We start from the raw sequence: 57,671 nt of genomic DNA, 5'->3' as shown, positions 1-57,671 counted from the left end.
GCGCCAGCAGCAGCGCTCCGACAGCAGCACCGGCTAACGTTAGCCGGACTGGCGTTAATCCGCCTTTGGCCATTGATCCGATTCCGTAAACCAGTCCCATGGAAACAGCAGCACCGGCAAAACATACAAACATGAGTCCCATATAAGAAATGGACGGAAAAAACGCAAAACAAAGTGCCAGCATAAAACCTGCGCCTGCATTAATGCCGAGCAAGCTTGAATCCGCGAGCGGATTCCGGGTCATACCCTGCATGATCGAACCGGCTACTGCAAATGCCGCGCCAACCAAGGCAGCCGCCAGCGCACGCGGCATTCGAAGCTCTTTGATAATCTGATGCTGAATATTATCAGCGTCGAAATGGAATACGCCTTCCCATACGGTAGCGAGACTTATATCCGCTGCACCTACCGAGATAGATAGCGCGAGGGACAATAAAAGCGCTGCGATCCCGCCAAACAAAATAATCGTGGCCATCAATGGCCGTGTGCGCAGCTTGGAGCCCGCCAGCGCTTTCGCATTTAATGGAGAAGACATCATCTAACTACCCTTCTATATGTATACTTTGGATGAAAATAAACGGGCTAATCGCAGCTGCCGCACGGCATTACAAGGGTAAGATTCTTATGGCATAAAAAAAAAAATCCACTTCATTGATAACGATTCTCGTTTTCAATATAGCAGATTTTATATGAATTTTCAATGCAAGAATGAAGCCATTTCGTGACGAAATGGCTTCATTCTATTTCATGGCGTGAGCCTTCATCCGATTACCCGCGGTCGTAAAACGATTTGGAGCGAATCGGCTAATGGATGGCTTAACCTCTTTCCCCTCCAAGATATCTGCGGTAAGCAGAGCCGTAATTGGACTTAATAAAATGCCGTTGCGATAATGTCCCGATGCCATAATAACGGAAGGCATGCCGGCGATTTGCCCGAGAAGAGGCTGTCCGTCTTTTGTTGCGGGACGCAGCCCTGCCCAGCGATGTGCGGTTGACTTTCCCTCGAGAAATGGGAATAACCGATTGCTGCTGCGAATGAGGCGGCCGATTCCCCGCTCCGTCACGCTTGTCTCGAAGCCTGCAACATCCTCGGATGCGCCGCAAACGAGGCGTGCATTATTTTTGCCAACCCAATAGGCTTGACTTGAAAACACCATATGGCGAACTTCGGCAGCCTGATGCTCAAAAGAGCAAATTTGGCCGCGAATCGGGTGGATCGGAATCGATAGCCCGAACCATCTCTCATAGGCGCCCGACCAGGCTCCCGCGCATATAACCAGCCGATCCGCATGTACGAGACTCTTTAAAGCTTGGGCGCGTACCGAAACCCCGCCGCTCTGATGCACTGACACATCCTCTATTTGACCGGCATGCTCAAGTATGCGAACGCCTAGATTTCGGCAGGCTGCTTCAAGCGATGCTACAAGCTTAGGGGCGTACACGTGGCTCTCATTTGGCGTGAATACGCCGGCAACCGCCGAATGCGCGATCATCGGCTCCAGCTTCCGAAGCTGGGCCGCATCGACAAGCTGAGCCTCGGCCCCCCATTCATTTTGCCAATCCAGCCTAGACTGAATGGGAAGAACATCCGCTTCATGCATAAACACATTCACGCTGCCGCTTTGGACCCACTCCGCCGACATGCCCGAGCACTCCTCGACGGCTTCAATCCACTCCGGATAACATCGGAGACTGCTTAAGCAAAGATGAAAGAAATCATCCGGCTGCTCCGTATTTTCTGAATAGGGGGCAAGCATGCCGGCAGCTGCTCCGGATGCTTGCCCGCCCAAACCGTTTGGCTCAATAAGCGTTACAAGCATTCCTCTACGTGCCGCTTCGAAGGCGCAGGACAAGCCGATAATGCCGCCTCCGAGCACGATTACCGATTGAGGCATTACTGCTCCCCTCCGCTGCCAGCCGCTGCTTCAAACAAAGAGCCGGCCCAATCACTGCTTGCCGATGCGTAGCGCTTCTTCGGAATACGGCCTGCCAGCTTCGCAAGGCGTCCCGCTTCAATAGCTAAACGGAATGCGCGGGCCATCATGACCGGATCCTGCGCTTTTGCGATTGGCGTATTCGCTAATATGCCGTCCGCGCCCAGCTCCATCGCTTCGGCAGCATCTTTGGCCGACCCAATGCCGGCATCAATAATAACGGGAACACCCGCCTGCTCTGTAATAAGACCTAAATTATACGGATTCAGCAAGCCGAGACCCGATCCGATCGGTGATCCGCCTGGCATGATCGCAGAAGCTCCCGCTTCCTCAAGCCTCCTGCAAAGCATCGGATCGTCCGATGTATATGGAAGCACTATGAAACCTTCTTTGGCGAGCTGCTCCGTTGCGCGCAGCGTTTCTATGGGTTCAGGCAGCAGCGTACGGTGATCGCCGCTGATCTCAACCTTGATCCAATTGCCAAGACCTGCTTCCCGTGCCAGATGCGCGATTCTTACGGCTTCCTCAGCCGTTCTGGCTCCCGAGGTATTCGGTAAATAAATAATGGATCTGTCTTCAAAATGCTGCAGCACAGAATCGTCTTCCACGCTTTCGAGATTAACCCTTCTCACCGCGAACGTTATGACCTCCGAGCCCGATGCTTCAAGCGATTCTTGCAGCACCGCCGGGCTTGGAAACCGCCCCGTCCCGAACAAAAAACGCGATTGCAGCTTATGCCCGCCAATAACTAGCGAATCCTCGCTTATCCAATCTTTCAACCCTCTCAGCCCCCTCCGACAAAATGAACCAGCTCGATAGACGCATCTTCAAGCAGCTCCGTTTGTGACCATAACGCGCGCTGTATGATTACGCCGTTAAGCTCAACGACAAGCCTCTTATTCTGTTGTCCAAGCTGTATTACCAGCTCCTCAACAGTCTTGGCACCCGTCAATTCCTCACGGCCATTGATTTTAATCATCTTCTTTTCAATGGCAGACCCGCGTTCGGCAGCTTCAATCCTCTCCAGGAATGCACGGCATATGCTCGCCGGTTCTGCATGGCCGACAATCGCCGAAACCGCACAAATTCGCTCGGCACCCGCTGAAAGCACGGTATCAACATTGTCAAGCGTAATGCCGCCGATTGCGACGAAAGGAATCGAAATATGGCGGGCTGCTTCCTTTACATAGCTTGTCGTGACGGCGGCACGGCCTGGCTTGGTGTCGGTCGGAAACACCGGTCCTACGCCGATGTAGTCCGCGCCATCTTGTTCAGCAGCCAGCGCCTGCTGCAAATTATGCGTGGATATGCCAATAATGCGGTCAGGTCCGAGCATAGCTCTTGCTTCGCTGATCGGCATATCGTCTTGCCCTAAATGAACGCCATCCGCATCAACCTCAAGGACAATATCCGGGTAATCATTGATAATGAATGGCACATGAAATTTCCTAGTCAACTCGCGCAGCGCCTTTGCCTGCTCCAGCACCTCTTCCCTCTTGCCTGTCTTATTGCGAAGCTGCAAAATCTGGGCGCCTCCAAGCAAGGCTTGCTCCATCACTTCCACGACCGATTTTCCAGGGTGGTTGGATTCCGCTGTGATCGCATACAGCCGAAAATCCTGCCATGACGGTCTACTCATCCTCTCAGGCACCTCTCTTTCATCAAAATCATTATTCAGCCCTGCAATACATACGTTTTGCAAAGCTTAATTGCATTCTCAGCATCCGCCGTTCCTTGCACGAGCACACGCCCATCCGGGAAAAGAATGAGCAGCTCACCGCTTGGAAGCTCCGCTTTTATTAAGTAGCGATTCACGGTAAGCCGGCAGCCACGCCCGCCTAACGATTCCTCCAAATCGCCAAGAAGAAGCGGCATGCCTAATGTGACCTGCACCGTATCTCTCCCGCATAATACGGTTGAGACCATTGATTCTTCCCGATACGGAGCCGCTTCTGCCGCTGTCCGGTCCACTCGCATTTCATGTCCCTGGCCGCAATGCGAACAATCAGCGTTTCCTGCAGGCAGCTCCGATTCTCTTAGCTTAAACTTCCATAAGTCAACGCTTAACCATGTTCCGCGAATCGCTGCTTGATTGCCGGAAAGCCATTTAATGGCTTCGCCTGCTTGCAGGGAGGCAATGAATTCAACAGCTGGCGCAAGCACGCCAACCGTATCGCAAGTGTCTCCCTCGCTCCCTGAATCCTCGGAGCCGATCAAGCAGCGCATACAGGTGGTGTTCCCGGGTATAAGCGCAGCCTGCATGCCTTGTGCGCCTGCTACCCCGCCGTAAACAAACGGAATGCCTTGTTTGAAGCATATATCGCTAAGCAGCAGCCTAGTCGCTGCATTGTCTGTTCCGTCAAGCACGAGACTTACGTCTCTCGCCAGCATTTCGATATTCGATGCATTAACATCCGCAACGGTAGCTGCTACGTTTATGCTGCTGTTGATTTTCCTCAGCTTATTGGCGGCTGCGGCTGCCTTCGGCAGAACAGCAATCGCATCCGCCTCATCAAACAGCATCTGCCGCTGCAAGTTACTGGGCTCGACAAAGTCCCGATCGACCAGTCTGACCTCGCCTACGCCTGCCCGCACCATATGCTGTGCCAGCGATGCGCCGAGCGCGCCGACCCCAACGATGAGCACCGTGGCAGCAGCCAGCTTTCGCTGGCCCGCCTCTCCGATCGGAGCAAATCTCGTTTGCCTGGAATATCGATCCGTCATGGGGAACTCGGCGATATCAGCCATAAATCATACTCCCTGAAGCCTTGAATGCATCCGATTTTTCCTTCATACCCGCCTCAATTGCCTCTGTCGTTTCCATTCCGTTCTGCGCCGCATACTCCCTGATATCCTGTGTGATGCGCATGCTGCAAAACTTTGGCCCGCACATGGAGCAGAAATGGGCTGATTTCGCAGCATCCGCAGGAAGCGTCTCATCGTGATAAGCCATTGCACGCTCTGGATCAAGCGACAGATGGAACTGATCGCGCCACCGGAATTCGAATCGCGCCTTGGACAACGCATCATCGCGCAGTTTCGCCCTCGGATGACCTTTCGCGAGGTCTGCCGCATGGGCAGCGATTTTATACGTAATCACGCCTTCCTTCACATCCTCCTTGTTCGGAAGACCCAGATGCTCTTTGGGCGTTACGTAGCAAAGCATCGCTGTACCGAACCATCCGATCATCGCGGCGCCGATCGCCGAAGTAATATGATCATAGCCTGGAGCAATGTCCGTTGTAAGCGGGCCTAGCGTATAGAAGGGAGCTTCGTCACAAACCTCAAGCTGGCGGTCCATATTTTCTTTAATAAGATGCATCGGCACATGCCCCGGGCCTTCGATCATGACCTGTATATCATGCTTCCAAGCGATTTTTGTCAGCTCACCCAGCGTATCGAGCTCGGCAAACTGCGCAGCATCATTGGCATCGGCAATCGACCCCGGTCTCAGTCCGTCGCCAAGCGAGAACGAAACGTCGTACGCCTTCATAATTTCACAGATATCTTCAAAATGCGTATATAGGAAATTTTCTTTATGGTGAGCCAAACACCAAGCGGCCATAATCGATCCGCCTCGCGATACGATTCCTGTCACGCGCTTAGCCGTAAGCGGTATGTAACGCAGAAGCACGCCCGCATGTATCGTAAAATAATCAACGCCCTGCTCGGCTTGCTCGATAAGCGTATCGCGGAAGACTTCCCAGCAAAGATCCTCTGCTTTGCCGTTTACTTTCTCCAGCGCTTGATAGATCGGCACGGTCCCTACCGGAACCGGCGAGTTGCGGACAATCCATTCTCTGGTCGTATGAATATTTTTTCCCGTGGACAAATCCATGATGGTATCAGCGCCCCAGCGGGTGGCCCATGTCATCTTCTCTACTTCCTCTTCGATGGAGGATGCAACGGCTGAGTTGCCGATATTCGCATTTATTTTGACATGAAAGTTCCGCCCGATAATCATCGGCTCACTCTCTGGATGGTTGATGTTAGTCGGAATGATCGCTCGCCCGACTGCAATTTCACTGCGGACGAATTCCGCGCTCATCCCTTCGCGTATAGCGATATATTCCATTTCCGAAGTAATAATCCCCTTACGCGCATAATGTAGCTGCGTCACGTTTTGCCCGGCTTTTGCCCGCAGCGGCTTTCGTGACAGGCCCGGGAACAATTCTGCTCCCCGCTCCCTCACTTTATCCTCCGATATAAAGCCGTTATCCTCTGGCTTTATTTCACGGCCTTCATAAGCTTCTACATCGCCGCGCTCCTGAATCCATTCGTTGCGGAAGGCAGGCAAGCCGCGCCGTACGTCGGCCTCATGGCCATCTTCGGTATAGGGGCCGCTCGCGTCATAAACCCTAATTGGCTCATTTGGCAGCTCTTCGCCATTTCTTCCCGAGCTTGCCTCAAGCGCGATTTCTCTCATCGGAACACGAATGCTTTCCTTGGAGCCAGTCACATAGACCTTGCGGCTGCCCGGAAGCGGAGTAGTAATAATTGACATTAAAAAAACCTCCCAAGTTGATAATTTAGAATTTCTCCTGGAGGCATACACAAGCATATAAGAAAGTTTAAAGCACCGCTGCTTTACACGCAGCCACTGGCTGCATGAGCTGCAATCGCTGGAGCGGGTTAAGCTACTTTGCAGCCCCTCCTTGGAGAAGCCCCGCAGTCTGCCCAACAAAAAAAACCGCTCCAGCGAAAGGAGCGGTCGAAGTGTGTCGTCATGCGAGTGTAACCTAGCCAAGGAACCCTTGGACAGATCAGCTCTGCTAATCATAGATAATCGAGCTGACGAAGCAGCTGATTTCCGCAGAGCATTCACGCGCTGTTGCTTAAACGCACAATCCCACTTTCCTACGCTGGCATAACCCAGATCAGGTTCAAAGGGACCAAAGCGTTTCGCTTTATCTCAGCCATGACGGCGCCCCTAGTGGATTTCCTTGTTTGACTATAACGTTTTGTTAAGAAATGTGTCAACCCTCAATTTCCCGAAAGCCTATAAATACACCCAGCTACAGGTTGCTTTCATTTAAAAGCTTTACCCACCGATCAGCCGTATGCCTCCATGTGAATGTTTGCTCTACCCTCTCACGGCTAAGGCGGCCCAGCTTCTGACGAAGCTGCTTATCACCAAGCAGCTCATGGAGCCTTTCTTTCAGCTCACGCTCGATATTGGATTGATTTACCAAATACCCGGTTTCCCCGTTTCGAATAATTTCTTTCATTCCTCCGGCACGCGTTGCAATAACGGGAACGCCGCATGACATTGCCTCGACGTTCACAAGCCCGAATGCCTCGCGGGCTCCGGAGGGAACAACCACTACGTCGGCAACCAGCATCCAGCTTGGCACCTTCGTATAAGGAACATAGGGAACAAAACGAACATGGCCCGGGCATTTACGACCCATGCGTTCAAGCATGCGCGCATAGCCCGTTTTACGGTGCGAGCCGTAAAACGGGCTGCCCACAATAACGACAACGAGATCAGGATTTTTTTTTGCCAGCTGCGGCACGATGTTGAGGAGATGGTGTACGCCTTTTAGCGGAATAAGCCTTCCCATAAACAGCACGACCTTTTTACCGCTCAGTCCGCGTTTCTTTCTCAGGCTTTCTCTTTTGGCAGACCCCTCGCCCGAGAATTGCGAAGGGAATCGGAACGTGTCCACACCTGGATATACGACACACACCTTTGATGCGACTTCGGGTGCTTTGGATACGACGATCCGCCGGAGAAACTCGCTGTTGACGATGATTTTATCTGCGGCCTGCAAGCACTTATGCAAGAGGGAAGATGAAATATAGGGAGATGAGATGAAGGTGGATGAATGCAAATAAAGCCAGACGAGTTTGCCTGGGTTCATTCGCTTCATCGTTAGGACAAATTGAGGGCGGTTCTCGACATCGATGACCTGAGGAGAAAATCGCCGCACAGCGCGTCCTACTTCATGAATATATCGCTGCTTACTGCCGGCTGCAAACCGCTCGCATACAACGCCTTTAAACTGTCCCTTGCGGGGCAACCGCTTACTTAATCTTCCAAAGATCCGCGGTTCGGCATAAGGCTTCAGCAGCGGAGCAAATTTCTCTACCACCCGCTCTACGGAGCTGCTTCCAGGCGATGGGATCGGGAAAGAGCCTGGGGTGACAATCGCCACTTTTATAGGTGCCATTTAATTAGATGCCTCCTAATGACCTGCTTTTTTGCAGTATCATACGCATCTTATTATGGCTTTGTTACGGCACCCCGCCATCCGTCTAGAGCTTGAATTTCATTTGAAATAAGCCTGCTTTACGCGCCGCCATATAAATGATGACGACCAGCGGTCCGATAAATACTCCGATAACGCCGACTAGCTTAAAGCCGACATATAAGCTTATCAGCGCGGACAATGAACCGATGCCAACGGAATCGCCAAGAATTTTCGGCTCAACAATACGGCGGAATACCGTAATGACGAGAAAGAGCACGATAAGCCCTACTCCCATATACAAATTACCCGTAATGATTAAATAGCTCCCCCATGGCACAAGCACGGAGCCCGTTCCAAGGATCGGCATAATATCAACGACGATGATAAGCAGCGCAATGGCCAGCGGATACTTGACGTTAAGGACCAGAAGGCCGATTAACGAAATAATGTATGTAAGAGCGCTCAAAATAAACTGAGAACGCAGGAAGCCAAAAATTGACTTCTTTAGATTATTTAATAATGCATTTACCTGCGGCTGCGATTTATCATCGAATAAAGAAAGTACAGTCGCCTTCATCGTATTCAAGCTAAAGCTCATCATATACACCGCCACCAAAAAGACGATGAAAAAGATAAACATTCCCGGAATGCTTGAAGCGAAAGCTATCACGGTATTCGATAAGGTGCCGACCATTTTCGTTAATGTGCTTGTAAGCCCCATCAACCAATTTTCCAGTGTTTCAATCGTATCCGGCGGGAAGTTTTGATAAAGCGATTGTGCTTGAAGCATCAAATCGTCTACCATGCTATTGGCATTTTCAAAATAATTAGGCACCTTCTTAAAGAAGGCAATTAACTCCGCAACAACCTTAACACCTAGCAGCGCAATTAGACCAATAAGGATGATCGTAAATAGACTGCTGGATATCGTGGCAGCGAGCAGCCTATTCATTCGGAATTTCTTCATAAACAGCTGATTGACCGGCTCGAGAAAAATAGCTACGACAAGCGCCAGCAAAAACGGTGCACCAACCGTAAAAAACAAATAGAGCAGCAGTAATCCTACAGCAATAAACACGATTGTCTTGATCGACAACAGCTTCTCCTCCTCTCTTTACTTTTATATGCTCCTTATTACGCGGTTAAGCCTGCAGAACCTGCATTCTGAAAGCTAATCCATCACAGCGCTTTGCTCATGGAAATTAACATCCTTATAGTACATATCCTTTACAAGCAGATTCGGTCCGCAGCATGCTGCCGCTGGGCAATGGCAATTCACACTCTGAGCAAGAGAATGGTCCAGCCACTTATCAAAGAGCTCCTCAAGCTTGGAAGAATATATGCTGCCAAAAGCAGGCACATCCGAAAAGTCGGTAACAAAAACGTCGCCCGTAAACAAATTGACATTAAGACGGTTCCGCCCGTCAGGATCGTTGCGTACCGTCACATTCGGCTCATTCGCTAATCTTCTAAGCAGCTTCCGCTCAGATAGGTTATCACTGCATTGATAGAATGGCAGTGTTCCGAATAACATCCAGACTGATTTGTCTCTTGCCTTCAGCAGTCTTTCAATCGCTTCCAGCATCTGCTCTCGCGAAAGGACCGGCAAATCCTTGGCAAAGGAGCTTGGGTACATAGGATGAACCTCATGCCGCTGACATCCCATTTCAACGATCAGCCGATGAATCTCGTCTATTTTGTCATACGTTCTGTAATTAATCATCGATTCTGCAGAAACAAGTACGCCAGTCTCACTTAGCCGACGCGCATTCTCGATCATTCTCTCATAAAGCTTTGTTGCGGTTTCAAGTGAAACCTGATGTCCTGCTCTCGCAAATCCGATTTGGTGAAAATCCTCTGCGGAAGTATAGTTGAACGAAATATGCATGACGTCTAGATAAGGAGCAAGCTGCTCATATCGACTATACGGCAGAGTCACATTTGAATTGATTTGGGAGCGGATTCCCCTGCTGCGGGCATATTGAAGCAACGGCACCATGTAATCACGGACCGTTCGGTCGGAGAATGAGGGCTCCCCGCCTGTTATGCTGATCGTTTCAAGATGCTCCACTTCGTCCAGTCGGTCCAGCATCTGCTTAAGCGGCAGCTTGGCGGGTTCGGATAATACTAGTGTGTCTCCAACGGCGCAATGCTCACATCGCATATTGCACAGGTTAGATACGGTCATTTCTACGCTAGTCAATCGATGTCTTCCATATTGCTGCAGCGAACGAATGGGATCCCATGGATCATTCGTTGGCGAAAGTACGGATAATGGTTTTCTTGCTTGCTGCAAATCTATCGTGTTCATTTTTTTCAGCACCTGACTTATGATCTGGAATGAAACATTCTATATTTATTGTAATGCGCGACCGCATAGGAAGCAAATAAAACGGTGAAAAAAGAAGCAAAAAGGAGCCTCGGCGGCTCCTAACTCTTAAGTCTTTAAATACCCGCGGCATGCTGTACTTCGCTTAAATCATCATTCACACTGACGATCATCATCGTAAGCTGCTTCGACAAGTCAATCTCATAAGGCAATTTCATTTCCTCGCCCGCTTCATTATACAAGACGCGGATAATCGGCCGATGCGGATAGGAGTGGTTTAAATCTGCTACGACTCCTGATTCTCCCGTCTGCAGCTTAACCGTTATTCCGATTGGATAAATGGCGACCTTGTCGCGAAACAGTTGAACCATTTGCTGCTCATAAAGCGTTCCAGTCCCAGCATACAGCCGCTCGATCGCATGATGCGGCAGCATCGGTGCGCTATAGATACGATTAGTCGTCATGGCATCGTACGAATCGACTAGCCCGATCCATTTGGCATAATCGTGAATCTCATTCCCCTTGATACCTCGCGGATAACCGCTTCCGTCTATGCGCTCGTGATGCTGGAACGCGCAGTGGGCTACAAGCAGCGGCAGGTTAGGCTCATCCTTAAGCAGCTCATAGCCTAATCTGGCATGCTGCTTCATAGCCTCGAATTCCTCTTTCGAGAGCGAGCCCGGCTTCCTCAGCACATCGATCGAAATTTGAGTCTTGCCAATATCATGCAGCAGCGCCCCCATGCCGAGTGTCGTAAGCTCATCCTTCGTATAACCGTTCGACATGCCCAGAAGTGTTGTATACACGCATACATTCAAGGAATGCTGGAACAAATAGTGGTCAACGGAGCTCATATCCATCAGCATGATCATCGCATCCTTATGACTGGAAAGATCATCGATAATCATATTCATTATTTGTTTTAACGGCTGCGCTATATAAGGATAAGTAACACCTTTCTTACGCTTTGGACGATCCATCATCTCGCGGAAATTCGTTCGAATTTCTTTAAGTGCGTGTTGCATCGTTTCCTCGCTGATTAAGGAGGGCGGTACAATATCTTCCGTTTTCGGATCGGCTATATAAACATATTGTATTCCACACTGCTCCAAGCGGGAAATTAGTCTTTCAGTCAGCTCTATGTTTTCGCCAAGAAGGACTAGGCCCTCTTGCGAAAATATTTTTTTGGCCAGCTTCATGCCAGGCCTGCATTTCGCAATTGGAAACAAACGCATTTTCTCGATCCTTCCCCATAAAAAGATATCTTAACTATTACATCGGAAAAAGCCGTTCGTAATGTTAATGTACGGGAAAATCACGAAATTCGCAACCATTTTATACTATTTTTTCGACATTATTTGTCGAGATTATTCATAATTTTTGTTATATTGATTCATTTCGCCACCGCAGCCGGCGACTTTCGATAATAGCTGACAGATCCTGCAGCTGCGCTCCGATAACGTCCCGTATGAATTCAGGCAAATAATATTGGTATTGGACGGCATTGGCCAAAGACTCGTAACCGGCTTTGAAGCTGAACATATCAATCGTGCCGAGCTTATACAGGCGCTCGTCTTCCAGCGGCTCACCGTTGACGGAAACTTGGGTGAGCTTGCTCATCGGAGGTTTGGCGGAATCATAAGAGATGGATAAGCCGTCTACCGCAAGCGTTCCGAGAACAAAGCCCCGGAAGCCGTAACCCTTAATCGGCTTATGGATAAATTCAGGCAGCAGCGCTTGCTCCAGCGCTGTGCGAATATCCGTGCCGGAAATCGTCATCAGGCACGGATTAATAGGAGACGGACAGAGGGCATGCAGTTCGCCCGCTGTCACGTCCCCCTGCGCAAGGCCGCCGAGCAGCTGCCCCGTGTTGACCATGCCGATCTCGGCATCGGTCCAGCGGCGCAAGCCAGCGGCCAGCAGGTTGCCGAGCGGCGATTCCCGCTCGGCTCTGGCGGGCAGCGGCGAATCGAGCCGGGCAACGACCCGGCTCAGCCGCTGCTGTCCCGACACGCGGTAGCTGCCAATGATGGCGGCAGCTTCAGGATGCTCCGCCAATGCAGCCGTTGGCACGCAGGTTCCGCGGAACATAGGGCGGGCAGTCTCCTCATCGAACCCGATCTCTACTCGCCCGAGATACTCGCCGAATTTCCCGGCCGCACAAATCGTCGTGCTTCCGAGAACAATCGGCTCCTCCAATAAATGATGGGAATGCGCGCCCAGGATAAGATCGATGCCGTCAAGCTTCTCCGCCATCAATCGATCGGAGGTTATCCCAAGATGCGACATGATCACCAATACGTCAACTTGCTCACGCAGCAAGCTGACCTGCGCTCTCACTGCTTCAAAAGGATCGGTAACCTGCCAGCCAAGCAAGGAATAAAAATCAACAAAGGGCGCCGTAACGCCGATTAACCCGATCCGCAGCCCATTTTTGTCAACGATGGTGCTCGGCAGCAGCCATTCAGGCTGCTCCTTCGTCGCTGAATCCAACATATTCGCGCATACGATTGCAAATCTTGCACGGTTAACATAAGCATCTGCTACCGTTTGGGAAGAATAGGTAAGACCCTCATTATTTCCAAGCGTTATAACTTCATATCCCGCGTTATTCAACAGTTCTACATTTACGATACCATCGCTGCCTTCCGTTTCAACGCGCATGCGGTCCATATGATCGCCGCAGTCTACGGCAAGCACGAGATCGCTGCCGTAAGAGCGGCGCTCCTCCGCGATTAGCGTTGCGATTTGGGCGGCATGCTCGAGACGGCTATGTATATCGTTGCTATGAAGAAGAACCACTCGTGTATGAAAGCTGTCCGTCAAATTCATGCACGCCTCCTTATTCCGTATTACAAGCGGAGCAAGCCACCTTATTTGTTTTTACGCAATTCATCAGCAGAAAATGTATGTTTAAATCCATAAGTCGCTTCTTCCGTCCCGTTCGCTGCATTGTGCCCAATCCTAAGCTTTACGATGCTCTTCACATTTAAGCATTTGCTGCTTCCGTTCGGCACGTATAAGCGAATAGGCCCGGTCTTTTGCAGCGGTTCTCCGTTTTGCCCGTAAAGGACGGCTGCTTCTCCCAGTTGATCCCAGGGAATGAAAGCCTCGAAAGTATCAGCTGCTTCTACAGTCAGTTCTGAGGGCGCAGGAATGGCATCAGCACCGCTGACCTTCTCGATCCATGCCGAGTACCAAAGTTGCCAATCAAAAGCTTCCCCGACCGCACCAGGAACTCTGTGTGCGATGGGGAAGCTTACACCTGCCAGTATGGCCATCTCTTCCGGGCTCGTTGTGAATGCGCCCAGCTCGAAATGCTCGATCTTGATTTCATGCATACGTATTCGTCAGCCTCCTATTTGAGACATGCGACGCTCCGTAGGGACGTGTGTTTGCGCGCCGTCTGCCAGCTTTGCCGCCATCTCGTGATTTTCCGGCTTAATGTCCATCGCTCGAAGCAGCAGGCGCTGCATTTCTTCCGGATGGCCAAAAGCATCCTTCACATTTAACTCATCCACCCAGTACAGACACGGCTTAATCGATCCGTCCGCGGTTAAGCGCAGCCGATTGCAATTGCTGCAGAAGTGATCGCTTATCGGATGAATCAAGCCAAACGATCCGCGAGCCCCCTTCATCTGCCAGTCATCGGAAGGACCATTGCCATGCACATTCGTTCTTCGGCTAATTTCATAGCCTTCTCGCTCTGCTACTTCAAGAACCCGGGTTAACGGTAAATAGTGCTTTTTCCAATTTTCATCGGCATGCCCGATTGGCATATATTCGATAAACCGAACATGCATCGGCTGATCGTAAGCCAACTTTAAAAAATCGGCAATTTCGTCCTCATTCACTTCTTTAAGCAGCACGCAATTCAGCTTAATCGGATCGAATCCAACGGCTGCCGCCGCTTCGATCCCTTCCATTACTCGTTTTAATTCACCGCGCCGCGCAATAAATCGAAATCTGGAGGAATCTAACGTATCCAAGCTAATATTCACGCGGTTTAAGCCAGCCGCTTTAAGCGCCTCGGCCTGCTTTGCGAGAAAAATGCCATTTGTAGTTAATGCTATATCTTGAATCCCGTCAATTGCAGATAATCTACTAATTAATCCATCGAGTCCCGGCCGAATAAGCGGCTCGCCGCCTGTGATGCGCAGCTTCGTAATTCCAAGAGCCGCACCGGCTTCCACGACCTCGACAATTTGATCGTATGACATCAAATTTTCGGATTCCGTGAAGTCCATTCCTTCTTCAGGCATGCAATACAAGCATCGCAAATTACACCGATCGGTTACTGAAATACGCAAATAATCGTGTACCCGTCCAAAACGATCCGTCAATGTAGGCATGAATCTCACTCCCTTTCTGTCTATGTATTAGCATAACATTTTTTTTTGAATTATGATATTCTATAAACAGCTTTTAACCTAATTGATGAGAGGTTTTATATCATGACATGTAACTGGTCTATTAAACTATTTGCCGGTCTCCCCGAGCGCTTGGGAGCACCTTCTATAAATCTGCAAGCCGAAACCGATCAAATGAGCGTTGCTGATTTGAAAGCCGCTATATCTGCGAAATACCCGGATCACAAAGCATTAATACAAATAGCATTTATTGCACGCAACCATGCTTATGCGGCCGAGGATGCGATCTTGCTTGCTACGGACGAGCTTGCCCTTCTTCCTCCCGTCTCAGGAGGAGAGGAACCTGCTCAGCCTGTTACAGAGCCTGTGGAACGCTATGTCATTACATCCGAGGCGATTAGTTCGGACGAGGTGCTTGCAAAAGTGATCGTACCCGAGCATGGAGCCGCCATATCTTTTGTAGGCACAACGCGCGAATGGACGCATGGACAGCGTACGGTTAGGTTGGAATATGAAGCCTACGCTCCAATGGCTGTTGCAACGATGCGCCAGATAGGCGATGAAATCTCCGAGCGCTGGCCCAATGCTTTATGTGCGATCAGCCACCGTATCGGCGTAGTTGGACTGGCTGAGACCAGCGTCGTTATCGCCGTATCTGCTCCTCATCGAGACAGCTGCTACGAGGCAAGCAGATACGCTATTGAACGCCTCAAACAAATCGTACCGATATGGAAGAAAGAAATCTGGGAGGACGGCTCGGAATGGAAAGGACATCAACTTGGACCTTGGAATCCTACCGAACAGCTAACTGATTTTTAGTTTTTCCGATCGGGTTGACCTCATTCAGCAAGCATCGAAGGAGAAATAAAGATGAACAATATTGACAATAAAGCAATCGCTTCTCCCAGCCAAGCTCTTCAAAGTTCGGCACGCTATGCCAGGCAAGCCCGGTTTGCTCCCATTGGAGAGAACGGCCAGCAGCTACTTTCAAGCAGCCGCGCCGCAGTCGTCGGCATGGGGGCGCTCGGCTCAGTCATCGCCCAGCATCTTGTTCGATCGGGCGTCGGATACGTACGGATCATTGACCGCGACATTATTGAATGGAGCAATCTGCAAAGGCAAATGCTATATACCGAACAGGATGTCCTAACCCTGCTGCCAAAGGCACAGGCTGCAGCTGTTCATTTGCGGGAAATAAACAGCTCGGTAACGATCGAGCCGATAATTGCTGATTTAACGGCCGCAAATGCGGAGGATCTGCTTGCTGACGTTGACGTTATCATCGATGGCAGCGATAACTTCTCCGTTAGATATCTTATTAATGATTATAGCGTGATGCGCAATATTCCTTGGATTTATGGCGGAGCAGTTGGAGCATCCGGCATGACTTTGACGATTATTCCGGATAAAACCCCCTGCTACCGCTGCCTGTTTAATGAGCCGCCCCCGCCGGGCACGACCGATACATGCGAGACGGCTGGCGTGATTTCGCCTATCGTAGACATTATCGGGTCTCTTCAGGCTGCAGAGGCGATTAAGCTGCTTTCCGGCAACGTTATCGCGCTGCACGGTACGTTGTTTCAAATCGATCTCTGGAACCATACTTGGCTTCCTGTTTCCGTTTCTAATGCCAAAAGAGGTGAATGTCGCTGCTGCGGCCAGCTTCGTTTCGAATTCCTGGATGAACGTGCAACGGATCCTGCCGCAGCCTCTCTTTGCGGGCGAAATTCCGTTCAAATTACGCCAGGTCAACCCGTTATGCTCAATTTGACGGAGCTTGCACAAAGACTTCAGCCGGTTGGCGCAATAACCGTTAATCGTTTTTTGCTGCGGATCGAACTAACGGACGAATTAACCTTTGTCTTATTCAGCGATGGCCGCGCGATCGTTCAAGGTACCGATGAACTGACGAAAGCAAGGTCAATTTACGCAGAAATATTAGGTAATTAGACCCTATTTCAAAATCCTCTTATTGCCATTCCGATCATTCATTGCTACTATTGTAGGTATATATCTCTACTACAATCAATTGGGGTGTCTCGATGAGGGTTCATGTTACAGACTTAATAGATGGAGACCGGTTAAGTATGGATACGTTTAACGAATACGGTCTTCACGTACTCTCCAAAGGAACAGTACTCAATAACCAAGAAATTTCAAGATTGTTTCAACATCGAATTGATTATGTCGATATCGAACAAAGGGTTTCTGATGTTGCAAAAGGCCGGACACTTGAATCGACGGTAAATCCCAAATGGCTTCCTACCGTGCAGCCCCTTTACGAAAACGCTGTCAAAAACTTCGAAGGCTTGTTTACGAAAGCATCTGCCGACGGGAAAATCGACGATGCCGAGGTATCGAACATATTCCAGCCGCTCCTAAATAATCTTCAGATGGAACGCGATGTCGTCTCCATGCTGCTCTTGCTCAACACGAAGGACGATTACACGTATCAACATTCTGTACAAGTAGGCATGCTCTCCTACTATCTGGCTACTTGGGTCGGATATACGAATGAAGATGCTGTGAAAATTGGTAAATCCGGTTTTCTTCACGACATAGGAAAATGCCGTATTGATGATCTTATCTTAAATAAACCTGGAAAGCTTACCTCGGAAGAATACGATGAAGTTAAGAAACACACAATATATGGACACGAAATTATTTCCAAATCCATTGATGAACCGTTCGCCGCATTTGGAGCGCTCCAGCATCATGAACGTAATGACGGCTCTGGGTACCCGAATGGTCTGACCGGTGATGAAATACATCCCGTATCCAAAATCATTGCTGTCGTCGATATCTATAGCGCGATGATATCACAGCGTGTCTATCAGCAGAAACGTGACTTGTTATTCGTTTTGAAAGAATTGTACAAACTAAGCTTCAAAGAGCTTGATCCCTTTACGACGCACACATTTATTAAACACATGATGCCAAATTTCATTGGCAAGCGTGTTGAGCTTGTAAGCGGCGAAAGTGGAATAATCGTAATGACGCATCCGACTGAGTTTTTCCGTCCTCTTATCCAAATTGGAGAAAGCTTTATTGATATGGCTACAGATCGTGACTACGAAATCCATCAGGTCTTTCTATAAAGATTCCTTAAGAAACTCGACTCCGATATTTTATCGTGGTTGAGTTTTTTTATTATCCATTCGACCAGTCTCTCCAAGCAACAAATACTTAATTTATATCGTTAAGATTGTAAGAGATGCCAGCGGTATCCAAAACGTCTTGAGGTGAATGCATTGCGAAGCATTATTCTGATTTTGTCCGTTGCTGTCCTGCTTGCTGGCTGCCGTACTGAATCCACAACCGTTAATCTTGAACAACCAAGTCTTAAGCAAACCACTATTTGGGCTAATGAGCCTCCTGCCGATCCTAAGAGCGAAGAAGTTATCATCTCTCGATTGGAAGACGATAGCGATCACCAAGGTGAAGCTGATTCTACTTTGTTAAAGCTCACGGATACTGATTTAGTTAATGTATTTAAAACAGCCTTTCAAGAAGCAGAACCGATACATGGCGTTGTGAAGAGCAAAGCACCCTCCCATATGGTCTTAATCAATAAAACTGAATATGATTTATGGATTGACGATGGAAAAACAGGTACGATTGCCCGTGCAGAAGAAAGCCACACGCTGTATTCGATGTCCCTTACCACGACCTTGAAGATCAAAGAGATCTTATCTTGGTCAGTGCCTCAAAAACCCGTTCAAGGACTCGTTATGGACAAAAAAATCCATGATGATTCGCTGCGCATTTTAGTTGCGACAAATTGGACTGGCCACACACAAAATATTTCAATGGATGATAGGATTAAGAAATCCTACAAAACGAATGAACACGCATGGTACACAGTATCTCAAGAGTTTTATGTTCAAGCTCACGTAGGGCAGCAGGTTTCAATCATTGCAGCAGCCCAGCAGTTGGAGTCTAATCCGCCAATTCGATTCTCGATCACCGCTCGGCTTATTGAACCGCTGATTAACAAATCCAGCTTTTATTTAAAGCTCGTAGAAGAGGAACTTAACAAGCAGCAATTGCTCCTCATCTCTATTGATATAGAGAATGAATGGGTTTTGGAAGGCATTACTCCAAGCAGATATACAGTCGATCATATTAAAAATGATAACAAGTCTGCAATCCATGAACAGCTTTCCATATACGTATTCAATTCTGAGGAGCATCTTGAAGCCGGTCTCGATGATTTTCACAAGCAAACCGCTTTAATGGATATGCTTTACCCCCGCATCTATAAAATCAACAATGTCATGTTATTTTATTGGGCCCGCGGTGACATGGATAAGCAGGCAATCTTTGGGCCCTCTTTCGACAAAGCTGCCGAGCAGCTCTTATTGAAGTAATTAAAAATGAACACAAAAAAGCCCCTTTGCAGGGGCTTTTTCTAGTTAAGCAGGCGGTTATTAACCGATGGAGCCTTCCATCTCGAATTTGATCAAACGGTTCATCTCAACCGCGTATTCCATTGGAAGCTCTTTCGTGAACGGCTCGATGAAGCCCATTACGATCATTTGCGTTGCTTCTGCTTCGCTAAGACCACGGCTCATCAAGTAGAACAATTGATCTTCAGAAACCTTCGATACGGTTGCTTCATGCTCAAGCGTGATGTTGTCGTTCAAAATCTCGTTATAAGGAATCGTATCCGAAGTCGATTCGTTATCAAGAATGAGCGTATCACATTTGATGTTCGCTTTCGCGCCGTCAGAGTTGCGTCCGAAGGAAGCAAGACCACGGTACGTTACTTTACCGCCATGTTTACTGATTGATTTCGAAATGATCGTGGAGCTGGTATCCGGTGCAAGGTGAGTCATTTTCGCTCCTGCATCCTGATGCTGGCCTTTACCGGCAACGGCAATGGACAATACCATGCCTTTCGCGCCGCGGCCGCGCAATACGACAGCTGGGTACTTCATTGTCAGCTTAGAGCCGATGTTTCCGTCTACCCACTCCATCGTTGCATTCTCGTCCGCAACTGCACGTTTCGTAACCAGGTTATAAATATTCGGTGCCCAGTTTTGAATCGTCGTATAACGAACGCGTGCATTTTTCTTAACCAAAATCTCAACTACTGCGCTGTGCAGTGAGTTTGTGCTGTATACCGGAGCCGTACAGCCTTCAACATAGTGAACGGAGCTGTCTTCGTCAGCGATAATTAGCGTACGCTCGAATTGACCCATGTTTTCGGAGTTGATACGGAAATAGGCTTGCAATGGAACCTCACATTTAACGCCCTTAGGAACGTAGATGAAGCTTCCGCCTGACCATACCGCACTGTTCAAAGCTGCAAATTTATTGTCATTCGGAGGAATAATCGTTCCGAAATATTCTTTCATCAGCTCAGGGTACTCGCGAAGCGCCGTGTCCGTATCCGTGAAGATTACGCCTTGCTTCTCAAGATCCTCTTGCATGCTGTGGTAAACGACCTCGGACTCGTATTGAGCCGATACGCCGGCAAGAAACTTTTGTTCAGCCTCTGGGATACCAAGTTTATCAAACGTTTCTTTAATTTCGGAAGGAACCTCTTCCCAAGTCTTGCCTTGCTTATCCGATGCACGAACATAATATTGAATGTCGTCGAAATCGAGCTCATCCATATTGCCGCCCCATTTAGGCATCGGCATTTTGAAAAACTGCGCTAGCGATTTCAAACGGAAATCCAGCATCCACTCAGGCTCGCCTTTAATTTCCGAAATCGTGCGTACGATCTCTTCCGTTAACCCTTTACCTGATTCGAATACGGCTTTATGCTCGTCACGGAAACCATACTTATAATCTTCCATTTCCGGCATTGATTTAGCCATGGTCATTCACGCTCCTCATTAATCTCGTTTTAATGTGATTCTTGCTGCTGCTCGATCCCCTTGCGCAAGGCGTTCCACGCGAGAGTCGCGCATTTGATCCGTGCAGGAAATTTGTTTACACCCGAAAGTGCATCCAGCTCCTCATATTCATCAAATTCGACCGGTTCGCCTTTCATAAGGGCTGAGAACTTCTCAGCCATTGCAAGCGCCTCGTCAAACGTTTTGCCTTTAACCGCCTCTGTCATCATCGATGCGGAGCTCATGCTGATCGAACAGCCTTCTCCGCTAAACTTTGCATCCGTTACTTTACCTTCAACAACCTGGAGCTGAAGCGATATCCGATCGCCGCAAGTAGGGTTATTTAAGTTAATCGTAACTGATTCTTCATTCATTGTACCGCGATTCCGAGGATTTTTATAATGATCCATTATAACTCTGCGATATAAATCATCCAATTGCATGACCGAAGAACTCCTTTGTTTGTAATAAGGCATCGGCTAAGCGGTCAATTTCATCTTCAGTATTATATAAATAAAAGCTTGCTCTCGCTGTCGCAGATACGTTTAACCACCGCATGAGCGGCTGGCAGCAATGATGGCCTGCGCGTATTGCGATGCCTTTGGAATCCAGTACGGTTGCCACATCATGCGGATGCACATCTTCCAAATTGAAGGTCACGAGCCCTACACGATTTTGCTTTGGTCCGTACAGCGTAATGCCTTCAAGCGAAGACAATTTCTCATAGGCATAAGTGGCCAAGCGTCGCTCATGCTGATCTATCTCATCAAGCCCAATTTCCTGTAAAAAGTCAATTGCAGCGCCAAGTCCGACAGCGCCTGCAATAATTGGTGTGCCGCCTTCGAAGCGGTACGGAATCTCTTTCCAGGTAGACTCGTAAAGATCAACAAAATCGATCATCTCGCCGCCGTATTCAATCGGCTCCATCTTATTGAGCAGCGACTTCTTGCCATACAATGCGCCGATGCCCGTAGGACCACACATTTTATGACCGGAAAAAGCATAAAAATCTACGTCCAAATCTTGTAGATCAATTTTCATATGCGGTGTGCTTTGTGCACCGTCAACAACCATAATAGCGCCGTTTCGATGAGCGATTTGAGTAATTTCCTTGATCGGATTAATAAGCCCGAGCACATTCGAGACGTAGGTCACAGATACAACCTTCGTTTGCGGCGTGATCGTTTTCTCAACATCCTCCAAAGAAATCGTGCCATCCGGCTGCAGCGGTATATATTTCAAGGTTGCGCCTGTGGCTTTCGCTGCTTGCTGCCATGGAATCAAGTTGCTGTGATGCTCCATTGGCGTAATGACGATTTCGTCGCCTTCGCCGCACATCGACCGAGCATAGCTCGATGCAACCAAGTTCAGTGCTGTCGTCGTGCCGCGTGTAAATATAATTTGCTCCGGTGCTCCCGCATTCAGAAATTTCGCTACCTTCTCGCGCGCTCCCTCATAGGCATCAGTCGCCCTGGAGCCAAGTGTATGCACACCGCGATGAACGTTCGCGTTATCCAGCTCATAGTACCGATTAACCGCATCAATGACGGAGCGCGGCTTCTGCGAAGATGCCGCGCTGTCCAGATAAACGAGCGGGTGCCCGTTTACTTCTTGATGCAATATCGGGAATTGCTCCCGAATCGCATTTATATTCATCCCTCTAGCTTCCTTTCGAGCAAACGCTGAAGTTGACCGCGAACCGCCTCGACTGGAATTTCCGATACGACCGGTGCCAAGAAGCCGTAAATAATTAAACGTTCAGCATCTTGCTTAGATATACCGCGTGACATCAGGTAATAGACCTGCTCCGGGTTAACTTGCCCTACGCTTGCCGCATGACCGGCAGTTACATCATCTTCATCGATAAGCAAAATCGGGTTGGCGTCGCCGCGCGCTTTCGGGCTAAGCATTAGCACCTTCTCGGTTTGTACACCGTTCGCTTTCGTCGCACCTTTCTCGATCTTCGTAATTCCGTTAATAATCGCCGAAGCAGAATCCTTCATAACCGCGCGGGTTACCATGTTGCTGTCCGAGCTTTTGCCAAAATGAACGGCTTGCGTCGTCAAGCTGTTTTGCTGCGCGTTTTTGCCTACGCTGATAACCTTCGCATCCGAAGTGGAACCTGTGCCTCTCAGCATGGATTTAGTGTCAGACAACGTATTTCCGTCGTTCAAATCACCGATAATCCATTCCATTTGACCATCATTCTCAATAACCGAACGGCGGATCGACATATCCACACCTGTCTCGCCCATATGATGGATCGAGCTGAAACGAACGTGAGCACCTGGCTTAACGAACACTTCAACGACAGACGGGTGTACGAATGGCGCACTGTTTGCGCCCGGCTCGGAAACAACGCAATCCACGTATGTCACTCGGCTATTATTATCCGCAACGATCAGGATATGCGGAGCAAAAGTCGCTTCGGCATTGTCGTTGTAGAAAATAGCCTGCAGCGGCAGTTCTACTTCTACATTTTTAGGAACATAGACGAATACGCCGCCGTTCCAAATTGCTGCATGAAGCGCCGTTAGCTTATCTTCATTCTTTGCTACTGCTTGGAACAAATATTTCTGAACGAGCTCGCCATGCTCCTTGCATGCGGTCTCCAAATCTGTAAAAATAACGCCTTTGCTGGCATATTCGCTTGAAAATTGATTCCATACGATACCGGAATTGCGCTGTACCAGCAAATTTTCAGTTCCTTCTGCTACCAATTCGCGAACAACCTCTGGAAGCTCGCTAATTGCTCCAACCGTTGACGGCTGCTCGTAGCTGCCTACTGCTGTCAGATTCCATCTTTCGATACGAACCTTCTCTGGCTTTGGCCAACCGAGTGTTCCGGTAAGCTCTGCCGCTTCTCCGCGCAGTTCAACAAGCCAGTTTGGCTCGCCTTTGCTGCGTGCCAGTGCTTCTGCAGCTTGACGGTTTGTCGGAGTAGTTAGTTGTGTACTCATCCGTTATGCCCCCTTCTCCGCTTAAGCCTGGCCGACTGTTTCATCTACGATGCCAAGTTCTTCTTTAACCCAATCATAACCTTCGTTTTCCAAACGCTCTGCAAGTTCAGGACCACCGGATTTAACGATGCGGCCTTGCATCATTACATGTACGAAATCCGGAGTAATATAATTAAGCAACCGTTGATAGTGAGTAATAATCAGGAAACCGCGATCTTCCGAACGCATAGCGTTTACGCCTTGCGATACGATACGAAGTGCATCAATGTCAAGACCGGAGTCAATTTCATCAAGCACGACAATTTTAGGATCAAGCAGCATCATTTGCAAAATCTCGTTACGTTTTTTCTCGCCGCCTGAGAAGCCTTCATTCAGGTAACGGTGAGCGAACTCAGCGTTCATTTCCAGTTCCTTCATCTTGCTTTCCATTTTGCGAATGAATTTGATCAACGAAATTTCATTGCCTTCGCCAAGGCGTGCATTCAATGCGCTGCGAAGAAAATCAGAGTTCGTTACGCCTGGAATTTCGCTTGGGTATTGCATCGCAAGAAACAAACCGGCAAGCGCACGCTCGTCAACGCCCATTTCAAGGATATCTTCGCCGTTCAATACTGCTTTGCCTTCGGTTACTTCATATTTAGGATGTCCCATCAAAGCGGATGCCAGCGTGGATTTACCGGTACCGTTAGGGCCCATGATTGCGTGAATTTCTCCACCTTTAATGTCAAGATTGATTCCTTTTAAAATCTCTTTTCCGTCGATTGCCGCTTTCAGGCCTTCGATGACAAAATGCGTTGCCATAATATGCTGATCCCTCCAAGGTTGGTTTAATTCGGTCAGTCACTTCTATATAGAATAGGCTTACTATTATAGAGTGATTCTCAATGATTCTCAATAATCATTTTAATATAGTTTTTGTTATAAATCAATGCGAGATGTCTTTGTTTCGCTGATTTTGTCTTATTTCAGCATAAAAATACCGACATTTTCCTTCTTCCACCGTCTAATATTTTCCAACAAATCACAAAATTTTGTCGTGCATTCTCAATGAACAGTGGACCTTGCATGCCTATCTCGCTTATTAGGCTAATGCCTGTTTAATCTTTTCCACTTCAGTCTGAAACGCTTCGTCATCCAATACGGGAATCCTTACCGGTAATCCGATTTCCTCTTCCAGTCTTACCCAAGATTTACATCCGTTATAAGCGGGAACCATCGGTAATTCGAAAGGCTTCTCCAACCGGTATACGCGTAGCACTAAAACATGCAGAGGTTTGGTTTTCTTCCAGCGCAATCTTTCCTCCGCAAATGTATCTGTCCATATATGTAAATCACGCAGGCGATCAAGCGTCTGCTGGTCCGTTATTTCGATATCCATGGCAACCTCGGCATAAGCTTCAAGCTTCACCGTATCCGTGTCCAAAGACCAGCCTGCCAGCGTTTCGTCCAAATCATCCATGAATTCATCCTTTAAAAGATGCTTTTTCTGATGCTCAAAAGCGGGCATTAAGTAAAAGCTTGGGCTCACCAGTTGAAAATCCCGTGTTTCTTCAATAATTCCGCCTTTGCGCATGACGATAATTTGCTTTCCCTCTGCGAGTGCTTTAACGCTGACGGCCCATTCTTTCAAAGCGATGTTTTGCAGCACATTTTGTGCGGTCATTAAGCTTCCTCCATCCTACTCGTCAATAAACTTGTCTCTATTTGATAACATTATATCAAACGAAGGTATTCCAAGGCGAAATAATATACATTATACTATGTTGAGATGAATACTGGGCATTGCTGCCCGACTACTATAACCGGAGGTGGACAGCCATGTCTGCATATCATCCATTAACAGAACAAGAAGCCATTCAAATAGCCCTTTCCCTTGACGTTTTTTTTCCGCAAGGCGCAGTGCTCACGAGCCGCGAGATTGGCGACGGCAATTTAAACCTGGTGTTTCATATCACGGACTCTGCCAGCGGAAAAAGCCTCATTATGAAACAAGCCCTGCCTTATGCTAAAGTTGTAGGCGAGTCTTGGCCGTTGACGCTTGACCGTGCACGGATTGAGAGCGAGAAGCTTATTTTGGAAGGAAAACTTGCTCCAGGACTTGTCCCAAGCGTATATAAGTATGATCCAGAGCTGTATCTGACCATTATGGAGGATCTAAGCGATCACATCATTATGCGTCAAGGATTAATCGGAGGAACACGGTATCCAAAGTTCGCGGATGATATTTCAACCTTTATGGCCCGTACGTTGTTTTTCACTTCCGATCTAGGAATGAACCAGCAGGAAAAGAAGCTTCAAGTAAAAGCTTTTATTAATCCCGAGCTGTGCAAAATAACAGAAGATCTCATTTTTGACGATCCGTATACCGATTCGCCTAACAACAGCTTTGACCCGGCCATTCGTGATGCAGCGGAAGCGTTATGGCAGGATCAAGAGCTCCATCTGGAAGTCGCTATTCTTCGCGATAAGTTTTTAACAAACGCTCAAGCGCTGCTTCACGGGGACCTTCATACGGGTAGTGTGTTCGTAACGCCAGAATCGACAAAGGTCATCGATCCCGAGTTTGCTTATTACGGACCGATCGGTTTTGACATTGGTGCCGTTATCGCGAATCTTCTTCTAAATTTCGCCGGTCAAGAGCATTGGATCGCAGATGCGGACAAGAGAAACGATTTCCGTCAATATCTAACCAATACCGTACGCGATGTATGGAACTTGTTTGACCAAAAATTCCGTGCGCTTTGGAATGAGCATGGACTGGATCGCCTTGCTTCTTCCACGCCGGCATATCAAGACTACTACATGGACCGCTTGCTTCAGGATGCCGTCGGGTTTGCCGGCTGCAAAATGGTGCGCCGCATCGTCGGCTTGTCACATGTCGTTGATATTGACCGTATTCCGGATGCTGCCGCGAAAGAGAAAGCACAGCGCTTAGCTCTTGCTATCGGAACAACACTTATACGGAACAACCGCAAGGCGCAATCCATTGAGGAAGTAATCGATGCGGCCTTATCCCAAGCAAATAATTGATAGACACAGAAAGGAATTGACATCATGACAACGAATTACGCTGGTTTGCAATCCGTGATTTGGACCAAGGACAGACTTGACCTGCTTGATCAGAGGCTGCTGCCCGAGGAGATCGTATATTTGCCTTTATTGACAGCAGAGGATGTATGGGAAGCCATTCGCCATCTAAAGGTTAGAGGAGCACCGGCAATCGGAATATCCGCAGCTTACGGGGTTGTGCTCGGCAGTCGGAATGAGCAGTCATCCGAGGCTTGGCTCGCTCAAGTGGTCAAACAAGCAGAGTATCTCGCTACTTCCAGACCAACTGCCGTTAACTTGTTTTGGGCGCTCGACCGCATGAAAGCCGCTGCTGCTTCTTACGTTGAACAGGGTTTGTCTCTGGAAGCAAGCAAAGCCGCTTTGCTTACAGAAGCGATCGCAATCCAAAGCGAGGACGAAGAAACGAATCGATTGATCGGGGAGCATGCGTTGTCGCTGTTCAAGGACGATATGGGTGTGCTCACCCATTGTAACGCCGGCGGTTTGGCGACTGCGAAATACGGTACAGCACTCGCTCCCTTCTATTTGGCTTTAGAACGAGGCATTACGCTTCGCGTATATGCTGATGAGACGCGGCCAGTCCTACAGGGGGCTCGCCTTACTGCTTTCGAACTACAACAGGCAGGCGTAGACGTAACGCTAATTTGCGATAACATGGCTGGCATGATCATGGCCAAAGGCTGGGTCGACGCAGTCATCGTCGGTACGGACCGCGTTGCGGCAAATGGCGATGTAGCTAACAAAATCGGCACGTACAGCGTTGCTGTCTTGGCCAAAGCGCATGGCATCCCTTTTTATGTAGCGAGCCCGCTTTCTACCATCGATTTAAACACGCCAACGGGTTCAGAAATACCGATTGAAGAGCGTAATGCCGAAGAAATCACAGAAGGCTTTGGCAAACGTACGGCGCCGCAAGGCATTAAAGTGTATAATCCAGCTTTTGATGTTACGCCAAATGAATATGTTACAGCCATTATTACGGAGAAAGGCATCGTGCAAGCACCTTACGATGACAACCTGCGCAAGCTGTTTGAGTAAACAACGGATGGCAAGCTTAAACGGTGTTTCCGTCTTTTAGCAGCAAAAGCATTCGTTTCGCGGATATATTTAAGCAGATTTATAAGTGAAAACTTATAAATTCTAATGTATTAAAAGAAGCCCTAAACTCTGTTGGCCAGCTCTTGTTCGCCTGCACAGAGGTTAGGGCTCTTTTCCTGTCCGTTAAAGCATCAATTGGAGCGCTTCCGAACCCTTCATGCCTACAACGACGCCTATTGACTCTGCAGACGTTGTGACAGACTCCAAAGGAGCTGCCATAAGCTCCTCCAACGTCCGTACGCCAACAGCGCGGCCGGCCAATATTTCCCGGTCCTTGAGACGCTCGTTTAGCAGAGAAACATCTAGCGCTCCGCACATAATATATCCTTTATCAGTCATAATCGCGAGCAAAGTAGTTTTGGGCAGCTTCACTTCAACGCCAAGAACGGTTTCTCCATTCTCAAGTATGAAAGGAACCATCCGCATCATACGGGATCCACCCCCTTCGTTTCACATAGTAATAGGCAATGCACTGCAACATCATTATATGCAAAAAATATTTTGGCAGTGTTGGATAATTGCTTATTTATATCCCTACATGAAAGCCTAATTTAGTGGTATATTAGTACTACACCACTCAGTTCGGAGGTACTATGGAAAAACATCGCTCAGCCCAAGACCAATCTTCTTTTGTTTTTAAAATCGAGGTGCTTGTAGAAGGGAAAAACAATGCTGCGGCTTTGGAACAATTGCTTCATTTGCTAAATTGTTCAGGCTTCATTGATTTTCGCATCTTATCCGGCATCCAGTTGGGGGAACAAATCGATCAGCGTAGAACGAATGCGCAGACCGTTCAAGAGATACCCATACCATCGGCTCAGACTGAAAACGTTATCATTCCGAATCAGAAAAGTACGCGAGCCGCCGAAAGAAACGATAAAGGAAACGTCATACCGGTAGACAAGCCTGCAGTTGAATCCGGATCATTGGAAGCATTAAGCTATTTTGATAAAATAAAAACGATCATGAAGAACAACACTCTCATTCGGTTGATCGTAAACAAGGGGCTCGGAATAAAGCTCAGCATCCCATGCAGAATCATTAATTTGGATGAAACGGATAATATCATTACGGTTTATCATGTCGACGAGAAGCAAGTGTACACCTTCCGGTTAAATGAAATTGAAGACTTCTCATATTGATGAAGCATCAAAATGCATAAAAAAACCGTTCAAATGACTGTTTGACAGTCAATGAACGGTTTTTTTATACATAACCCGGCGAGAGCATCTGTTCAATATTTTCACTTGATACAGGTGGACTCCAGAAGTAACCTTGCATTTCATCGCATTTGTGCTTGCGTAAAAAAGCCATCTGTTCTTCTGTTTCAACGCCCTCTGCTATAACTTGAATATTGAGATTGTGGGCCATCGCAATAATAGCCGCAACGATTTCTGCATCGCTTGGATCCTGCTGAATATCGCGTACGAAGGAACGGTCGATTTTCAAGCGATCAATCGGGAAATTTTTCAAATAATGAAATGAGCTGTAGCCGGTACCGAAATCATCGACGCTAATATTGACGCCTAAATCCGTTAAGTCTAATAAGCATCTGGATACATGGCTGACATCCATTGTCATGGACTCTGTAATCTCTAGATCGAGGTATTTAGCATCGAGGCCCGTCTTCTCCAGCACGGCGGATACCTTGCTTGCCAAATCATTTTGAACGAATTGTCTAATCGATAAGTTCACGGAAACGGGTATTAAGGGCAGACCCGCATCTTGCCATGCTTTGTTTTGACGGCATGCCTCTTCGAGTACCCAATCGCCGATTTGTACGATCATACCGCTTTCTTCTGCTAATGGGATAAAGTTTCCTGGCGGGATCATGCCTTTTTGGGGGTGATTCCACCGCACAAGAGCTTCAACACCAACCATCGTCCCTAATACTAAGTCATATTGGGGCTGATAATGCAGGATAAACTCGCTTCGCTGTATGGCGCGGTACATTTCATGCTGAAGGGTAAGCCGTTCAAGCGATGAGTTGCTCCAACTGTCCGAATACAGCATGCAATCATTTTTCCCGCTTTCCTTTACCTTTACGAGTGCCATATCGGCTTTCTTAATCAGCGCGTAACTATCATCATTCTCATCACGGTTGGTAACCAAACCGATACTTGCAGTAATATGTAGCGGAAAGCCGCTTAATTCATAAGGTTCTTCGATTGATTTAAGAAGCTGCCTCGACAGTTCGAGCAAATGCTTCTCCGATTGCAGGTTGCAATACAATAAGGCGAATTCATCGCCTTCCATTCGTGCTGCAAAATCATTGTCCGAAAAATCACGGTTCAGCCTCTCAGCGACCTGCATCAGAAGAATGTCGCCGAATTCGCGTCCGAAGGATGCATTGACAAGCTTAAAGCGATCCAAATCCAAATAACAGATGCCTACAACCCGCTCCTCTTCCTTAGCCCTAGCAAGCGTTTCGGTCAGCTTCATTTGAAACAATGTGCGGTTCGGCAAGCCGGTCATGTCATCGTAATAAGCCATGTAGCGAATCCGTTCTACGTTCCGTTTGCGATCGCTTAAATCCTGGCTAATGATTACGGTGCCGATAACTTCATCCCCTTGCAGCATCGGTGAGCAAACGACTTGGAGCTCTAACGGAAAACCGGAACCATGGGTAATATTAATATTGATCTGCTTCGTTTCGCCTAACAGTGCCTGCTCGAACGTTTCATTAAGCAATGGCCGGCTTCCAGGATCGACGATTCTTAATATCGGCTCGCCAATAAGCTCCGTTCGGTGATAGCCCAGCGTGCGGCTCGAAGCTTCGTTCATCTCGATTACCATCCCGCTTTTATCCAGGACTGCCAGGGGTACTGCGTCAGAGCGAAGCAAGGTTTCAACAATAGCCGTATGGTAGTTTTGGAGGTTGAACGTCTCACTTCGTTTTATATAAACAATTACTGCGGTTACGAATAACGATGCCGCTACGGCTGCAGCCGTCCATTTATACATCGTATTGGAAATAAGCAAAAAGGATACGGTGATCCAAACCAACGCGAGTGCTGCCAGAAGGCTGCTAATCATCAATGATCCGTTAAACGTTTGTTTGAGCTGCTTTGTTTTTTCAGGAAAACCATCCATCCGTTTCGTCACGCACAAACGTCCTTCCCCTATTTCGAGTCAAGTGAGTGTTCGCTTTATTATAAACGATGTATGCCTTCTGGTATAGAAATATTTACTAAACCTTATTATTTTTTCATTGCATAACCGATATTTATGACTTCATTCCTTTTAATGTCATTTTGTAATCTTCATTTTTTTATACGCTGCAATTATTACGCATGTCCAGCCCGCAAGAATAGCTACGCCGCCTATAGGCGTAATCATGCCTAGCTTGCTATAACCGCTAACCGCAAGGACATACAGGCTTCCACTGAAAATGATCATGCCCGTTAGGATAAGCCTTCCGCCGTTCAATGCCAGCTTGCCTGCTTCAATCTGCTTGGCAAATAGAGCAATAAGCATTAATCCGAGGGCGTTATACATATGATATCTAACGCCCGTTTCGAAGATATCAAGGTAATGCTCAGTCAATTTCTGTTCTAATCCATGTGCGCCGAAAGCACCCAGAGCGATCGCTATTGCAGCGTTTATTGCGCCTATTGCAAAATATTTTGGAAACATGTAGTTTTCAACCCTTTCAAATTTGTGTATAATTTTACCGTAATTAGTAAAGGAGACGATAAATATGGAAAATGAATCAAATAACTTTGCCAACCAGCCTTCCCAGAACGAACCTTACGGAACGAAGCCGATTTTTTCAAACGAACCTACGCTCAATAACGGTCCAAAGAAGCAATCTGGGCTTGGCATTGCTGCTTTCATCATTGGTTTGGTTTCGGTCGTGTTGCTAATTATTGCATTCGTTTCAGGCAGCAGCTTCGCTGATCAAATTGCGGATTCCAACCTCACCTTAGCTGATCCAGAGGATACCGCGGCATTCCAGGCATCGATCGAAGCACTCGGAGAAACCGTGCTCGCTTCTTTTGTAGTAGCCATCGCATGTATCTTTGGGGCAGGCTTCATCGCGTTTATTGCCCTTATTCTATCCATCGTTGCTGCTTGCTCCAGCAAGCGCCGCAGACTATTCGGCGTGATCGGCATCGTACTTAATGTTTTGGTTATCGTCGGTGCAATCAGCTTGTTTTTTGCCGGCATCAGTGCCATTGCAGCAAACGTCGCAACATTGTAAATCCTTATTCATAAAGTCTGCTTCAGCCGCTTTCAGGCGCTTGAAGCAGACTATTTTTATGCTCTGATATTTTACCTCACTATCATTTTCGTGCGGCTGAAGCCTTCTTTCGTCTTGTTGACCTCAAGGCAGGCTGGGAATGCGTCCTTCAGTTCCTGCACATGCGATATGACTCCAATCATTCTTCCTGCCTTCTGCAGATCCACAAGCGCAGTAATCGCCTTTTGCAGCGACTCCTCATCCAGAGAACCGAAGCCTTCATCAATAAACATCATTTCAATCGTTACACCGCCCATATGGGACTGTATGACGTCAGTCATGCCTAGCGCCAAGCAAAGTGATGCATTAAATTTCTCGCCGCCGGATAACGTTTTTACATCACGGTTTTGCCCTGTGTAAGCATCGTAGACGTCTAAGCCCAAACCGCTTTGTTTGCCCCGATTTTCTAAACGATCGCTTCTTTGCAAAGAAAACTGACCGTTTGATAGATCATGCAGACGGGCATTTGCAGCGAATAGAATTTGCTCTAAAAACTCAATGAGGATATACCGCTCGAACGAAATTTTGAGTGCATTATCGCCCTTCAGCATATGGAATACATCCATAACCTCCTCAAGCTTAGCTTCAAACATTTTCACTTGTCCATTGGCCCGTCCTATTGATGCTGCTAGACGCTGAGCGACTTGACCGGTTCGCACCGCTGTCTGTGCCGCAGCCATTACTTGCTCCTGCTGCTGCTTGAGCGCCGAGAGCTCCTCTTGGAGCTGAACAAGCACCACTCGCGGTTTGCCAGCCAGCTCCATTTGGAGATCAGTCAATTGCTGCATCAGTGCTGAAAGCATCGTTCGATAAGACGCTATATCTTTCCTTAAGCTCTCTCTTTCGATCTCGCCCATAACAGCATCCTCATAATGCCGAACCGTACTAAAGCCCGCTTTCAAAAGCTCTTCCAGCAGCCTCTGCTCAGCAAGCTGTTTATGGTTCTCCGCTTCCTTCAACTGACGCTCTGCTTGATCTGCGTAAGCTCTTTGCTCAGCAAGCTTCGTAGTCTTCCGTTGAAGCTCCTCCTGCACAGAGACCCAAGCCGCTGTCATTCGATCCGAGACGGCTTGCCGTTCATTCAGCTTTGCTTTCAGACTCTCCGGCGTTCGAAGCGCCTCCGGTATGCGAACCAGCTCCTGCTGCAGCGCTGACTGCTGTGAGGTTCTTTCAACCATAAGACGATGCCTCTCTTGCTGAAGCTGGTCTTTCGATAGCATGTGTTTCTCCAAAAGCTGCTCCTGGCGCTCAAAGAGCTGCTTCAGCTCCGGCAGCTGCTTCGCTTTCAAAAGCAGCTTATCGGTCTCATCCTTTAATACTCGCCATAGCAGCAGCAGCTGAGATCGCTGCTCTTCCAGCTTCACGGCCTGCAATCCGAACTCAGCTAGCTCTTTCGCCCCTTCCTCCCTTGTGGCTCTTGCAGCTGCCGCCTGCGCGCGCGCTTCCAGCCATTCGCGCTCTACCGCGGCAAGCTGTGCCTTTGCCTCTTGGAGACGCTCCCTGGAAGGAACTTCAACAAGGGTATTCGCCTTAACCTTATGTTCTTCGCTGCCGCATACCGGACAAGGCTTACCATCGTGCAAATGAGCGGCAAGCAGCGATGCCTGCCCTTCAATCCAAGAAGACTCAAGCCGGTCATGCTCTTCCTTTGCTTTGGTGAACAATTGCGCGAATTCCTTCTCAAGCTGTCCGATGCGCGCCATTTCCTTCTCTACGTCGACTAAACGCTTCAACTGCTTTCCTTGCTGCTCCACGAGGCGAAGCTTGTCCAGCTTCTCGGCAAGTTCAGCCGTTTCAAGCTCCGTTTCTTTAATTTGAGCATACGAGGCTTGCCGTGCTTCGCGGAGCTGCATAAGCTCGGCCTCTAAAGCTTCCTGCTTAACGGTGCATCTCCGTTCCTCCTGCACAAGCTTATCAATAGCCTGCTGCTGACCTGCAAGCGTCCTTACCGCAGGAACAAGCTCCAGCAATCTGGTCAGCTCCCGCTCAGCTTCACGGCGCTCCTCTCCGCGCTGCTCCTCTGCAGTATACCGTTCGGCAGACAGTACATGATCTCGCTCAGCAGCTTCAAGCTCGGCGCGTCTGGCAGCCAACTGATTTTCCTTTGCGGCCTTATCCACCATCGTCCGCTCAGCTTGCTCCTTGTATGGAGTCAAAGCAGCAGCCTTCTCCGCAAGCGCAAGACGCTGTTCCTTATCATCATAATCCAGCTTCTGAACATCCAACTGCTCGAGCTGAGCCTTCTTTCGGTCATGCTCCTCATGCTTGCTATTAAGCGCCGCGGCTAATCTGAGCTTCATCTCCTGCGCATCGAGCTGAACCGCGATCGCTGCTTTCTGGTCGCCCGCTTCAGCCGCAAGCTGATTATAAAATACAAATTCCTGCTCCAAGGCCTCTGTCACTTGCGCGGCGCTGTAAACCTCTTGTTTGAGGGTAATCGACAGCGGACTGCCTTCCCGCTCCGGCAGCGCCTCCTGCACTTGCTTCAGATAGGCATTTTCCGTCGTCTTTGCTTCCTTTAGCTGGTCCTGCAGTCCGCGATGCATTTGTTGAAAACGGCCCTCCAGCCGTTCATAAAGCTCCGTTCGAAAAATGCGTCGCAATATTTCTTCTTTATTATCGGTATCCGAAGTTAGCAGCTTGCGGAATTCACCCTGCGGCAGCATCACGATTTGGCTGAACTGCTCCTTAGTTAAGCCGATGATTTGTTCAAGCCGCGCGTTTACGTCTGAAACGATAAAACGGTCGACTGCGGGTATCGCTTCTCCGCTGGTCATCTCGTAGAGCTCGGCTCTGCCTCCGGTTTCGCTTTTGTTCCCGCCCTTGCGGTGAGGCATTTGCCTAATCACCATAAAGCTTCTGCGGCCAACCGCAAACTCGAAATGGACGGAGGTATGCGTGTCTTCCGCCGCAAAATGGCTGCGAAGCATTCGAGAATCAGCTCTGTCCTCACCGCTAGCAGTCCCATAAAACGCGAAACATATCGCATCGAAAATCGATGTTTTGCCCGCTCCGGTGTTGCCAGAGATAACGAATAAGCGCCGGTGCTCCAGTAAGCTGAAATCAATCGTTTCCGTATCCCGATAAGAGCCAAACGCCGTCATTGTTAGCTTAATCGGCCTCATATTGCGCCTCCCTCCTCACGCAGCAGCTCTGCGTACGTATGCGCGAACAGCTGTTTTTTCGTTTCGGAAAGCGGCTGTCCCTTGACCTCTTGATAAAAGGCGGCGAACAGCTCGACCGGATCGGCTTCCCGCCTTCTTGCTGCGCTGCTTGGATCTGCTGCCGATCCGTCTGCGGATGCGGCGCCCGCAAGCGATGTTCGGCGCTCGACATGGAGCGCATTCGGATAGACCGCCCTTACTTTTTCCATGGGAAACAAGACCGGATTATCATTAAGCAGTGTAACGAATACATAATCCTCATTGACCTCGTGCTTCTCGATTTCCTCTATCGAAGCAGCGATACGGCGCATATTCCGAAGCGGCTTCAGCTCCCGTTTCTCGATCGCAGCTGTGCCGGTTTCATCGAGCTCGATCACCAAATAAACCTTTATGTGGTTTTCCTCTGAGATTGAATACTTAAGCGGCGAGCCCGAATACCTTATCGTATTGTCCCGAACGAAATGCGCCTGATGCAAATGACCGAGCGCGGTATAATGAAAACGCTCAAAATAAGCTGCGCTCACATGCTCGGCTCCGCCAACGGACAACGGCCTTTCGGAATCGCTCGTATTTAGCTCCGGCTCGCCAGTTGCCGTCACAAAAGCGTGCCCGATGAGCACATGACGTGCTGTGGGGGCCATCGACGCTTTAATTTTATGCGTAATCACCCGCATGGCGTCATCATGTGATTTTATCGAATCGTCGTTTAACTCATAGCGCACCAGGGCCGGGTCGGCATAGGGCACTAAATGAAAATGCACCTCGCCAAACTCGTCGCGAATAACGACCGGTTCCATATCCCCGCGCAGCTGTCCGGCCAGATACAAACCTCTATTCTCCATCATCTTTGTGCCGAAATTGATACGGTCCGGACTATCATGGTTACCGGAAATGGCAAGCACCGGCGTTTTCAAATCAATGACAATACGACTCAGCAGCTCGTCCAGCAGCTCAACAGCCTCCGTTGGCGGCACGGCCCGGTCATAGAGATCGCCTGCAATAATAACAGCGTCAGGCCTCTCTGATTCGATTGCCTGCAGCAGCTGCTCCAGCACGTAGCGCTGGTCCTCTGTCATATAGATGCCTTGCACGAGCTTGCCCAAATGCCAGTCTGCCGTATGAAATAACTTCATTCGTTCCAAACACCCTTTCCTCGCACATCGAAATCTAGTCGAAGCATGCTATTATTCTATCCTTTTATATTACCATTGCTCTAAGCACATCGCATAGTATAGCGCATGCACCCTGCAGGTTGGAACGCAGTAGGACTACAGCAAAAAAAACAGCGACCTTCATCGCTGCAGCTCTCACAGCAAAGAAGGTCGCTGTTTTTTTGAAACTAACCCGATATCGCCTGCAAACATTCACTCAGCTCCGCGCAGCTCAGCCCATGCGCAGCGGCTACAGCCTCGCAGGTAACATAGCCGGCTATCGTATTGACTCCTTTGCTTAATGCAGCATTACTAAGCAGCGCTTTCTTCAAGCCAGCATTGGCAAGAGCGAGAACATACGGGATCGTTGCATTCGTCAAGGCTGCTGTCGCTGTTTGCGGCACGGCTCCCGGCATATTGGCTACAGCGTAATGAAGGACGCCAAACTTCTCGTAAGTCGGCGAAGCATGCGTTGTAATGCGATCAATCGTTTCGAATATGCCGCCTTGATCAATAGCTACATCGATAACTACCGAACCGCTGCACATTGCGCGAACCGTCGATTCATTTACAAGTTTGGGCGCTCGCGCACCCGGAATGAGCACTGCGCCTATAACCAAATCGGATTGTTGCACCGTTTCCGCCACTTGATTCGAGGTCGATGCAAGCGTGTGGACTCTTCCCCCGAATCGTTCGTCTAAATAACGAAGGCGATTGGCATCGGTATCCATAATCGTCACATCGGCGCCTAAGCCAGCCGCAATTTGTGCAGCCCCTGTCCCGACAACGCCGCCCCCGATAATCGACACCCGTCCTTTGCGTACCCCCGGCACTCCGCCCAGCAAGATGCCCCGGCCTCCGTATGTCTTCTCCAAAAACTGCGCCCCGATCTGCGCAGCCATACGTCCCGCAATATCGCTCATCGGCGTCAAGAGAGGCAGCTGTCCGCCGGCAAGCTGCACCGTTTCATAAGCGATAGCCGTCACCTTATGGCGAATTAGCGCCTCTGTCAGCTCGGGCTCGGCTGCTAGATGCAAATACGTAAACAAAAGCATATTTTCGTGAAAATAGCGGTATTCCTCCGGCAGCGGCTCTTTCACCTTCAGCACCAGCTGCTTGTTCCAAGCATCTTCTGGATAAGGCACGACAACCGCTCCCGCCGCTATGAACTGCTCGTCAGCAATGCCTGAGCCGCCCCCTGCTCCGCTCTCAATAAACACAACATGTCCATGTCGCGATAATTCATAAACGCCGCCAGGCGTAATGGCGATACGGTTTTCTTGGCTTTTCAACTCTTTGGGAATTCCGATCTCCATCGCAGCTCGCCTCCTCAATCCGTTAGAAGTATCTGGACGTAATCATTTTTTTCTTCGTATAAAACTCCACCCCGTCCTTGCCGTTCGCATGCAAATCTCCGTAGAATGAATCCTTCCAGCCCGAAAAAGGAAAAAAAGCCATAGGCGCGGGTACACCCACGTTAACGCCAAGCATCCCGGCTTCGGCTTCCTCTCGGAACTTGCGCACCGCCTTTGCGTTCTCGGTATAAATAACCGCCGAATTTCCAAATCTGGAGCTGTTGACGATCGTAAGCGCCACGTCTAGGTCGGCAGCACGCAAGACGGATAATACGGGTCCGAAAATTTCTTCCCTCGCAATCGTCATGTCTGGTTTCACAAGGTCAAAGATGGTCGGGCCAAGAAAATAACCGTCCCCGCCGCGCTCAGCTGCCAATCTGCCGTCAAGCAGCAGCTCAGCGCCCTCAGCCGATCCCTGCTCAATATACTTCTCTACCCGTGCGCGATGCTCCGCACGGATGACCGGCGTCAGCGTAACCTCGTCCCGCATGCCTGAGCCGATGATCATCGCTCCTGCTGCAGCTTGGAGCGCATTCATGAAGCTGCTAGAATCACCGACCGCAACGACCGCTGAGCAGGCCATGCAGCGCTCGCCAGCGCTCCCGAAGGAGGAGGCAATGATATTCTCGACGGTTTTCTCCACTTGCGCATCGGGCATGACAATATGGATGTTTTTGGCCCCTGCGAGCGCTTGGACCCTTTTGCCGTACGATGAAGCACGCTCATACACATATTTGGCGACAGGCTGCGAGCCAACGAAGGATATCGCTTTTACGCCCTGGCTGCTCGTCAAGGAATCCACGACTGCATGAGAGCCATGAACCACATTTAGGACACCGTCCGGCAATCCTGCCTCCTGCAGCAGCTGCGCAAGCTTATTCGCCGTGAGCGGCGTTATCTCCGACGGCTTTAGCACGAAGGTATTACCCAGTGCAATGGCAAGCGGGAACATCCAGCAGGGCACCATCATCGGGAAGTTAAACGGCGTGATGCCGCCAGTAACGCCGAGCGGAACACGGAAAAGCTCCGAATCCAGATCGGTTGCGATATTAGCCAGCGTCGCGCCCATCATATGCGTGGGAGCTCCTGCCGCAAACTCCACGTTCTCGATGCCCCGCTGCACTTCGCCGTAGGCTTCCTTGTAGCTTTTTCCATTCTCTGACGTAATGATCTCGGCGAGCTCCTCTGCATGCTCCTGAAGGAGCTGCCAGTAACGGAACAACACCCTTGCCCTGCGTGGAACGGGGGTTTTGCTCCATGCCGGAAAGGCCTGCCCGGCGGCAAGCACGGCCGCTTCGACATCAGCCTCAGCCGATAGCGGAACATAAGCAAGCACTGCGCCAGTCGCTGGATTTAACACTTTGTCTAGTTGTTTACTCGTCGATTCCACCCATACGCCATTGATGAAATTACGCAATTTCTGCGTTTCGTGCCCTGCACTCGGTTCGATGGCCATCCATTCAGCTCCTGACTGCGTAAATTTTCCACATATTGTTTTGGACATCTTGTATAATCAGTAAAAGCGTTACAAATCCAGTTTGGACGGTGACTGCCTATGGTAAAGACGGTGCTGCAGCTAACGGTTAGAGAGATTTTGGAGCGTCCCCTATTTCAGAACGCAGAGGCCATCGCCAGCGAGGAAGCGCTGAACCGAACCGTAAAATGGGTACATATCATGGAAGTAACCCAAGTTGGACATTTATTAAACGGCCATGAGCTCATTCTGAGCACCGGCATAGGCTGGCATGATGACGAAGAACTAAGCCTGTCTTTCCTTCGGCAGCTGATCGACAGCGGAGCCTCTGGCCTATGCATTGAGCTAGGGCTGTACGCCAAGCAGCCCTTTGACAAAATGAAAGAGCTGGCGCTGAGCGAGAGCTTTCCTCTTATTTTTTTCCATGAAGAAGTCCGCTACATCGATATTACGCAGGATCTGCATACCTACTTCATTCATCAGCATCATCGCATGGTTTCCGAGCTGGAGGCGCTGTCAATGGAGCTCAACCAGCTGCTCCTCTCCGGTAAAGGCTTGATGTCTCTCCTGCGGCTGCTTCATCAAACGACTGGCGCTCAAGTCGCCTTCTTCCCTTTAGGCGCCGAAGCCCATTTTATCCCGCATATGCCAAGAGCCAAGGCTGACAGCTTCTATGAACAGTGGATTTACGGCAAAATGTTTGCGGAACCCCAGCAGAAGCGAATGATCGCCCATCGCCCGATTTTGGCTCTCGACCATTTGTTTGCCGATTTGCTGCTGCAAGGCAAGCATGAGCTTAGCGAATTTCAAATACTAGCCTTAGACCGCGCTGCAACAGCCATTGCCCAGGAAATGATGCGGACCAAATATATGGAGGAGCGGCGCCGCCATAAGGAGGATCTATGGTCGGTAGATTGGCTAGGCGGAAAGCATTCCGCCAATAATATCCGGGACTATATCCGCTCCATCAAACCCTCTGCCAAGCTGACAGGCGTAACGGTGTGCCTCTTCGACATTGGCGATGCGTCCAAAACAATAACCGGCAAAGATGACGATACCCTCATCATTCAGAAAAACATGGTTGCCCGCGCTATTTTTGAAGGGGAAGGTTTCCTGCTTCTGCCTCTGGTGCTCCATGACCACATTGTTTTCATCGTGCTCGACCAGCTTGGCGCCGTTCAATTTCAGGAACGGCTGCTGCGCGCCATCAGCCGTCTGCAAAAGACCGAGCAGCATCAAGAGCCTGCCTTTTTCTCCTCGCATATCGGCATCGGCAGTTATATCTCGCAATTAACGAATGTGCAGGAGAGCTACGAGACAGCTAAAGAAACGATCGCGATTCAAAAGGATATCGGTCCGCTCCCCTCCCCTTTCTATCATGATTTGCATCTTCATAAAATTATTTATACGCTAAAAAAAGCAGATGCCCTACCGGCTTTAATGGAGGAATATATCGGCCCGGTAGTCGCCAGCGATCTGGAAAAGGGCGGACAGCTGCTGCTCACTTTAAACATCTATTTGCAGTGCTCAGGTTCCAAGCAGGAAACAGCCAAAGCACTGTTCATCGCAAGGCAGACTCTCTATCACAGGCTGGATAAGCTCGCTGCGCTGCTTGGCGATAATTTTATGGAGCCCGAAAAAAGATTAACCATCGAGATTGCGCTTCGCGCTTACCAATATATGCATGGGCCCATCCATTAAGGCGGGAGGGACTGTTTGAGCAGCAGGTTGACAAAATATTTGCGGGCATCCGCCGTTTCAATGAGCAGAGATGCTTCATCTCCTCCGGGATGCTTTAGCTCCAGCCAATCGCCGCTTAAGCCCTCGCGCACTCCAGTAATGACATACTGCTGCTTCATATAGGAATCAATCTTGCCTTTCTCTTCGGCATATTGCTCATAAGCGGACATGGCTACCCCTCCTCCTGCGTCACTGTTATACCCTCTCTACTGGATCAATTATTTCTGCGGGCGCCGCCGAATTCAGCGGCGTGTAAGGCGCCCTTTTTAAGTAGTTCCCTGCTCCTCGTGAGCCGACGAATTGACAGTCCCGCACCACGAACTCGCCGCGCGAGAGCACGCTTACCGGCAAACCGGTAACTGTCATCCCTTCAAACGGATTGTAGTCCACGTTCATATGATGCGATGCAGCCGACAGCGTCCGCTGCGCTAAAGGATCAAAGATAACGATATCCGCATCGCTGCCGATTGCGATCGTCCCCTTCTGCGGGAAAAGTCCGAACAGCTTCGCGCTGCGCGTTGCTGCGATATCAACAAATTGATTAAGCGTAATGCGTCCTTTATGCACGCCCTCCGAGTACAGCAGCGAGAACCGGTCTTCAATAACTGGCCCTCCATTCGGAATTTTACTGAAATCGCCGAGGCCCAAATCCTTCTGCCCGTCAAAATTAAAGGAGCAATGATCCGACCCCAATGTTTGCAGCTGTCCGCTCTTCAGCGCGTTCCACAGCACCTCCTGATGGAAGCTCTCGCGAAGCGGCGGCGACCATACGTACTTCGCCCCTTCAAAGTCCGGCTTCTCCAGGCAGGTCTGATCGAGCACCAAATATTGCGGACAAGTTTCTCCCCAGACATCTACGCCCTGCATGCGCGCTTCTGCGATCTGCTGCACGGCTTCCGCGCATGTCACGTGAACGACATACAACCTTGCGCCGGCAAGCGCCGCCAGCTTTGCCGCCCGTCCCGTAGCTTCCCCTTCAAGGACTGACGGTCTCGTAAGCGCATGATAAATTGGATCCGTATGGCCTTCCTCAAGCGCCTTCCGGATGAGAAAATCAATGACGTCGCCATTCTCGGCATGTACCATCACCATCGCGCCGAGCTCCTTTGCAGCCAGCATCGTCCGGAATAAGGTGCCGTCATCAGCTTGAAATACGTTTTTATAGGCCATGAATACCTTTAATGAGGTAATGCCTTCTTCCTTGACAATGGAAGGAAGCTCAGCCAGCACCTCGTCATTTATTTCCCCGATCATCAGATGAAAGCCATAATCGATCACTGCTTTTCCATCGGCTTTCTTATGCCAGGCGGCAATCGATTCACTGAGCGGTTTTCCTTTGGTCGTTAAGCAGAAATCGACGATGGTTGTCGTGCCTCCGAAAGCTGCGGCGGTTGTTCCGGTTGCAAAATCATCGGCCGTCACCGTTCCGCCAAAGGGCATTTCGAGATGGGTATGCGGGTCAACGCCGCCTGGAAACACAAATTTTCCAGATGCATCAATTATTTCATCCGCTTCCGCTTCAATAGCCCTGCCAATCTGAGCGATAATGCCGTTCTTGATCAGCAGATCGGCCGTATACGTATCCGATGCCGTAACAATCGTCCCATTCTTAATGAGCTTCGTAGTCACCTACACCGCCTCCTTTTTATCGCTGCCGTCTGAATCCTTCCCTTTCCCTACTGCAGCAATAGCCGCTTGCCGCTGATTCCAGCTCAGCGGCATCTCGGTCGCAGGGATTTCAATCATAGAAATCGCCCCTTCCACCGGACAGACGATCGAACAAAGGTTGCAGCCAACGCAATCCTCCTCGCGCACCTTGAGATACGCAGCGCCGTTTTCGTCCGTATGCCGCTCGATACACTGATGCGAATTATCCTCACAGGCAATATGGCATTTATTGCATACAATGCAGGTATCCTGCTCGATTCTGGCGACGACAGCATAATTCAGGTCAAGATCACCCCAATCCGAATAACGCGCTACCGATTTGCCTATCAGCTCATTCACCGATTTGAGGCCCTTATCGTCCAAGTAATTGTTGAGGCCGTCGATCATATCCTCCACGATGCTGAAGCCGTGATGCATCGCTGCTGTACACACCTGTACGCCTGTCGAGCCCATAAGCAAAAACTCGACCGCGTCCCGCCAGTTCGAAATGCCTCCGATTCCGGATATCGGAACGCCGACTAACGGGTTTCGAGCGCATTCCGCTACCATATTCAGTGCAATCGGTTTAACAGCCGGGCCGCAATAGCCGCCATGCGCTCCCTTGCCGCCCACATGCGGAATCGTATTCCACGTATCGATGTCTACCCCAGCCAGCGAGTTTATCGTATTGATCAGCGAAATCGCATCCGCTCCGCCCCGGACGGCCGCTTTGGCAGTCGCCGTAATGTCTGTAATGTTGGGCGTAAGCTTAACGATAACCGGCGTTCTAGCCACCTCTTTGACCCACATCGTTTGCATTTCAACCAAATCCGGCTGCTGACCGGAAGCGGCGCCCATTCCCCGCTCCGCCATGCCATGCGGGCAGCCGAAGTTCAGCTCCAGCCCGTCTACGCCGATATCCTCGACCCTTTTTACGATTTCATGCCATTTCTCGCGTTTCGGTTCTACCATCAACGATACGACAACCGCATGCCCGGGAAACCTCTTTTTTGTTTCGTATATTTCCTTCAGGTTAACCTCCAGCGGTCGATCCGTAATCAGCTCAATGTTATTGAAGCCCGCCACACGCTGGCCGTTAAAATGAACGGCCGCAAACCGAGAGGAGGTATTAATAATGGGATCGCCCAGCGTTTTCCACACCGCACCGCCCCAGCCCGCTTCAAATGCGCGCTGTACCTGGTAACCTGTATTCGTTGGCGGCGCCGAAGCGAGCCAAAATGGATTGGGTGAAGAAATGCCCGCCAGTTGGATTCTAAGATCAGCCATACATTTCCCTCCTCGCTCCGATTGTTTTGTAAATGGATAATGCCGCCAGCTTCCCTTGCTGTGCCGCAGATACGACCATGGCTTCGCCTTGCCCCTCGCCAAAAACCACGTCTCCAGCCGCATATACGCGGGGATTAGAGGTTTGATACGTTTCCTTATTGACTGTCACGATTCCCCGCTTATGATCCAAGCCTAGCTGTTCGATCAGCGGCAAATGCCGCGTCTGTCCAATGGCCTTAATAACGGCGTCCACCTCAAGCAGATATGTTGAGCCTTCTACTGGAACGGGCCTTGCTCTTCCTCCCGCTTCATCTGCTTCAAGCTTCATCACTTGGCATTCGAGCGCCTTAACGTTTCCATCCGCATCCCCGATAATCCGGCTTGGAGCGCTCAGCCACTCAAACTCCACGCCGTCCTGCTTGGCGAACTCGAATTCGAAATCGTATGCGGTCATTTCTTCTTTTGTTCGCCGGTAAACCATCTTCACGTTGGACGCTCCCAATCTGACTGAACAGGTCGCAGCATCAACCGCCGTATTTCCCGCTCCGATTACCGCAACCCTTTTACCGATAAAATCTGTTTTAATTTCGGTTTTGGTCGCTTCTACAAAATCAATCGCGTCATATACGCCAGTTAATTGCTCACCCTCTATGCCGAGGCTAGGCACTTTAGACATGCCGATTGCGAGAACAATAACGTCATACTGCTCTAATAAATCATCGACACCGACATCGATGCCTACCTTCGTGCTCGTCCGAATCTCAACGCCCAATTTCTGCACCTGCTCGACCTCCCAGAGCGAAATGCGCTGTGGTAACCGGAACGAAACGATGCCAAACGTGTCCAAGCCGCCTGCCTGCTCCTTTGCTTCGTAGATCGTGACCGCAAAGCCGAATCGCGCAAGCTCGCGCGCTGCCGACAGCCCTGCGGGACCGCCGCCGATGATCGCTGCAGACTTGCCGTTGCTTTGACCGGCTGTGAACAAATTCTGCTCATTCTTAATGGCCCAATCCGTCGCATAGCGCTGAAGTTCCCCGATCATGATTGGCTTAGAGGAATGGTTAAGTACGCATGCTCCCTCGCACAGCTCCTCCGTCGGACAAACCCGCGCGCAGGTAGCGCCAACGGGATTCGCGTCCATAATGGCGCGCGCCGATCCTTTCATATTGCCGGAAGCAATTTTTTTTATGAAGGAAGGGATATTAATGCCTGTCGGGCACGCCTTGATACAAGGTGCATCATAGCAATACAAACAGCGATTAGATTCCTCAATCGCTTCCTTTGGGCGCATTCCCGCCTTCACCTCGGCGAAGTTCCGCCTCAGCGCATCGACTGGAATAAACGCCGCATTAACCGTCATGCCCATGCCCGTTCCTCCTTATAAACTTACGATTTCATCATAGGTTTCCGGTCTGCGATCCCGGTAAAATTGCCATACGTCCCTAACCTCGCGAATAAGCTCTTTATTCATTTCGCCGATAATGACCTCGTCTAGGTCTCTGCTGCCGATAGCCACAATGGTCCCTCGCGGATCAACCAAATACGATTGGCCGTAAAACTCGCCCATATTCCAAGGGGCCTCCACACCCACCCGGTTGATGGCAGCAACATAATAGCCGTTGGCCACCGCATGCGCCGGCTGCTCGAGCTTCCACAAATACTCCGAAGTGCCCGCGACCGTAGCTGATGGGTTAAAGACGATTTCGGCACCGTTTAACCCGAGCGCCCGAGCGCCTTCCGGAAAATGACGGTCATAGCAAATGTATACGCCAACCTTAGCGAAGGCCGTATCGAAGACCGGGTAACCCAGATTGCCCGGCTTAAAATAATACTTCTCCCAAAAGCCGCAGGTGCCGCCGCCAGCCGCTACTTGCGGGATATGATGCTTGCGGTATTTGCCGAGATAAGTACCGTCTGCATCGATAACGGCAGCCGTGTTATAGTAGGTCGCGATCCCCTCCCGCTCATAAATGGGAAGAACGATAACGACGCCAAGCTCTCCCGCCAGCTCCTGAAACAGCCTCGTTGTAGGCCCGTTCGGTATTTCCTCTGCCGCGGCATACCATTTCGTCTGCTGCTCCGAGCAAAAGTAAGGCCCATAAAATATTTCCTGCAGGGAGATGATTTGAGCCCCCTTGGCTGCGGCTTCGCGGACGAGCCCGATATGCTTCTCGATCGCTGACCGCTTATGTGCATCAACCGGTTCATCCCCATGCAAATCATTCGACGCTTGAATTAATCCAATCCTTACGACGCTCATCTCCCACCCTCCTCTCCTACTCCGTTAATTTAAGGGCCGTCCGGTAGAGAAGCTCCACGCCCAGCTCGATATCCTCCGGCGATGAATACTCTTTTGGATTGTGGCTGATCCCTTCCTTGCAGCGAACGAAAATCATGCCGTAATCGCATACATACGACATCGTTAAAGAATCATGGAAAGGACCGCTCATCAGCTCCGGCGGATCGAGCCCCATCTCCGCGGCCTGCTCCTGCATGAGCGCTCTCAACTCCGGCGCGCAGTAGCGCGGATCGCTTTTGGTATCCTCGCGAATTGAATAGGTCAAGCCATGCTCCAAGCATGTCACTTCGATAAGGGATAGAAGCTGTTTCTCTAACTCGTTTCTGCGCACCAGATCCATGTCGCGAAAATCAACCGTAAAGCTCACCTTCTCCGGGATGATATTCCTTGAATCAGGAAATACAGTCAATGAACCGACTGTCCCGACCGTTGGTGCTCCGGGCTCCTTGCTCGCTAATGCGTTCAATCCCACTATGACCTTTGCACTCCCTACCAGCGCGTCCTGGCGCATCGCCATCGGTACTGACCCTGCATGCCCTGCGAATCCTGTCATTTCAACCGTCCACCAAACAGGGCCGGATATGCCGCTCACGATTCCGATCGGCTCACCGAGCGCCTCCAGCACGGGGCCCTGCTCAATATGCAGCTCCAGGAAAGAACCTATTCTCCCTTCCTCAAACGTATAACCAGCGAATAAGGCAGGATCGCATCCGAAGGAAATCAACGCTTCTCTGCGCGAAACGCCATTCCTATCCGTCCGTTCCAGCTCGCCCTCCTCAAGCTTCCCCGTCATGCCCCTGACACCGAACAACCCCTTATTGAACCGGCAGCCTTCTTCATCGCAGAAAGCGACTACCTCGATATTCCTAGATGGCCGAACGCCCGATTCGACCATCGATTGAACTGCTTCGATTGCGCCTAGTACACCAATAACACCGTCATATCGGCCGCCATAGGGCTGCGAATCAATATGCGAACCAAGCATCAGCACGGGAGCGGCCTTATCTGCTCCTTCCAGCACCCCGATCAAATTGCCGAACGGATCGATCCGCGCTTTCATGCCTGCTTCGGCCATCCAGCCCCGAACCAGCTCTACGCCTGCCCGGTCTTCCTTCGATAAAGCCAAGCGGCATACGCCCGTATCGGCAATTTTACCGATTTGCGCTAATTCAAAAATACGCCCGTGCAGCCTTTGGGAATCAATTCCCGCATCCCCGTTCACCTTCATTTGCTCCTCCTCCTCCTCTCCGCTATAAGCCTCCAAAAACCTGAAGCAGCGTATCGGCGATAAATACAATCTCATCATCCGTCGTCGATAAGGGCGGGCTAAGCGTCAAAATATTCATAAAGCCCGGTACCGTGTCGCCATTTTTACCGATCAGAAGTCCCTTTTTCTTGCAGCCCGCTAGGATTTCCGCCACTCTCGCAGCAGAGGCTGGCTCCTTCGTATGCTTATCTTCCACCAGTTCAATCCCGATTGCCGACCCAAAAACACGAATTTCACCGACATGCGGATGCGCCTTTAGTGTCTTTATTCGGCGCAGCAGCTCTTTTCCTATATGCGCAGAGCGGCTGACTAAATTTTCCCGCTCCAATATTTCAATGTTCTTTAGCGCCACTGCGCAGGAGACAGGGTTGCCGCCAAACGTGTTTACATGCCGGAAATGGCTGTCCGGGCCGCTATCTTTGAAGCTCTCATACATTTCAGCCGATACAGCCGTAGCCGATAACGGGGAATACGCACTGGTCAGTCCCTTTGCCATTGTTACCATATCAGGCCGTACCCCGTAGTTCTGATGTCCGAACCGCTCTCCTGAGCGTCCAAATCCGCAAATCACCTCATCAACAATGAGAAGCACATCATGCTTATCGCAAATCTTTCGCAGTTTAGCCAAATAATCGTCGGGCGGCACGATCATCCCGCCTCCTGTAATAACCGGCTCAACGATAATGCCGGCCACGGAATCCGCTCCTTCCCAAACAATGGCATCTTCATAGGCTTGCGCACACTGCGTCTCGCAGGAACCCTTGGTTTGGCCAAAGGGACAGCGATAGCAATAAGGAGGCGGTACATGGGAAAAGCCGACGCCGAGCGGCTCGTACTTCAGCTTACGCTGCGCTTGCCCGGTCGCCCCAAGCGCGCCCATTGAATTGCCGTGATACGCGCGATGTCTAGAGATAAACTTATGCTTGGCGGATTTCCCTCGCTGGTGATGATATTGACGGCCAATTTTGAACGCTACCTCGTTAGCATCCGAGCCTGAGTTGGAGAAAAAAATCCGGTATTCTCCTTCCAGCCACTCATTAAGCTTGGAAGCAAGCTCAATGGCGGGAACATGGGATTGAATAAGCGTAGAGTATGCGATTTTCTTCATTTGTTCGGCAGCCGCATCGGCGATCTCCGCACGCCCATGCCCTACGTTCACGCACCATAACCCGGACATTCCGTCCAAATAACGGTTTCCGTCGATATCGGTAATCCAGCTTCCTTCTCCCGATACGATAACCATCGGATTCTCATTATGGGGAGATATATGATGCCATAAATATTTGCGGTCCTTCTCGAGCAGCGCTTCCTTCGCTTCCGCATCCATTGCTGTCTCCTTCACGCCCATAGACTGCTTCTCCTCCTTCGCGCCTGCCGCTTCTATAGTAGAACAGACCGCGAATGTGACCATCCGCGATCCTTATAGACTAGCGTATGCGGCTACTTCGCCGCATCTTCCAAAATTGTTTTGTCGACTGCCGCTGCCAGGTCCGGAGCCTTCTTAATCAGCTCGTATTTGAGCGCAATATCAACGGTCCGCTGCACCGCCTCGTCAACAAACGACCCTACCTGCGCCTCCGTAAAGCCCTCAGGCTTCACGAGCTTCGCCATTTCCATCAGCATCGTCGTCTGATGCTCCTTCGTCGTGCTTCCCTCCGTAACCGCGCTCATCACAATATCCACCGATTCCGCTTGATTCGCAATCGCATAATTCCAGCCCTTCATTGTTGCCCTGATCGCTTTTACCGCGGTTTCACGGTTGTTTTTCAGCCATTCGTCCTTCACGATGAGCGTATCTTCCAGCATGCCGACGCCGGCATCCTCGAAATCATATACATATAAATCCTCTTCCTTCACGCCGCTCTCAAGCACAACATGATATTCGTTGTAAATCGTAGAAACGGCAACATCCAGCTGTTTATTGAAAAATTGATCCATCGTAAACCCTTGCTTTACCAGCTCAACATCTTTTTTGGGATCAAGCCCGTTTTTCTCCATGAAAGCAAGCACCTGGAATTGCTGGCTGCCCGTCCACATCCCTACCTTCTTCCCTTTCATCTTCGCCGGCTCGTCAATGCCGGACGCCTTGCTCGCTACGAAGCGGTAGGAGCTCTTCTGCAGCACCTGCGCAATGGATACGAGCGGCAGTCCGTTATCGCGGTTCACAAGCAAGCTGTCAAAGCTGGTCACCCCAATGTCCGCTGCTCCATTTACAACCTGCTGCTCAATCACGACATCCGGTCCTCCTGGAATGATCTCGACATCAAGACCTTCCTCTTCGTAAAAGCCTTTCTCCTTCGCCACGAAAATACCGGCAAACTGTGCCTGCGGCACCCATTTCAGCTGGATCTTCACTTTCTGGAGCGGCTCGGCCGCCGGCTTATCCGACGCCGCCGAATCGTTAGCGGAGGCTTCCGGATCATTAGTTGATGCAGCAGGCTCATTGGTATTTCCGCAGGCAGCAACGAGCAGCAGCGCGAGCGCCAGCGTCACGGTTAAAACGGTTTGCCGTTTCAGGCTTCTCTTTTTCATGCAGACCATTCCTCTCCATTTTCAATTCTCTATTTAAAAGCTGCTGTCAGCCCCTGATGATGCATGTATGCGTGCGTGTATTCCGGCATATCCTCCAAATCGACTACAGCTTTCGCTGCGCCGCATGCCATGGAATAATCAAACGTTCCGATAACTGGACCAAATAATACAGCAGAATGCCAAGCACGGCGGCAATTGCGATGCAGGCCCAAGCCAGTGGCATATTGCCCAGCTTGATCTGATCGGAGAGCAGGAACCCGAGGCCGCGCGAGGATATAAAAAATTCCCCGACAATCGCTCCGATCATGCTCGTAGACATATTGATTCTCAAAGCGGTAAATAAATACGGAAGCGCGGCTCGCAGGCGAAGCTTTATGAAAACCTGGAATTTCCCTGCAGCAAACGCATGCATGAGCTCTATCGATGTGGGATCGATCGAACGCAGCCCCTTAAAGGCAATCACTGCCATCGTAGCCATCGTCATGACCGACACGATGGCTATTTTTGACGCGATGCCGGCACCGAACCAATTATTCATCACAGGAGCAAGTGCAACGATGGGCACCGCGTTTAAGGAAGCCAAGATCGTAATTCCGCCTTTGCCCGTTCCAGGAAACCATGTAGCAGCTGCTGCGGCTAACAGGCCAAGAAACGATCCAATTAGGCAGCCGCCAAGCATCTCGCTTCCTGTATATAAAGAATAACTCCATAGCAAAGTGGAGTTGTCGCGAATGGCGGTCGCTATCGAAGAAGGAATCGGCAGCTGATAGAGCTCCAAATGAAACAGCCAGTGAAAGCCCTTCAGCTGCCAAACGGCGAGGAAAAGCAAGCCAAATCCCAAAGGGAGCAAAAACACGGGTCTCTTGCTCTTGAGGCCGGCTTTGGTGTTCATTAAAGCAGGCTTGGAGCGGATGCTGTCAATCGATCTCGATGCAAGCCTTTCCTTCATCCGCCGTCCCTCCCCTTCGAGAGAAACTCCGGCTGCCAAGGGGTAATCCCTCTCTCCAGCAAACCGATCAATAAAAACAAGCTTAATCCGATGCCCATGCTAACCAGAACGGTTGACCAGAACATATAAACCTGCGAAGTCCCGTAATACAAAGAGCTGATCATGAGAACGCCAATACCGTCCGGTGCGCCCATCAGTTCGACGATGATTGAAGCCGTTATCGCCAGCGGAGCCGACAGCTTTAGCCCGGCAAGAAGTCCCGGCAGCGCCGCTTTCAGCTTCAGCTTCGTATATAAGGTCCATGTGGAAGCCGCATAGGAGCGCATCAGCTCGAGCTGCTCGGGCTTAATGCTGTGCAAGCCGCGCAGCATATTTATTGTGACAGGAAAAAAAGTAACGTAGCTGGCCATCAGAATGCGGGATAACGCAGCATCATGGATAATGCCGTAGATTATAGGTGCGAGCCCAATGATCGGAATCATTTGTGAGGCAACCATATAGGGCGAAAGCGTATTTTCAACCGTTCGGGACAGGCTCATAAGGATGGCCAATAAAAAACCGACGGCAGAACCCAACGCAAAACCTGTAATCGAATTGCCGAAGGTAATCATGCCTTGCTCCAGTAAAGTCGGAAAATGCTTAATCATGCTGCCAATAACCAGATGCAGATAAGGCAGCTTTGAAGCAGGGTTAATCAGCTCAGCAACGTTAGCAACAAACCACGCCGATGCCTCCCACAGCAGGAGCACCCCCGCAGCCCAAAGCACAATCGCAGCGCCGTCGCTGTTTCTTCTAAACCATCTGCTCATCAAGGAAGCCACTCTCCTCGTAGAAGCATTTTCTAACCTGCCTTGTTACTTCATGAAAGTACTCGGTATCGCGAAAGCGCGTAGAATCGCTCTCTTCACGAGCAATATCCACAATCGAATGTACCTTTCCGGGATGCGCCGAAAGCACAATGATGCGATTGGATAGGAAAACGGCCTCGGGGATGCTGTGCGTGACGAATACAATGGTTTTGTTCGTTTTTTGCTTAATGTCCAGCAGCTCTAGCTGCAGCTTCTCCTTCGTAAACTCATCGAGCGCGGAGAAGGGTTCATCCATGAATAATATAGGCGGGTCTAAAGCTAGGGCGCGGGCAATTGCAACGCGCTGCTGCATCCCGCCGCTTAACTGCCAGGGATAATAATGCTTGAAGGCGGTCAGTCCTACTAATTCGATAAGCTGCTCGGTTAACGCAAGGTACTGCGACTTTTTTTGGCCAAGCACTTCGAGCGGGAGTTCAATATTTTGTTTAACTGTTCTCCATTCGAACAAGGTGGGGTTTTGAAATACAATGCCGAACTTTCGGCGGAGGCGAACTTCTCGAGGATGCTCATTTTGAATCGTAATGCGCCCTTCAGTCGGCTCAAGCAAATCGGCCATTAACCGAAGCAGCGTGGATTTACCGCAGCCCGATGGACCTAAGAGAGATACAAATTCATTTTGGTAGATTTCGAAGCTGACTTGCTGAAGTGCCGTCATCTCATGACCTTTTTTCCCAAAACGCATAGACACTTGATCGACAATGATTTCTGCCTTATTCGCAGTTTCGGACAGCTCCATTTCATCCCTCCTCATTGTTTTTGCATTTAAATGTAAGGTATGAGATAGTTTTTTGTTTCCTTTATGTAATATTATATAACATCGATTTTTAATTACATTATACAAACTGGTTAAAAAATAAGCGAACGAATAGACACAATGTCAAGTAGAGCTGTCCAAGCTCTTCGATAGATTAATAGAAATGGACTAATTTTCATTCACATAACCGCTCGGCTCTTGAATATATTGAGTAACAGACAAGAAAAAAGTGAAAAGCAGCATTGGCTACATGCATACCGCAACGTTAACTTCTTGGAATGAGGTGAGGGAAATGGAGTCAGAGCCGCTGTTTGTTGTGTCAAGGGAGGATTGGTCACTCCACCGCAAAGGCTATGAGGATCAAGCACGACATCAGGAGAAGGTACAAGAAGCAATTAAGCAAAACCTTCCCGATCTGGTTTCCGACGAAAGCATCGTTTTGTCTGATGGAAGGCGTACGATTAAGGTTCCCATTAAAAGTCTCGACGAATCCCACTTCATATACAACTACAACAAGAAGCAGCACGTCGGACAAGGAGACGGCGATTCACAGGTTGGCGACGTGCTCGGCGTCGACCCGCAAGCCGCTAAGGGACCGGGTAAAGGTCAAGATGCAGGCGATCAACCAGGCGAGGATGTCGTCGATACCGAAATAAGCATTGATCAGCTCGAGGATATGCTGTTCGAAGAGCTGGAGCTTCCGAATTTGGAGCAGAAGCAAAAGGATCAACTGCAGACGACTGAAATTGTTTTTCACGATATTCGGAAAAAAGGCATTATGTCCAACATCGATAAGAAACGGACATTAATTGAGAATCTTCGCCGCAATGCCAATGCGGGCAAATCCGGGATTGGCGGCATATCGCCTGATGATCTGCGCTACAAAACGTGGAACGAAATTGTAAAACCCCAATCCAACGCCGTGATCCTGGCGCTTATGGATACATCGGGCAGTATGGGCTCGTTCGAGAAATATTGCGCACGCAGCTTCTTTTTCTGGATGACCCGTTTCCTGCGCCGCAAGTATGAGCATGTGGAGATCGTATTTATCGCGCATCATACCGAGGCCAAAGAGGTCACGGAGGAAGAGTTCTTCAACCGCGGTGAAAGCGGTGGCACAATCTGCTCATCCGCTTATCAGAAAGCAATTGAGATTATCGACAGCCGGTATCCGACATCCAATTGGAACATTTATCCGTTTCACTTCTCGGATGGCGACAACCTAACCTCCGATAATGAACGATGTGTCAAACTGATCGGGCAGCTCATGGAGCGAAGCAATATGTTCGGATACGGCGAAGTTAACCAATACAATCGCAGCAGTACGCTAATGTCCGCGTATAAGCATATCAGCCATAAGAAATTTATGTACTCGGTCATTAAGGAGAAAGGCGAGGTTTACAAAGCTCTCAAAACCTTCTTCTCCAAACAAGTGACCGGTGCTTAATAAGCAAATCCCGCTTTCTGCTTCCTAGCAGGGCGGGATTTTTTGCTTTAAAGCTTAATGAGGATATGCAGCATCCGGTTAGCCGACTTGCGCGACAGCCTCTTTATCCGGGTCCGTCCCTTTTGTTTCCTTGCCGAAAAACAGCACAGCAAGTGCTCCGACAATGATCGTAACAAAGAAAATCATAAAAATATAATGAATCTCCATCTTGCTTGCCACCAGCATTCCTACCAAATAAGGGCCGATAATGCCGCCAATACGGCCAAAGGAAGCAGCGAATCCAACACCGGTTCCGCGCACTGCAATCGGATATAGCTCCGGCGTATACGCATACATGCCTCCCCATGCGCCGAGGTTAAAGAAGGATAGACATATGCCCGATGCAATCAGCATCCCCTCTGATTCGGCATTGCCAAACCATAACGCGCTCCCGGCCGTCAGCAAAAGAAAAGTTACGAGCACGAACTTGCGGCCGAATTTTTCGATAAAATACGCAGCTGTGAAATAGCCGGGCAGCTGCGCGAGCGACATGATCAGTACGTATTGGAAGCTTTTTACCAGACCAAAGCCTTTAAGCACCATGACGGAAGGCAGCCATAGAAACATCCCATAATAAGAAAATACGACTGTGAACCACAAAATCCATAGGGTGGCCGTCGCTTGGCGATGCTTCGTTGACCAAATGGATGATATCCGCTCCGTTAATGAGAGCTTCATGCTCTGCTGCGCAGTGTAGCTTGGCGCGTCTTGAATGGCTCGTCTTAAGTACAATGCATACAAGGCAGGCGCTGCACCGATTAAAAAAGCCATTCTCCAGCCATAATGCGGAATAATGAAGTAGGCGATTAACGCCGCGGCAATCCAGCCGCATGCCCAGAAGCTTTCAAGCAGTACGACGGCGCGCCCTCTCTCCTTGGCGGGCATCGACTCCGAAACAAGCGTTGATGCGACCGGCAGCTCGCCGCCCAGACCGAATCCCGCAGCGAACCGCAGCACGCAAAGTGCGATAAACCCTGTTGCCAATGCGGATAGACCGCTTGCAATGGAGAAAATAAGCAGCGTCCACAGCAGTATCGCCCGCCGTCCGTACCGGTCTGCCAGCAAGCCAGCTACTGCCGCTCCGGCAGCCATGCCTATTGAATTAATGGCCATCAGTAAGCCTACCTGCTGCGCGCCAAGCTGCCAATCCACAGCGAGTGCAGCCACAATGAATGAGATCATTCCGACCTCCATCGCATCGAACATCCAGCTGAGTCCCGCACTGAACAGTAACTTCCTCTGTTTTGGCTCACGAAGTAAAGACATATTACTCATAGGAAAGACTCCTTGTTTGTTTATCCGTTTGGTTTACCTCTATTTATCATCTTAGCACGAATTTGAATCTATGCGGTCACACTTAGTCTTGCCCTTCTAAGTCAGCTTTAGAAGACAAGATGTATTTTTCTTGCTCAAATTAGAAAAAAGTGCTCAAAATGAACCTCCATTAACATAAATGGTAACGTGTTTGTCGCCGAGGACGAAAGTTTCCGTCTATGCTTCAACAGCTTCAGGGCAGCTTTTTAAATACTTTCAAAACGATTCATCTAAATCATACGTTAACGCTCCGCTAGCGGATAGACAAATAACAACAAAAAAAACCTTAACCCAGGATTTGAGTTAAGGTCGATACTGCTGTTTTTTCTTGTTACTCGCTTCGTATAAGCTGATCCAAGCTCTTGAATTCATAGCCTTGGCGGCGTGCTTCATCAACGATTCTGCCTAGCGCCTCCGTATTGTCCTTTGACACCGAATGCAGCAAAATGATCGCACCGGGATGCAGCTGTTTCACAACCTCGCTGTACGCATATTGTGAGCCCCTTTGCGCATTCACATCCCAGTCTTTATAAGCAACGGACCAGAATACATTCGTGTATCCGAATTGCTTGCTTGCTGCAAGCACCCGTTCACTAAAAATGCCTCTAGGCGGACGTAGATATTTCATCTCCTTCTGCCCTGTAAGGACCTCTACCTGCTCCTTTACCTTATCAAGCTCCGTCTTGATACTGCCTTCCGAGAGCTGTGACATATCCGGATGGCTCCAAGAGTGATTCCCTACGATATGGCCCTCGTCAGCCATTCGCTTAATGAGCTCTGGCTGATCCTTTACATAATGCCCCGTGACAAAAAAAGCAGCCGGCACTTTTTTCTCCTTTAAGACATCGAGTATTCGCGGCGTATAACCATTTTCGTAGCCATTATCGAACGTGAGATAAAGCTCCTTCTGACTTGTATCCCCTAAAAATAGCGCTCCGTGCTTCGTCACGATATTTTTGAAGCCTTCTTCATCTATCGAGGGCAAACGTCCTTCCACGCTTTTCTTAAATCCAAAATGATACACGCCTGGCTGTCCAAATACAGCGTCAGGACTAATTAAGCACCATATGATCACAGCAAACAATGCAAAAATTCTCATACTAAGCTTCAACAGCAAAGCCCTCCTTATTCCATTGAAATATATGGCGCATGACGGCATATTGCGATTATAATTCCCTATTGCGGCATAAAAAAACCGCTATCTTCAAAGTCCGATGGACTATGAGGATAGCGGTTTTATATGTATCTCATTGTTTAAAAAATGGTCGGGACGACACGATTTGAACATGCGACCCCCTGGTCCCAAACCAGGTGCTCTACCAAGCTGAGCTACGTCCCGAGAAAAGATGGTGCCGTCGAGAGGACTTGAACCCCCAACCTACTGATTACAAGTCAGTTGCTCTACCAGTTGAGCTACAACGGCACATCGATTATGTCCGCCTGCATGTGGCGGTTTGCGATGCTGATCTTGAAAGTAAATCGAGCATCTTAAGAAAAAATGGTGCCGTCGAGAGGACTTGAACCCCCAACCTACTGATTACAAGTCAGTTGCTCTACCAGTTGAGCTACAACGGCATATGGATGTTATTCACCATTAAAAGGTGATTGGTTGCGGGGGCAGGATTTGAACCTGCGGCCTTCGGGTTATGAGCCCGACGAGCTACCGGGCTGCTCCACCCCGCGTCGATAAAAAATATTGGTGACCCGTAGGGGACTCGAACCCCTGTTACCTCCGTGAAAGGGAGGTGTCTTAACCACTTGACCAACGGGCCTTGAAAAAATAGAGAACGGAGAGAGAGGGATTCGAACCCTCGCACCACTTACGCAGTCTAACCCCTTAGCAGAGGGTCCCCTTGAGCCACTTGGGTATCTCTCCAAACTTGGCTCCCCGAACAGGACTCGAACCTGTGACAACTCGATTAACAGTCGAGTGCTCTACCAACTGAGCTATCAGGGAAAATATGGTGGGCCCTAGTGGACTCGAACCACCGACCTCACCCTTATCAGGGGTGCGCTCTAACCAGCTGAGCTAAGGGCCCTAAGCATAAACATAAATCTTATTTAAGATCTTTAGTTTAAGCACAGGCAGGCAAATTGCGCCCTGAAAACTGGATACGAAAGTTAGGTTTGCTGAAACCTTATATAGCTGCTGTCTGCCGGATGTATGGGTCCGGGGCAAACTTAAGCGTATGCTTACGATGTAAGTTTGCTTCTCAAACTTTTTAGGATAAGCCCTCGACCGATTAGTATTCGTCAGCTGCACACATTGCTGTGCTTCCACCCCGAACCTATCAACCTCGTCGTCTTCAAGGGGTCTTACATACTGGGAAATCTCATCTT

Annotated in this window: 49 protein-coding genes, 8 tRNA genes, 1 rRNA gene and 1 riboswitch (1 of these 59 running past the window's edge); of the genes, 10 read left to right on the top strand and 48 right to left on the bottom strand. The window is 49.6% G+C overall.

The window, feature by feature from the left end; all coding sequences use genetic code 11:
- The 13 genes from RCO25_RS14750 to moaA all read right to left on the bottom strand — a co-directional run.
- Positions 1-535: the 5' portion of a FecCD family ABC transporter permease gene (locus tag RCO25_RS14750; protein ID WP_308996977.1), read on the bottom strand. Its footprint begins 506 nt before the window's first position; the window shows 535 of its 1,041 coding nt (coding positions 1-535); the start codon lies at positions 533-535; its stop codon lies beyond the left edge, outside the window.
- Between the two features lie 205 nt (positions 536-740).
- Positions 741-1,895, bottom strand: coding sequence for a glycine oxidase ThiO (thiO, locus tag RCO25_RS14745; protein WP_308996902.1), 1,155 nt, complete (start codon positions 1,893-1,895; stop codon positions 741-743).
- Positions 1,895-2,713, bottom strand: coding sequence for a thiazole synthase (locus RCO25_RS14740; protein ID WP_308996901.1), 819 nt, complete (start codon positions 2,711-2,713; stop codon positions 1,895-1,897). The genes thiO and RCO25_RS14740 overlap by 1 nt, the downstream gene beginning before the upstream one ends.
- Before the next feature lie 5 nt (positions 2,714-2,718).
- On the bottom strand, positions 2,719-3,573 hold the full coding sequence (gene thiE / locus RCO25_RS14735) for a thiamine phosphate synthase (RefSeq protein WP_308996900.1): 855 nt from the start codon (positions 3,571-3,573) through the stop codon (positions 2,719-2,721).
- A 35-nt stretch (positions 3,574-3,608) separates the two neighbouring features.
- The gene (locus RCO25_RS14730) at positions 3,609-4,682 is read right to left on the bottom strand and encodes a ThiF family adenylyltransferase (RefSeq protein ID WP_308996899.1); all 1,074 of its coding nucleotides are present in this window, start codon (positions 4,680-4,682) and stop codon (positions 3,609-3,611) included.
- Positions 4,675-6,438 carry a phosphomethylpyrimidine synthase ThiC gene (gene thiC / locus RCO25_RS14725; protein ID WP_308996898.1) on the bottom strand — a complete coding sequence of 588 codons (1,764 nt, stop codon included), beginning with the start codon at positions 6,436-6,438 and terminating at the stop codon, positions 4,675-4,677. Before thiC ends, RCO25_RS14730 begins: the two co-directional genes overlap by 8 nt.
- Positions 6,439-6,771: 333 nt before the next feature.
- Positions 6,772-6,876, bottom strand: a riboswitch (TPP riboswitch).
- A 73-nt stretch (positions 6,877-6,949) separates the two neighbouring features.
- A complete protein-coding gene (locus RCO25_RS14720) occupies positions 6,950-8,107 on the bottom strand; it encodes a glycosyltransferase family 4 protein (RefSeq protein ID WP_308996897.1) in 1,158 nt (385 codons plus the stop codon).
- Between the two features lie 85 nt (positions 8,108-8,192).
- Positions 8,193-9,224 (bottom strand): sporulation integral membrane protein YtvI, encoded by a 1,032-nt coding sequence (gene ytvI, locus RCO25_RS14715; protein ID WP_308996896.1) that lies wholly within the window; start codon positions 9,222-9,224, stop codon positions 8,193-8,195.
- 75 nt (positions 9,225-9,299) lie between these two features.
- The gene (gene yfkAB, locus RCO25_RS14710; RefSeq protein ID WP_308996895.1) at positions 9,300-10,439 is read right to left on the bottom strand and encodes a radical SAM/CxCxxxxC motif protein YfkAB; all 1,140 of its coding nucleotides are present in this window, start codon (positions 10,437-10,439) and stop codon (positions 9,300-9,302) included.
- Positions 10,440-10,573: 134 nt separating this feature from the next.
- Positions 10,574-11,692: an HD-GYP domain-containing protein gene (locus RCO25_RS14705; protein WP_308996894.1), complete on the bottom strand. Its 1,119-nt coding sequence runs from the start codon at positions 11,690-11,692 to the stop codon at positions 10,574-10,576.
- Positions 11,693-11,840: 148 nt separating this feature from the next.
- Positions 11,841-13,289, bottom strand: coding sequence for a bifunctional metallophosphatase/5'-nucleotidase (locus tag RCO25_RS14700; RefSeq protein WP_308996893.1), 1,449 nt, complete (start codon positions 13,287-13,289; stop codon positions 11,841-11,843).
- A gap of 41 nt (positions 13,290-13,330) precedes the next feature.
- Entirely contained in the window at positions 13,331-13,798 is a 468-nt protein-coding gene (locus tag RCO25_RS14695) for a molybdopterin-binding protein (RefSeq protein ID WP_308996892.1), read from the bottom strand.
- Positions 13,799-13,807: 9 nt separating this feature from the next.
- Entirely contained in the window at positions 13,808-14,809 is a 1,002-nt protein-coding gene (gene moaA / locus RCO25_RS14690) for a GTP 3',8-cyclase MoaA (RefSeq protein ID WP_308996891.1), read from the bottom strand.
- A 102-nt stretch (positions 14,810-14,911) separates the two neighbouring features.
- Here moaA and RCO25_RS14685 point away from each other — a divergent pair, with 102 nt between their 5' ends.
- The 4 genes from RCO25_RS14685 (at position 14,912) to RCO25_RS14670 (ending at position 19,197) form a co-directional block, all read left to right on the top strand.
- Entirely contained in the window at positions 14,912-15,646 is a 735-nt protein-coding gene (locus RCO25_RS14685; protein ID WP_308996890.1) for a molybdenum cofactor biosynthesis protein, read from the top strand.
- A 51-nt stretch (positions 15,647-15,697) separates the two neighbouring features.
- Positions 15,698-16,777: a ThiF family adenylyltransferase gene (locus RCO25_RS14680; RefSeq protein ID WP_308996889.1), complete on the top strand. Its 1,080-nt coding sequence runs from the start codon at positions 15,698-15,700 to the stop codon at positions 16,775-16,777.
- 137 nt (positions 16,778-16,914) lie between these two features.
- Positions 16,915-17,925, top strand: coding sequence for an HD-GYP domain-containing protein (locus tag RCO25_RS14675; RefSeq protein ID WP_308996888.1), 1,011 nt, complete (start codon positions 16,915-16,917; stop codon positions 17,923-17,925).
- Positions 17,926-18,099: 174 nt separating this feature from the next.
- Positions 18,100-19,197, top strand: coding sequence for a YhfM domain-containing protein (locus RCO25_RS14670; protein WP_308996887.1), 1,098 nt, complete (start codon positions 18,100-18,102; stop codon positions 19,195-19,197).
- Between the two features lie 60 nt (positions 19,198-19,257).
- Here the strand turns inward: RCO25_RS14670 and sufB are convergent, their stop codons facing one another.
- From sufB to RCO25_RS14640, 6 genes are all read right to left on the bottom strand, one after another.
- Positions 19,258-20,655: a Fe-S cluster assembly protein SufB gene (gene sufB / locus RCO25_RS14665; RefSeq protein WP_308996886.1), complete on the bottom strand. Its 1,398-nt coding sequence runs from the start codon at positions 20,653-20,655 to the stop codon at positions 19,258-19,260.
- A gap of 29 nt (positions 20,656-20,684) precedes the next feature.
- Positions 20,685-21,116 carry a Fe-S cluster assembly sulfur transfer protein SufU gene (gene sufU, locus RCO25_RS14660; protein ID WP_308996885.1) on the bottom strand — a complete coding sequence of 144 codons (432 nt, stop codon included), beginning with the start codon at positions 21,114-21,116 and terminating at the stop codon, positions 20,685-20,687.
- Positions 21,103-22,329 carry a cysteine desulfurase gene (locus tag RCO25_RS14655; protein ID WP_308996884.1) on the bottom strand — a complete coding sequence of 409 codons (1,227 nt, stop codon included), beginning with the start codon at positions 22,327-22,329 and terminating at the stop codon, positions 21,103-21,105. The genes sufU and RCO25_RS14655 overlap by 14 nt, the downstream gene beginning before the upstream one ends.
- Positions 22,326-23,633: a Fe-S cluster assembly protein SufD gene (sufD, locus tag RCO25_RS14650; RefSeq protein WP_308996883.1), complete on the bottom strand. Its 1,308-nt coding sequence runs from the start codon at positions 23,631-23,633 to the stop codon at positions 22,326-22,328. Before sufD ends, RCO25_RS14655 begins: the two co-directional genes overlap by 4 nt.
- A gap of 21 nt (positions 23,634-23,654) precedes the next feature.
- Entirely contained in the window at positions 23,655-24,434 is a 780-nt protein-coding gene (sufC, locus tag RCO25_RS14645; protein WP_308996882.1) for a Fe-S cluster assembly ATPase SufC, read from the bottom strand.
- Positions 24,435-24,714: 280 nt separating this feature from the next.
- A complete protein-coding gene (locus tag RCO25_RS14640; protein ID WP_308996881.1) occupies positions 24,715-25,296 on the bottom strand; it encodes a DUF1802 family protein in 582 nt (193 codons plus the stop codon).
- A gap of 155 nt (positions 25,297-25,451) precedes the next feature.
- On the opposite strand from RCO25_RS14640, the gene mtnK reads away from it, so the two are divergent.
- Together mtnK and mtnA are read left to right on the top strand one after the other, a co-directional pair.
- Positions 25,452-26,663 carry an S-methyl-5-thioribose kinase gene (gene mtnK, locus RCO25_RS14635; protein ID WP_308996880.1) on the top strand — a complete coding sequence of 404 codons (1,212 nt, stop codon included), beginning with the start codon at positions 25,452-25,454 and terminating at the stop codon, positions 26,661-26,663.
- Between the two features lie 24 nt (positions 26,664-26,687).
- A complete protein-coding gene (gene mtnA / locus RCO25_RS14630; protein ID WP_308996879.1) occupies positions 26,688-27,740 on the top strand; it encodes an S-methyl-5-thioribose-1-phosphate isomerase in 1,053 nt (350 codons plus the stop codon).
- Positions 27,741-27,923: 183 nt separating this feature from the next.
- Here the strand turns inward: mtnA and RCO25_RS14625 are convergent, their stop codons facing one another.
- Positions 27,924-28,229 carry a YunC family protein gene (locus tag RCO25_RS14625; protein WP_308996878.1) on the bottom strand — a complete coding sequence of 102 codons (306 nt, stop codon included), beginning with the start codon at positions 28,227-28,229 and terminating at the stop codon, positions 27,924-27,926.
- Between the two features lie 164 nt (positions 28,230-28,393).
- Here RCO25_RS14625 and RCO25_RS14620 point away from each other — a divergent pair, with 164 nt between their 5' ends.
- Positions 28,394-28,942 (top strand): hypothetical protein, encoded by a 549-nt coding sequence (locus RCO25_RS14620; protein ID WP_308996877.1) that lies wholly within the window; start codon positions 28,394-28,396, stop codon positions 28,940-28,942.
- A 64-nt stretch (positions 28,943-29,006) separates the two neighbouring features.
- On the opposite strand, the gene RCO25_RS14615 is transcribed toward RCO25_RS14620, so the two are convergent.
- Both RCO25_RS14615 and RCO25_RS14610 read right to left on the bottom strand, forming a co-directional pair.
- A complete protein-coding gene (locus RCO25_RS14615; protein WP_308996876.1) occupies positions 29,007-30,905 on the bottom strand; it encodes a putative bifunctional diguanylate cyclase/phosphodiesterase in 1,899 nt (632 codons plus the stop codon).
- Positions 30,906-31,049: 144 nt separating this feature from the next.
- The gene (locus RCO25_RS14610; protein WP_308996875.1) at positions 31,050-31,436 is read right to left on the bottom strand and encodes a DUF423 domain-containing protein; all 387 of its coding nucleotides are present in this window, start codon (positions 31,434-31,436) and stop codon (positions 31,050-31,052) included.
- A 64-nt stretch (positions 31,437-31,500) separates the two neighbouring features.
- Between RCO25_RS14610 and RCO25_RS14605 the strand changes: the two genes are divergently transcribed.
- Positions 31,501-32,004, top strand: coding sequence for a hypothetical protein (locus tag RCO25_RS14605; protein WP_308996874.1), 504 nt, complete (start codon positions 31,501-31,503; stop codon positions 32,002-32,004).
- A gap of 71 nt (positions 32,005-32,075) precedes the next feature.
- Here RCO25_RS14605 and RCO25_RS14600 read toward each other — a convergent pair whose 3' ends face one another.
- The 4 genes from RCO25_RS14600 to RCO25_RS14585 form a co-directional block, all read right to left on the bottom strand.
- Positions 32,076-35,168, bottom strand: coding sequence for an AAA family ATPase (locus tag RCO25_RS14600; protein WP_308996873.1), 3,093 nt, complete (start codon positions 35,166-35,168; stop codon positions 32,076-32,078).
- Complete coding sequence (locus tag RCO25_RS14595) at positions 35,165-36,340, bottom strand: exonuclease SbcCD subunit D (RefSeq protein ID WP_308996872.1); 1,176 nt, start codon at positions 36,338-36,340, stop codon at positions 35,165-35,167. The genes RCO25_RS14600 and RCO25_RS14595 overlap by 4 nt, the downstream gene beginning before the upstream one ends.
- Positions 36,341-36,546: 206 nt before the next feature.
- The gene (ald, locus tag RCO25_RS14590; RefSeq protein ID WP_308996871.1) at positions 36,547-37,674 is read right to left on the bottom strand and encodes an alanine dehydrogenase; all 1,128 of its coding nucleotides are present in this window, start codon (positions 37,672-37,674) and stop codon (positions 36,547-36,549) included.
- A gap of 22 nt (positions 37,675-37,696) precedes the next feature.
- A complete protein-coding gene (locus RCO25_RS14585) occupies positions 37,697-39,169 on the bottom strand; it encodes a CoA-acylating methylmalonate-semialdehyde dehydrogenase (protein WP_308996870.1) in 1,473 nt (490 codons plus the stop codon).
- 99 nt (positions 39,170-39,268) lie between these two features.
- Here RCO25_RS14585 and RCO25_RS14580 point away from each other — a divergent pair, with 99 nt between their 5' ends.
- Entirely contained in the window at positions 39,269-40,888 is a 1,620-nt protein-coding gene (locus RCO25_RS14580; protein ID WP_308996869.1) for a PucR family transcriptional regulator, read from the top strand.
- Here the strand turns inward: RCO25_RS14580 and RCO25_RS14575 are convergent.
- The 11 genes from RCO25_RS14575 to RCO25_RS14525 all read right to left on the bottom strand — a co-directional run bounded on the left by RCO25_RS14575 (position 40,885) and on the right by RCO25_RS14525 (position 52,513).
- Positions 40,885-41,097: a hypothetical protein gene (locus tag RCO25_RS14575; RefSeq protein ID WP_308996868.1), complete on the bottom strand. Its 213-nt coding sequence runs from the start codon at positions 41,095-41,097 to the stop codon at positions 40,885-40,887. The genes RCO25_RS14580 and RCO25_RS14575 overlap by 4 nt on opposite strands.
- A 25-nt stretch (positions 41,098-41,122) precedes the next feature.
- Complete coding sequence (hydA, locus tag RCO25_RS14570) at positions 41,123-42,556, bottom strand: dihydropyrimidinase (RefSeq protein ID WP_308996867.1); 1,434 nt, start codon at positions 42,554-42,556, stop codon at positions 41,123-41,125.
- The gene (gene preA / locus RCO25_RS14565) at positions 42,557-43,861 is read right to left on the bottom strand and encodes an NAD-dependent dihydropyrimidine dehydrogenase subunit PreA (RefSeq protein ID WP_308996866.1); all 1,305 of its coding nucleotides are present in this window, start codon (positions 43,859-43,861) and stop codon (positions 42,557-42,559) included.
- Positions 43,854-45,227 (bottom strand): NAD(P)-dependent oxidoreductase, encoded by a 1,374-nt coding sequence (locus tag RCO25_RS14560; protein WP_374992114.1) that lies wholly within the window; start codon positions 45,225-45,227, stop codon positions 43,854-43,856. The genes preA and RCO25_RS14560 overlap by 8 nt, the downstream gene beginning before the upstream one ends.
- Before the next feature lie 12 nt (positions 45,228-45,239).
- Complete coding sequence (locus tag RCO25_RS14555; protein WP_308996865.1) at positions 45,240-46,121, bottom strand: nitrilase-related carbon-nitrogen hydrolase; 882 nt, start codon at positions 46,119-46,121, stop codon at positions 45,240-45,242.
- A gap of 16 nt (positions 46,122-46,137) precedes the next feature.
- Complete coding sequence (locus tag RCO25_RS14550) at positions 46,138-47,388, bottom strand: M20 family metallo-hydrolase (protein ID WP_308996864.1); 1,251 nt, start codon at positions 47,386-47,388, stop codon at positions 46,138-46,140.
- A gap of 22 nt (positions 47,389-47,410) precedes the next feature.
- A complete protein-coding gene (locus tag RCO25_RS14545) occupies positions 47,411-48,754 on the bottom strand; it encodes an aspartate aminotransferase family protein (protein WP_308996975.1) in 1,344 nt (447 codons plus the stop codon).
- Between the two features lie 113 nt (positions 48,755-48,867).
- On the bottom strand, positions 48,868-49,959 hold the full coding sequence (locus RCO25_RS14540) for an ABC transporter substrate-binding protein (protein ID WP_308996863.1): 1,092 nt from the start codon (positions 49,957-49,959) through the stop codon (positions 48,868-48,870).
- Between the two features lie 103 nt (positions 49,960-50,062).
- Positions 50,063-50,908 carry an ABC transporter permease gene (locus RCO25_RS14535; RefSeq protein WP_308996862.1) on the bottom strand — a complete coding sequence of 282 codons (846 nt, stop codon included), beginning with the start codon at positions 50,906-50,908 and terminating at the stop codon, positions 50,063-50,065.
- Positions 50,905-51,717: an ABC transporter permease gene (locus RCO25_RS14530; protein ID WP_308996861.1), complete on the bottom strand. Its 813-nt coding sequence runs from the start codon at positions 51,715-51,717 to the stop codon at positions 50,905-50,907. Before RCO25_RS14530 ends, RCO25_RS14535 begins: the two co-directional genes overlap by 4 nt.
- On the bottom strand, positions 51,701-52,513 hold the full coding sequence (locus RCO25_RS14525; protein ID WP_308996860.1) for an ABC transporter ATP-binding protein: 813 nt from the start codon (positions 52,511-52,513) through the stop codon (positions 51,701-51,703). Before RCO25_RS14525 ends, RCO25_RS14530 begins: the two co-directional genes overlap by 17 nt.
- A 268-nt stretch (positions 52,514-52,781) precedes the next feature.
- Here RCO25_RS14525 and yhbH point away from each other — a divergent pair, with 268 nt between their 5' ends.
- Positions 52,782-53,978: a sporulation protein YhbH gene (yhbH, locus tag RCO25_RS14520; protein WP_308996859.1), complete on the top strand. Its 1,197-nt coding sequence runs from the start codon at positions 52,782-52,784 to the stop codon at positions 53,976-53,978.
- A gap of 78 nt (positions 53,979-54,056) precedes the next feature.
- Here yhbH and RCO25_RS14515 read toward each other — a convergent pair whose 3' ends face one another.
- The 11 genes from RCO25_RS14515 to RCO25_RS14465 form a co-directional block, all read right to left on the bottom strand.
- A complete protein-coding gene (locus tag RCO25_RS14515; protein WP_308996858.1) occupies positions 54,057-55,292 on the bottom strand; it encodes an MFS transporter in 1,236 nt (411 codons plus the stop codon).
- A 370-nt stretch (positions 55,293-55,662) separates the two neighbouring features.
- A complete protein-coding gene (gene pdaA / locus RCO25_RS14510) occupies positions 55,663-56,460 on the bottom strand; it encodes a delta-lactam-biosynthetic de-N-acetylase (protein WP_374992115.1) in 798 nt (265 codons plus the stop codon).
- A gap of 133 nt (positions 56,461-56,593) precedes the next feature.
- Positions 56,594-56,670: transfer RNA gene (locus tag RCO25_RS14505), tRNA-Pro, on the bottom strand.
- A gap of 8 nt (positions 56,671-56,678) precedes the next feature.
- Positions 56,679-56,754: transfer RNA gene (locus tag RCO25_RS14500), tRNA-Thr, on the bottom strand.
- Between the two features lie 76 nt (positions 56,755-56,830).
- A tRNA-Thr gene (locus RCO25_RS14495) sits at positions 56,831-56,906 on the bottom strand.
- Between the two features lie 31 nt (positions 56,907-56,937).
- Positions 56,938-57,014 (bottom strand) — tRNA-Met (locus RCO25_RS14490).
- 14 nt (positions 57,015-57,028) lie between these two features.
- A tRNA-Glu gene (locus RCO25_RS14485) sits at positions 57,029-57,103 on the bottom strand.
- A 16-nt stretch (positions 57,104-57,119) separates the two neighbouring features.
- A tRNA-Ser gene (locus tag RCO25_RS14480) sits at positions 57,120-57,207 on the bottom strand.
- 5 nt (positions 57,208-57,212) lie between these two features.
- A tRNA-Asn gene (locus RCO25_RS14475) sits at positions 57,213-57,288 on the bottom strand.
- 5 nt (positions 57,289-57,293) lie between these two features.
- Positions 57,294-57,370, bottom strand: a tRNA-Ile gene (locus RCO25_RS14470).
- A gap of 184 nt (positions 57,371-57,554) precedes the next feature.
- A 23S ribosomal RNA gene (locus RCO25_RS14465) occupies positions 57,555-57,671 on the bottom strand; the annotation flags it as partial.

This window comes from Paenibacillus sp. LHD-38 (genome assembly GCF_031157315.1).
Lineage (GTDB): Bacteria > Bacillota > Bacilli > Paenibacillales > Paenibacillaceae > Pristimantibacillus.
The sequence above is the reverse complement of the archived record's forward strand: the minus strand, read 5'-3'. Positions and strand labels throughout refer to the sequence as shown.

What these genes read in the sequence shown, in the direction of transcription:
- thiO (WP_308996902.1), bottom strand. Translation starts at nt 1,895, where the DNA reads ATGCCTCAATCGGTAATCGTGCTCGGAGGCGGCATTATCGGCTTGTCC.
- thiE (WP_308996900.1), bottom strand. Translation starts at nt 3,573, where the DNA reads ATGAGTAGACCGTCATGGCAGGATTTTCGGCTGTATGCGATCACAGCG.
- RCO25_RS14730 (WP_308996899.1), bottom strand. Translation starts at nt 4,682, where the DNA reads ATGGCTGATATCGCCGAGTTCCCCATGACGGATCGATATTCCAGGCAA.
- thiC (WP_308996898.1), bottom strand. Translation starts at nt 6,438, where the DNA reads ATGTCAATTATTACTACTCCGCTTCCGGGCAGCCGCAAGGTCTATGTG.
- RCO25_RS14720 (WP_308996897.1), bottom strand. Translation starts at nt 8,107, where the DNA reads ATGGCACCTATAAAAGTGGCGATTGTCACCCCAGGCTCTTTCCCGATC.
- yfkAB (WP_308996895.1), bottom strand. Translation starts at nt 10,439, where the DNA reads ATGAACACGATAGATTTGCAGCAAGCAAGAAAACCATTATCCGTACTT.
- RCO25_RS14705 (WP_308996894.1), bottom strand. Translation starts at nt 11,692, where the DNA reads ATGCGTTTGTTTCCAATTGCGAAATGCAGGCCTGGCATGAAGCTGGCC.
- RCO25_RS14700 (WP_308996893.1), bottom strand. Translation starts at nt 13,289, where the DNA reads ATGAATTTGACGGACAGCTTTCATACACGAGTGGTTCTTCTTCATAGC.
- RCO25_RS14695 (WP_308996892.1), bottom strand. Translation starts at nt 13,798, where the DNA reads ATGCATGAAATCAAGATCGAGCATTTCGAGCTGGGCGCATTCACAACG.
- moaA (WP_308996891.1), bottom strand. Translation starts at nt 14,809, where the DNA reads ATGCCTACATTGACGGATCGTTTTGGACGGGTACACGATTATTTGCGT.
- RCO25_RS14685 (WP_308996890.1), top strand. Translation starts at nt 14,912, where the DNA reads ATGACATGTAACTGGTCTATTAAACTATTTGCCGGTCTCCCCGAGCGC.
- RCO25_RS14680 (WP_308996889.1), top strand. Translation starts at nt 15,698, where the DNA reads ATGAACAATATTGACAATAAAGCAATCGCTTCTCCCAGCCAAGCTCTT.
- RCO25_RS14675 (WP_308996888.1), top strand. Translation starts at nt 16,915, where the DNA reads ATGGATACGTTTAACGAATACGGTCTTCACGTACTCTCCAAAGGAACA.
- sufB (WP_308996886.1), bottom strand. Translation starts at nt 20,655, where the DNA reads ATGGCTAAATCAATGCCGGAAATGGAAGATTATAAGTATGGTTTCCGT.
- sufU (WP_308996885.1), bottom strand. Translation starts at nt 21,116, where the DNA reads ATGCAATTGGATGATTTATATCGCAGAGTTATAATGGATCATTATAAA.
- RCO25_RS14655 (WP_308996884.1), bottom strand. Translation starts at nt 22,329, where the DNA reads ATGAATATAAATGCGATTCGGGAGCAATTCCCGATATTGCATCAAGAA.
- sufD (WP_308996883.1), bottom strand. Translation starts at nt 23,633, where the DNA reads ATGAGTACACAACTAACTACTCCGACAAACCGTCAAGCTGCAGAAGCA.
- sufC (WP_308996882.1), bottom strand. Translation starts at nt 24,434, where the DNA reads ATGGCAACGCATTTTGTCATCGAAGGCCTGAAAGCGGCAATCGACGGA.
- RCO25_RS14640 (WP_308996881.1), bottom strand. Translation starts at nt 25,296, where the DNA reads ATGACCGCACAAAATGTGCTGCAAAACATCGCTTTGAAAGAATGGGCC.
- mtnK (WP_308996880.1), top strand. Translation starts at nt 25,452, where the DNA reads ATGTCTGCATATCATCCATTAACAGAACAAGAAGCCATTCAAATAGCC.
- mtnA (WP_308996879.1), top strand. Translation starts at nt 26,688, where the DNA reads ATGACAACGAATTACGCTGGTTTGCAATCCGTGATTTGGACCAAGGAC.
- RCO25_RS14625 (WP_308996878.1), bottom strand. Translation starts at nt 28,229, where the DNA reads ATGATGCGGATGGTTCCTTTCATACTTGAGAATGGAGAAACCGTTCTT.
- RCO25_RS14620 (WP_308996877.1), top strand. Translation starts at nt 28,394, where the DNA reads ATGGAAAAACATCGCTCAGCCCAAGACCAATCTTCTTTTGTTTTTAAA.
- RCO25_RS14610 (WP_308996875.1), bottom strand. Translation starts at nt 31,436, where the DNA reads ATGTTTCCAAAATATTTTGCAATAGGCGCAATAAACGCTGCAATAGCG.
- RCO25_RS14605 (WP_308996874.1), top strand. Translation starts at nt 31,501, where the DNA reads ATGGAAAATGAATCAAATAACTTTGCCAACCAGCCTTCCCAGAACGAA.
- RCO25_RS14600 (WP_308996873.1), bottom strand. Translation starts at nt 35,168, where the DNA reads ATGAGGCCGATTAAGCTAACAATGACGGCGTTTGGCTCTTATCGGGAT.
- RCO25_RS14595 (WP_308996872.1), bottom strand. Translation starts at nt 36,340, where the DNA reads ATGAAGTTATTTCATACGGCAGACTGGCATTTGGGCAAGCTCGTGCAA.
- ald (WP_308996871.1), bottom strand. Translation starts at nt 37,674, where the DNA reads ATGGAGATCGGAATTCCCAAAGAGTTGAAAAGCCAAGAAAACCGTATC.
- RCO25_RS14585 (WP_308996870.1), bottom strand. Translation starts at nt 39,169, where the DNA reads ATGGCCATCGAACCGAGTGCAGGGCACGAAACGCAGAAATTGCGTAAT.
- RCO25_RS14580 (WP_308996869.1), top strand. Translation starts at nt 39,269, where the DNA reads ATGGTAAAGACGGTGCTGCAGCTAACGGTTAGAGAGATTTTGGAGCGT.
- RCO25_RS14575 (WP_308996868.1), bottom strand. Translation starts at nt 41,097, where the DNA reads ATGTCCGCTTATGAGCAATATGCCGAAGAGAAAGGCAAGATTGATTCC.
- preA (WP_308996866.1), bottom strand. Translation starts at nt 43,861, where the DNA reads ATGGCTGATCTTAGAATCCAACTGGCGGGCATTTCTTCACCCAATCCA.
- RCO25_RS14560 (WP_374992114.1), bottom strand. Translation starts at nt 45,227, where the DNA reads ATGGGCATGACGGTTAATGCGGCGTTTATTCCAGTCGATGCGCTGAGG.
- RCO25_RS14555 (WP_308996865.1), bottom strand. Translation starts at nt 46,121, where the DNA reads ATGAGCGTCGTAAGGATTGGATTAATTCAAGCGTCGAATGATTTGCAT.
- RCO25_RS14550 (WP_308996864.1), bottom strand. Translation starts at nt 47,388, where the DNA reads ATGAAGGTGAACGGGGATGCGGGAATTGATTCCCAAAGGCTGCACGGG.
- RCO25_RS14545 (WP_308996975.1), bottom strand. Translation starts at nt 48,754, where the DNA reads ATGGATGCGGAAGCGAAGGAAGCGCTGCTCGAGAAGGACCGCAAATAT.
- RCO25_RS14540 (WP_308996863.1), bottom strand. Translation starts at nt 49,959, where the DNA reads ATGAAAAAGAGAAGCCTGAAACGGCAAACCGTTTTAACCGTGACGCTG.
- RCO25_RS14535 (WP_308996862.1), bottom strand. Translation starts at nt 50,908, where the DNA reads ATGAAGGAAAGGCTTGCATCGAGATCGATTGACAGCATCCGCTCCAAG.
- RCO25_RS14530 (WP_308996861.1), bottom strand. Translation starts at nt 51,717, where the DNA reads ATGAGCAGATGGTTTAGAAGAAACAGCGACGGCGCTGCGATTGTGCTT.
- RCO25_RS14525 (WP_308996860.1), bottom strand. Translation starts at nt 52,513, where the DNA reads ATGGAGCTGTCCGAAACTGCGAATAAGGCAGAAATCATTGTCGATCAA.
- yhbH (WP_308996859.1), top strand. Translation starts at nt 52,782, where the DNA reads ATGCATACCGCAACGTTAACTTCTTGGAATGAGGTGAGGGAAATGGAG.
- RCO25_RS14515 (WP_308996858.1), bottom strand. Translation starts at nt 55,292, where the DNA reads ATGAGTAATATGTCTTTACTTCGTGAGCCAAAACAGAGGAAGTTACTG.